General features: G+C 66.8%; 44 protein-coding genes and 1 pseudogene (1 of these 45 only partly in view). 25 read left to right on the top strand and 20 right to left on the bottom strand.

Features of this window, described 5'->3' with window-relative positions; translation table 11 throughout:
- Nucleotides 1–761 carry the 5' portion of an LLM class flavin-dependent oxidoreductase gene (locus tag ACQPWU_RS08645; protein WP_433438244.1) on the bottom strand. Its footprint begins 307 nt before the window's first position, so 761 of the gene's 1,068 nt are visible here — the first part of the coding sequence; the start codon lies at nucleotides 759–761; its stop codon lies beyond the left edge, outside the window.
- On the opposite strand from ACQPWU_RS08645, the gene ACQPWU_RS08640 reads away from it, so the two are divergent.
- Nucleotides 739–1,044 carry a hypothetical protein gene (locus ACQPWU_RS08640; protein ID WP_433438243.1) on the top strand — a complete coding sequence of 102 codons (306 nt, stop codon included), beginning with the start codon at nucleotides 739–741 and terminating at the stop codon, nucleotides 1,042–1,044. The genes ACQPWU_RS08645 and ACQPWU_RS08640 overlap by 23 nt on opposite strands.
- Nucleotides 1,045–1,425: 381 nt before the next feature.
- Here the strand turns inward: ACQPWU_RS08640 and ACQPWU_RS08635 are convergent, their stop codons facing one another.
- Entirely contained in the window at nucleotides 1,426–3,792 is a 2,367-nt protein-coding gene (locus tag ACQPWU_RS08635) for a ricin-type beta-trefoil lectin domain protein (RefSeq protein WP_433438241.1), read from the bottom strand.
- Between the two features lie 355 nt (nucleotides 3,793–4,147).
- On the opposite strand from ACQPWU_RS08635, the gene ACQPWU_RS08630 reads away from it, so the two are divergent.
- Both ACQPWU_RS08630 and ACQPWU_RS08625 read left to right on the top strand, forming a co-directional pair.
- Complete coding sequence (locus ACQPWU_RS08630) at nucleotides 4,148–4,888, top strand: FadR/GntR family transcriptional regulator (RefSeq protein WP_433438240.1); 741 nt, start codon at nucleotides 4,148–4,150, stop codon at nucleotides 4,886–4,888.
- Nucleotides 4,889–5,645: 757 nt separating this feature from the next.
- Nucleotides 5,646–7,001 carry a lectin gene (locus tag ACQPWU_RS08625; RefSeq protein ID WP_433438239.1) on the top strand — a complete coding sequence of 452 codons (1,356 nt, stop codon included), beginning with the start codon at nucleotides 5,646–5,648 and terminating at the stop codon, nucleotides 6,999–7,001.
- 332 nt (nucleotides 7,002–7,333) lie between these two features.
- On the opposite strand, the gene ACQPWU_RS08620 is transcribed toward ACQPWU_RS08625, so the two are convergent.
- The 3 genes from ACQPWU_RS08620 to ACQPWU_RS08610 form a co-directional block, all read right to left on the bottom strand.
- Nucleotides 7,334–7,780, bottom strand: a complete 447-nt coding sequence (locus ACQPWU_RS08620) for a hypothetical protein (RefSeq protein WP_433438238.1) — start codon at nucleotides 7,778–7,780, stop codon at nucleotides 7,334–7,336.
- A 29-nt stretch (nucleotides 7,781–7,809) separates the two neighbouring features.
- Nucleotides 7,810–8,805, bottom strand: coding sequence for a LacI family DNA-binding transcriptional regulator (locus tag ACQPWU_RS08615; protein ID WP_433438237.1), 996 nt, complete (start codon nucleotides 8,803–8,805; stop codon nucleotides 7,810–7,812).
- Nucleotides 8,806–8,958: 153 nt separating this feature from the next.
- The gene (locus ACQPWU_RS08610) at nucleotides 8,959–9,969 is read right to left on the bottom strand and encodes a LacI family DNA-binding transcriptional regulator (protein WP_433438236.1); all 1,011 of its coding nucleotides are present in this window, start codon (nucleotides 9,967–9,969) and stop codon (nucleotides 8,959–8,961) included.
- Between the two features lie 216 nt (nucleotides 9,970–10,185).
- Between ACQPWU_RS08610 and ACQPWU_RS08605 the strand changes: the two genes are divergently transcribed.
- From ACQPWU_RS08605 to ACQPWU_RS08590, 4 genes are all read left to right on the top strand, one after another.
- A complete protein-coding gene (locus tag ACQPWU_RS08605; protein ID WP_433438235.1) occupies nucleotides 10,186–11,505 on the top strand; it encodes an ABC transporter substrate-binding protein in 1,320 nt (439 codons plus the stop codon).
- Between the two features lie 108 nt (nucleotides 11,506–11,613).
- The gene (locus tag ACQPWU_RS08600; RefSeq protein ID WP_433438234.1) at nucleotides 11,614–12,567 is read left to right on the top strand and encodes a carbohydrate ABC transporter permease; all 954 of its coding nucleotides are present in this window, start codon (nucleotides 11,614–11,616) and stop codon (nucleotides 12,565–12,567) included.
- Nucleotides 12,551–13,492, top strand: a complete 942-nt coding sequence (locus ACQPWU_RS08595) for a carbohydrate ABC transporter permease (protein ID WP_433438233.1) — start codon at nucleotides 12,551–12,553, stop codon at nucleotides 13,490–13,492. The genes ACQPWU_RS08600 and ACQPWU_RS08595 overlap by 17 nt, the downstream gene beginning before the upstream one ends.
- A 166-nt stretch (nucleotides 13,493–13,658) precedes the next feature.
- Nucleotides 13,659–15,296, top strand: a complete 1,638-nt coding sequence (locus tag ACQPWU_RS08590; protein WP_433438232.1) for a GH39 family glycosyl hydrolase — start codon at nucleotides 13,659–13,661, stop codon at nucleotides 15,294–15,296.
- Nucleotides 15,297–15,481: 185 nt separating this feature from the next.
- Here ACQPWU_RS08590 and ACQPWU_RS08585 read toward each other — a convergent pair whose 3' ends face one another.
- A complete protein-coding gene (locus ACQPWU_RS08585; protein ID WP_433438231.1) occupies nucleotides 15,482–16,825 on the bottom strand; it encodes a glycoside hydrolase family 43 protein in 1,344 nt (447 codons plus the stop codon).
- 194 nt (nucleotides 16,826–17,019) lie between these two features.
- Nucleotides 17,020–18,600: a lectin gene (locus ACQPWU_RS08580; RefSeq protein ID WP_433438230.1), complete on the bottom strand. Its 1,581-nt coding sequence runs from the start codon at nucleotides 18,598–18,600 to the stop codon at nucleotides 17,020–17,022.
- Between the two features lie 1,255 nt (nucleotides 18,601–19,855).
- Here ACQPWU_RS08580 and ACQPWU_RS08575 point away from each other — a divergent pair.
- The 5 genes and pseudogenes from ACQPWU_RS08575 to ACQPWU_RS08555 form a co-directional block, all read left to right on the top strand.
- A complete protein-coding gene (locus tag ACQPWU_RS08575; RefSeq protein WP_433438228.1) occupies nucleotides 19,856–22,249 on the top strand; it encodes a ricin-type beta-trefoil lectin domain protein in 2,394 nt (797 codons plus the stop codon).
- 139 nt (nucleotides 22,250–22,388) lie between these two features.
- A complete protein-coding gene (locus tag ACQPWU_RS08570) occupies nucleotides 22,389–24,338 on the top strand; it encodes a lectin (protein WP_433438227.1) in 1,950 nt (649 codons plus the stop codon).
- Nucleotides 24,339–24,420: 82 nt separating this feature from the next.
- Complete coding sequence (locus ACQPWU_RS08565; protein ID WP_433438226.1) at nucleotides 24,421–25,905, top strand: arabinofuranosidase catalytic domain-containing protein; 1,485 nt, start codon at nucleotides 24,421–24,423, stop codon at nucleotides 25,903–25,905.
- Between the two features lie 282 nt (nucleotides 25,906–26,187).
- Nucleotides 26,188–27,960 (top strand): RICIN domain-containing protein, encoded by a 1,773-nt coding sequence (locus ACQPWU_RS08560; protein WP_433438224.1) that lies wholly within the window; start codon nucleotides 26,188–26,190, stop codon nucleotides 27,958–27,960.
- Between the two features lie 75 nt (nucleotides 27,961–28,035).
- Nucleotides 28,036–28,491: pseudogene (locus tag ACQPWU_RS08555) on the top strand (substrate-binding domain-containing protein); the annotation flags it as partial.
- On the opposite strand, the gene ACQPWU_RS08550 reads toward ACQPWU_RS08555, so the two are convergent.
- The gene (locus ACQPWU_RS08550) at nucleotides 28,492–29,628 is read right to left on the bottom strand and encodes a cellulose binding domain-containing protein (protein ID WP_433438223.1); all 1,137 of its coding nucleotides are present in this window, start codon (nucleotides 29,626–29,628) and stop codon (nucleotides 28,492–28,494) included.
- A 655-nt stretch (nucleotides 29,629–30,283) separates the two neighbouring features.
- Here ACQPWU_RS08550 and ACQPWU_RS08545 point away from each other — a divergent pair.
- Complete coding sequence (locus ACQPWU_RS08545) at nucleotides 30,284–31,198, top strand: fibronectin type III-like domain-contianing protein (protein ID WP_433438221.1); 915 nt, start codon at nucleotides 30,284–30,286, stop codon at nucleotides 31,196–31,198.
- Here the strand turns inward: ACQPWU_RS08545 and ACQPWU_RS08540 are convergent.
- Together ACQPWU_RS08540 and ACQPWU_RS08535 are read right to left on the bottom strand one after the other, a co-directional pair.
- Complete coding sequence (locus ACQPWU_RS08540; RefSeq protein ID WP_433438220.1) at nucleotides 31,177–31,365, bottom strand: hypothetical protein; 189 nt, start codon at nucleotides 31,363–31,365, stop codon at nucleotides 31,177–31,179. The two genes, ACQPWU_RS08545 and ACQPWU_RS08540, sit on opposite strands and share 22 nt — an antisense overlap.
- Before the next feature lie 68 nt (nucleotides 31,366–31,433).
- Complete coding sequence (locus ACQPWU_RS08535; protein ID WP_433438218.1) at nucleotides 31,434–32,768, bottom strand: extracellular catalytic domain type 1 short-chain-length polyhydroxyalkanoate depolymerase; 1,335 nt, start codon at nucleotides 32,766–32,768, stop codon at nucleotides 31,434–31,436.
- Nucleotides 32,769–33,517: 749 nt separating this feature from the next.
- Between ACQPWU_RS08535 and ACQPWU_RS08530 the strand changes: the two genes are divergently transcribed.
- The 7 genes from ACQPWU_RS08530 to ACQPWU_RS08500 all read left to right on the top strand — a co-directional run bounded on the left by ACQPWU_RS08530 (nucleotide 33,518) and on the right by ACQPWU_RS08500 (nucleotide 42,978).
- A complete protein-coding gene (locus ACQPWU_RS08530; protein WP_433438216.1) occupies nucleotides 33,518–34,978 on the top strand; it encodes an endo-1,4-beta-xylanase in 1,461 nt (486 codons plus the stop codon).
- Between the two features lie 811 nt (nucleotides 34,979–35,789).
- The gene (locus tag ACQPWU_RS08525; protein ID WP_433438215.1) at nucleotides 35,790–36,230 is read left to right on the top strand and encodes a hypothetical protein; all 441 of its coding nucleotides are present in this window, start codon (nucleotides 35,790–35,792) and stop codon (nucleotides 36,228–36,230) included.
- Nucleotides 36,227–38,251 (top strand): family 43 glycosylhydrolase, encoded by a 2,025-nt coding sequence (locus ACQPWU_RS08520; protein WP_433438214.1) that lies wholly within the window; start codon nucleotides 36,227–36,229, stop codon nucleotides 38,249–38,251. The genes ACQPWU_RS08525 and ACQPWU_RS08520 overlap by 4 nt, the downstream gene beginning before the upstream one ends.
- A 73-nt stretch (nucleotides 38,252–38,324) precedes the next feature.
- Entirely contained in the window at nucleotides 38,325–39,776 is a 1,452-nt protein-coding gene (locus ACQPWU_RS08515) for a non-reducing end alpha-L-arabinofuranosidase family hydrolase (RefSeq protein WP_433438212.1), read from the top strand.
- A 338-nt stretch (nucleotides 39,777–40,114) separates the two neighbouring features.
- Nucleotides 40,115–41,140, top strand: a complete 1,026-nt coding sequence (locus ACQPWU_RS08510) for a LacI family DNA-binding transcriptional regulator (RefSeq protein WP_433438211.1) — start codon at nucleotides 40,115–40,117, stop codon at nucleotides 41,138–41,140.
- Between the two features lie 178 nt (nucleotides 41,141–41,318).
- Entirely contained in the window at nucleotides 41,319–42,065 is a 747-nt protein-coding gene (locus ACQPWU_RS08505; protein ID WP_433438209.1) for a FadR/GntR family transcriptional regulator, read from the top strand.
- 160 nt (nucleotides 42,066–42,225) lie between these two features.
- Nucleotides 42,226–42,978 carry a FadR/GntR family transcriptional regulator gene (locus tag ACQPWU_RS08500; RefSeq protein ID WP_433438207.1) on the top strand — a complete coding sequence of 251 codons (753 nt, stop codon included), beginning with the start codon at nucleotides 42,226–42,228 and terminating at the stop codon, nucleotides 42,976–42,978.
- On the opposite strand, the gene ACQPWU_RS08495 is transcribed toward ACQPWU_RS08500, so the two are convergent.
- The 6 genes from ACQPWU_RS08495 to ACQPWU_RS08470 all read right to left on the bottom strand — a co-directional run bounded on the left by ACQPWU_RS08495 (nucleotide 42,975) and on the right by ACQPWU_RS08470 (nucleotide 48,333).
- On the bottom strand, nucleotides 42,975–43,550 hold the full coding sequence (locus ACQPWU_RS08495) for a hypothetical protein (RefSeq protein ID WP_433438205.1): 576 nt from the start codon (nucleotides 43,548–43,550) through the stop codon (nucleotides 42,975–42,977). The two genes, ACQPWU_RS08500 and ACQPWU_RS08495, sit on opposite strands and share 4 nt — an antisense overlap.
- Before the next feature lie 68 nt (nucleotides 43,551–43,618).
- Nucleotides 43,619–43,963: an L-rhamnose mutarotase gene (locus tag ACQPWU_RS08490; protein WP_433438203.1), complete on the bottom strand. Its 345-nt coding sequence runs from the start codon at nucleotides 43,961–43,963 to the stop codon at nucleotides 43,619–43,621.
- On the bottom strand, nucleotides 43,960–45,147 hold the full coding sequence (locus ACQPWU_RS08485; RefSeq protein ID WP_433438202.1) for a mandelate racemase/muconate lactonizing enzyme family protein: 1,188 nt from the start codon (nucleotides 45,145–45,147) through the stop codon (nucleotides 43,960–43,962). The genes ACQPWU_RS08490 and ACQPWU_RS08485 overlap by 4 nt, the downstream gene beginning before the upstream one ends.
- A gap of 28 nt (nucleotides 45,148–45,175) precedes the next feature.
- Nucleotides 45,176–46,075: a carbohydrate ABC transporter permease gene (locus tag ACQPWU_RS08480; RefSeq protein WP_433438201.1), complete on the bottom strand. Its 900-nt coding sequence runs from the start codon at nucleotides 46,073–46,075 to the stop codon at nucleotides 45,176–45,178.
- A gap of 4 nt (nucleotides 46,076–46,079) precedes the next feature.
- Nucleotides 46,080–47,012: a carbohydrate ABC transporter permease gene (locus ACQPWU_RS08475; RefSeq protein ID WP_433438199.1), complete on the bottom strand. Its 933-nt coding sequence runs from the start codon at nucleotides 47,010–47,012 to the stop codon at nucleotides 46,080–46,082.
- A 1-nt stretch (nucleotide 47,013) separates the two neighbouring features.
- The gene (locus ACQPWU_RS08470) at nucleotides 47,014–48,333 is read right to left on the bottom strand and encodes an ABC transporter substrate-binding protein (protein WP_433438197.1); all 1,320 of its coding nucleotides are present in this window, start codon (nucleotides 48,331–48,333) and stop codon (nucleotides 47,014–47,016) included.
- Nucleotides 48,334–48,515: 182 nt separating this feature from the next.
- Between ACQPWU_RS08470 and ACQPWU_RS08465 the strand changes: the two genes are divergently transcribed.
- A complete protein-coding gene (locus ACQPWU_RS08465) occupies nucleotides 48,516–49,526 on the top strand; it encodes a zinc-dependent alcohol dehydrogenase (protein WP_433438196.1) in 1,011 nt (336 codons plus the stop codon).
- Nucleotides 49,523–50,278, top strand: coding sequence for an SDR family oxidoreductase (locus ACQPWU_RS08460; RefSeq protein ID WP_433438194.1), 756 nt, complete (start codon nucleotides 49,523–49,525; stop codon nucleotides 50,276–50,278). The genes ACQPWU_RS08465 and ACQPWU_RS08460 overlap by 4 nt, the downstream gene beginning before the upstream one ends.
- Before the next feature lie 268 nt (nucleotides 50,279–50,546).
- Here ACQPWU_RS08460 and ACQPWU_RS08455 read toward each other — a convergent pair whose 3' ends face one another.
- Together ACQPWU_RS08455 and ACQPWU_RS08450 are read right to left on the bottom strand one after the other, a co-directional pair.
- Nucleotides 50,547–52,568 (bottom strand): right-handed parallel beta-helix repeat-containing protein, encoded by a 2,022-nt coding sequence (locus tag ACQPWU_RS08455; protein WP_433438192.1) that lies wholly within the window; start codon nucleotides 52,566–52,568, stop codon nucleotides 50,547–50,549.
- A gap of 661 nt (nucleotides 52,569–53,229) precedes the next feature.
- The gene (locus ACQPWU_RS08450; protein ID WP_433438190.1) at nucleotides 53,230–53,502 is read right to left on the bottom strand and encodes a hypothetical protein; all 273 of its coding nucleotides are present in this window, start codon (nucleotides 53,500–53,502) and stop codon (nucleotides 53,230–53,232) included.
- Nucleotides 53,503–53,574: 72 nt separating this feature from the next.
- On the opposite strand from ACQPWU_RS08450, the gene ACQPWU_RS08445 reads away from it, so the two are divergent.
- Entirely contained in the window at nucleotides 53,575–53,970 is a 396-nt protein-coding gene (locus ACQPWU_RS08445) for a hypothetical protein (protein ID WP_433438188.1), read from the top strand.
- Between the two features lie 261 nt (nucleotides 53,971–54,231).
- On the opposite strand, the gene ACQPWU_RS08440 is transcribed toward ACQPWU_RS08445, so the two are convergent.
- A complete protein-coding gene (locus ACQPWU_RS08440; RefSeq protein ID WP_433438186.1) occupies nucleotides 54,232–54,414 on the bottom strand; it encodes a hypothetical protein in 183 nt (60 codons plus the stop codon).
- 391 nt (nucleotides 54,415–54,805) lie between these two features.
- Nucleotides 54,806–55,450, bottom strand: a complete 645-nt coding sequence (locus tag ACQPWU_RS08435) for a helix-turn-helix domain-containing protein (RefSeq protein WP_433438184.1) — start codon at nucleotides 55,448–55,450, stop codon at nucleotides 54,806–54,808.
- 66 nt (nucleotides 55,451–55,516) lie between these two features.
- Here ACQPWU_RS08435 and ACQPWU_RS08430 point away from each other — a divergent pair, with 66 nt between their 5' ends.
- Nucleotides 55,517–55,927, top strand: coding sequence for a VOC family protein (locus ACQPWU_RS08430; protein WP_433438183.1), 411 nt, complete (start codon nucleotides 55,517–55,519; stop codon nucleotides 55,925–55,927).
- Nucleotides 55,924–56,403: a quercetin 2,3-dioxygenase gene (locus tag ACQPWU_RS08425; protein WP_433438181.1), complete on the top strand. Its 480-nt coding sequence runs from the start codon at nucleotides 55,924–55,926 to the stop codon at nucleotides 56,401–56,403. The genes ACQPWU_RS08430 and ACQPWU_RS08425 overlap by 4 nt, the downstream gene beginning before the upstream one ends.
- Nucleotides 56,404–57,671 lie beyond the last annotated feature (1,268 nt).

The following is a 57,671-nucleotide window of genomic DNA, read 5'->3' as shown; positions in this document are numbered from 1 at the left end:
GCGCGTGCGTCGGCGGCGGTGTCGGCGGCGAAGGCCAGCAGCGACAGGACGATGTGGCCAGTTGCGTCCCGGGCCGCGTCGCCGTAGGGGTCCTCGTCCTCGTCGAGTATGTGCAGCGCGGTGACCACGTAGGAGTCCGTGCGGGAGTCGGGGTCGCGTGGCGTGTCGTGAGCGGCGTGGCGGCGGGCGTCATGAAGTGCTTGCCAGGCGGTGGGGTCCAGCAGTCCGAAGGAGATCAGGCCGGTGCCGCGGCGGCCGGCGACGGCGGCGGCCTTCGGTCCTAGCAGCGCGGCCACGACGAACTCGATCGGGTCGGCCGTGTTCGCGTGCGCCCCGGTGTGCAGGAATCGGACGTTGCGGACTCGGTCGCCTTCGCGGTACTCGATGGTGCGTCCGGCGCACAGGTCCTGCAGTGCGGCGGTGAAGTTCTCCATCGTGGCTGCCGTGGTCGGCCGCATGCCCAGCGTGCGCCGGGCGGTGTTTCCGGTGCCGATCCCGCAGATGATCCGGCCTGGCGCCAGGGCATTGAGGCTGGCGAACGCGCTCGCGGCGGCCGGGGCCGAGCGCAGCGCCGGTGAGGTCACGCCGATGCCGAGCCTGATGCGGCTGGTGGCCTTCGCACACAGTCCAAGGGCGACGAAGGGGTCACCGTGGACCATCGGGGTGTCGTTGAGCCAGAAACTGTGCAGGCCCAGCTCCTCGGCCTGTACGGCGAGGTCCTCCACACCGGGGTGTGCGGTGACCACGACGCCTGCACGCATCAAAACCTCCAAGGCGCAAAGAATCGAACGTACTCAGCCTGACACCAGACGGTGGATCGAGCACGTCGAGGTCGATTGGACAGTCGGCGCCGAGCGGTTGCGGGTGTCGTACGGCGACATCGAAGGCGGAACCCGACAACTCAACCTGAACACCGACAGGTTCAACTGCAACCGACAACGGCAAGTGGATCGCGACCCCGTCATCGCAACTGGTGCATTCGACCGCTACCGGACCGCGTCGCTTTGGTCGAACGATCGAGATGACGAGATCGTCGGACGGTGAGATGGGGACGCTCTTCCGCTCGGCCTCGCCGTCATTGCTGTCCCGCTCAGGTTGGCATCAGGATGTCGCCGTGATGGACCACTTCGATCAGGCTGCTGGAGTGATCTCAAGATCCGTACGCTCCTCGTACGTGATCACGGGCATCCGGCTGCCATCGGTGGCAGCGGGTGGCACACCCGGAACGCGAAAGGACCCGCGTTTCCGCAGGTCCTGACGCATCTTGCGATGTCGATCTCGCGGTACGTCCTGCACCGCGAGTCGGACCACCGCGCCAAGCCCGCCCAGCTCACCTGGCGGCACGGGTGGCCACTGCGATCAGCGCCGTTTCGTGAGCGTCAGTGGAGGGCTCCTGGCCACTCCCCGGGGTGTGGACGGATGGCCTCAGACGCGGGTCCAGCGCTGGTTGGCTCCTCCGGTGCAGGTCCAGATCTGCACCTTGGTGCCGTTGGCGGTGCCGGCTCCGCTGACGTCCAGGCACTTGTTCGCCCCCACCGCCGTGACGGTGCCGTCGGCGTTGAGGCGCCATTTCTGGTTGCTCTGCCCGTTGCAGTCCCAGATGATCACCGCGGTGCCGTCCGCCGTCCCCGCCCCGTTCACATCCAGGCACTTGCCGCCGTAGACCCGCAGCTCACCCGCGGCGGTCGACGTCCACTGCTGGTTCGACTGCCCGTTGCAGTCCCAGATCTGCGCCTGCGCACCGTTGGCCTGCGAAGCGCCGTTGACGTCGAGGCACCGCCCAGACCCCACACCTCGCAGCGCACTCGTGCTCCCCGAAGGCTGGCCCTGGGGACCGGCGGACGCCATCACGGCCTGGGCGCCAGCCGGCCAGGTGCCGTTGGTGACGGTGACATTGTTGTTCACCACATTGCCGCGGTCGCCGTTGGTCACGTTGGTGCTGCCGTTGGTCGACCAGTTGCCGGTGACGGTGAAGTTCCCCATGTTCTCGCCGCCCCAGTAGTTGGCGGTGGCCCAGGTACCGGTATTCGAGAGGACGTTGTCGGTGACGGAGTAGTACTTCGAGCCCTCGTCGAAGTAGATCCCGAACCAGCCGTTGGTCCGCAGGCAGTGGTTGCCGCTGATCAACGCGTTCGGGTTCCACGACAGCGTGTAGATACATCCACCATCGGTCATCTGCTGCATGACGTCATGGACGTAATTGCCGATGAGCTGGTTGCCGGACGCGGTGGTGGGAGTGGTGTAGCGCGGCTGGTAGTTGTACAGGCCGCGGTTGGCGTAGTTGTTGCTGCCGCCCGGCTCGTTGGCGCCCCAGCCGTACCCGATCGACATGCCGGTGTACGGCAGGTTGTAGACCTCGTTGTGTGACACGTTGGTGTTGGTGACGTAGGTGGTCAGGACCGAGACGACGCCCCGGTAGTCCAGGCCGAGGTCGTGGATGCGGTTGTTGCTGACGGTGATGTTCCGGTTGACCATTCGCTGGTCACTGGGGTGGTGCGCGTCGGCGCGCACGCCGCCGACCACGATGCCGCCGGCCGAGCTCTGGGCGATCTCGGACCGCGTGATCGTGATGTCACTGGCGCCCAGGCCGACACCGCTGGCGTGCGCGTTGGCGTCGTTGCCGACGCCAACGGCCGTCTGACCGAGGTTGACGAACTGGGAGTCGGTGAAGGTGACGTTGTTGGCCGCGGAAACTTGTACGGCCGCCGGCATCTGGTACCAGTTCGGCCGCGCGGCCTCGAACTGCTGGCAGCCCTCCTGGCAGGAGGTCAGCCTGTCGGCGGGCCAGTTCCAGTTGCCCGCGATGTAGGCGCCGGTCTGCTCGTCCGCGTAGCCCTGGTTGCTGCTGGGTCCGAGCCAGGTCGTGCCGGTGAATGTGATCCCGCTGAACGTGATGTGGTGCGCGGGCGCGTCGTAGGTGCCTCCGACGTTCACCAGAGACTGGAGAAGCGGCAGCTCGACGCTGACACTGCTCATGTTCTGCCCGGCAGCCGGGATGTAGTACAGGACGCCGGTCCCGGGGTTGATGTACCACTCCCCCGGCGCGTCCAGGAACTCGTACGCGTTCTCCACGTACAGCGGACCCGCCCGGTGCGGCTGCGTGAAGGTGTCGTACCCGAAGGTGTTGTTGTTCCAGCCGGGCTGCTGCATCGTGATGAAGTTCCCGCTGATGCTCTGCACCGTCACGTAGCGGTCGGTGAACGAGCCCACGCTCTCCATCTCGACCCGGTTCTGGTTGGCCAGGTTGTTCAGATAGCTCAGCGCGCTGTTGCCGAACCTCAGCCCGGTGCTGCCGGCGGTGAAGTCTGACCGGTTCACGGCTGTACGCGCCCGCGTGGCGATGGCGCCGTTGACGTACAGCTGCCGGGTGTCGATCCCGGCGCCGACGTTGGCGCGCCAGATGTTCTTCCCTGAATCGGCCACGGTCCATCCGGTGACCGCCCTGGCTCCGCTGATGACGGGATGGGCGCCCGCCGCGGCCTGCCATTTGACGGAGTAGCCGTTGTTTCCTGAATCGGCGGCGGCCAGCCGGAGCGGCGCGGAGAGCCGGTACACCCCGTCGGCCAGTTCCACGACGATGTCACCGGACATCGCGCCGTTCAGCGAACGTACCGCCGTCTGTGCCGAGGCCAGCGAGCACGGCTGGGCGGAGGTGCAGGCGGTGCCGGTCCCCGCGGGTGACGCGTACAGGGTCGTGGTGGCCGCGAGGGCCGGGAGGGCGGGGGCGACGAGGGCGAACGCCGCGGCCAGCACCGCGGCGATGATGCCGATCAGAATCGGTCTCAGCGCCATGACGGGCGAAGATGACAGCACGGTGGTTCCTTCGGGGGTACGGGTTTGGCCAGGTCACGCCCTGCTGCTCGGGCAGGTGACGCCCTTCTGAGGGTCATCGCTTCTAATTACGTTGTGAGTATGGATAACCGTCAAGCCCTTAAGCCCGCTTATTTCATCATTCGCACACCAAAATCGTAGCCCTAGTTAGCCGCTTTCCTTCTTCACCAGCGGATATGCTTGCCACCGCCCACGCCCGCGCAGATCGCCCTCGCATGAACCGTTCATATGTGTCGTACTAATCGGCACAACGTCTGAGCTTGGGAGGGCAACCTCATCAGTCATACTTTGCGGGGAACGGCGAGGAGGAAGCACGGTGACCGACACCCCGCGCGAGAGCGGATACCGGCCGGGTTACGAGGTGGCCGCCGAGCAGGTACTGGAATTCATCGTCCGGCTCGGCCTGCGCCCGGGCGACCGCATGCCGACCGAGAACGAGCTGGCACGGCAACTGGGCACCAGCCGCACCGTGGTACGCGAGGCGGTGAAGATACTCTCCGCGCTCGGCCGGGTACGCGCCCAGAAGGGCCGCGGCCTGTACGTGGCCGACGACGAGGGGATGTTCGGCACCGGGCGCTGGGCGTCCTTCTTCCTCCCCACAGACCTCGACCACGTCTACATGCTGTTCGAGTTCCGCCGGGCGCAGGAGATGGAGACCAGCCGGTTGGCCGCCCGCCGCGCCACCCCTGCCGAGCTGAGGGCCATCGAGGACGCGGCCGGCGTGTGCCGCCACGGCTTCGAGACCGGACGCGAGGAACTGTTCAACGAGGGCGACGACACCTTTCACACCGCCATCGCCACGGCCTCGCACAACATCTTCCTCCAGGTCACGGTGCGGGAGGCCCGCAGGCTGCAGGCGCAGTCGAACCTCATCGGGCTGCGCGGCTCGGTGGGCGGGCACGCCGCCAAAGCCGTCGACGAGCACGACACCATCTATCAGGCCATCCGCGCCGGCGACCCGGAAGCGGCCGCCCAGGCCGCCGCCACGCACATCGACAACACCCTCGACGACTACCGACGGGAGATCCAGCAGCGCCTCTTCTCCTCATCCCAGTGATCCGCCCGGCGATCGGCCATCCGGACCGGTTCGTCCATCTGGGAACCGACAGGACGTGATCAGGCGAGCCGGCGGCGGATGAACGTTTCATCGAGCCCGACTCGGCGGGAGTGCGACCATCGCCGAGGACAAGAGCCTGGCGATTCTCGACGACCCGTCGTCACACGGCGCGTGATGGGGTCCGGCATGGCCGACGTCGCCGCTCGCCTGACCGGGCTGGACACCATGGAGCAGCTGCGCGCACTGGTCATCAACACCGTCCGGCACATGGGCCGAACGGAGTGGGCCCCGTGAGACGGGCCACCTCGCCCGGGCGCTCGGAACGATTCGATTGACCGACAGTGAAAGTTTCATCGCGGGACGTCAGTGTTGACCACGGCCGCTTCCCCTGATCAGACGCAGGAGCGACGAGTCGTCTCGGGCGAGGGCCCCTCGATGCCGAAAAGCCCGGGCCTTGACAGGGCTTGTCACGGTCATATTGGCTCCGCTGCACCGTCGCCTCCAGCCGACCGGAAGAAAGGAGAGATCCGATTACGGCGGCGTTGAGTGAGCGCTAACACCTTGGGATTCGACCGGCCGGCTGATGCGCGCAGGGCAGGCGAATTTCGATCGGCAGTACACGGCGCGCCGTCGACCCGGTATTCATCGGGCCAGAGACCAGAACCGCCGGCCGCCGACGCCCTCACCCCGGAAAAGGTGAAGGAAATGGTTTCCCATCTACGTGTGTCACCACGAGAACGGCAAAGGAATTTGCGTGATGTCGAGGCTTAGATCGCTCTTCACCGCTATCGCGTCCATGGCACTGCTCGTCGTCCTGGCCACGGTGCATACGGCGCTGGGCGACAGCGCCACCACGCCGCTCGCAGAACAGAGCGCCCTCGCGGCCACCGCGGGATGCGGCAAAACTCCGACGCTCAGAAGCGGTACCCAGTCGATTACGACCAGCGGGAAAAATCGCAGCTACATCCTGAGGATTCCGGACAACTACAACAACGCCACCCCCTATCGGTTGATCTTCGGGTTCCACTGGAATGGCGGCACCGCCAACGATGTCGACGGGGGCGGAACCAGTGGGTACCCCTGGTCCTACTACGGGCTCAGGGCACTGTCGAACAACACCGCGATCTTCGTCGCGCCTCAGGGCTTCAACAACGGCTGGGCCAACTCGGGCGGTGAGGACGTCACCTTCGTCGACGACATGATCCGCCGGATCGAGGCGGACCTCTGTGTGGACACCTCCCAGCGCTTCGCCTTGGGCTTCAGCTACGGCGGCGGCATGAGCTACGCGCTTGCGTGCGCCCGGGCGACGGTCTTTCGCGCGGTGGCGGTCTACTCCGGCGGGCAGCTCAGCGGGTGCAGCGGCGGCAACGAGCCCGTCGCGTACATCGGGCTGCACGGCCTCAGGGATCCGGTGCTCAACATCTCCACGGGCCGGTCGCTGCGTGACAGGTTCGTCAGGAACAATGGCTGCACGTCCCAGAACCCGCCGGAGCCGGCGCAGGGAAGCCTGACGCATATCGTCACCTACTACTCCGGGTGCCGGGCGGGGTATCCGGTCGCATGGGCGGCGTTCGACGCAGGCCACACCCCCGGCCCCGTGGACGGGAAGCCTGGCGACCTCGAACCCGGCGAGAACTCCTGGACCAGGCCAGTGGTGTGGAATTTCTTCGCGCAGTTCGGAGGCAGCGACCCGAATCCGACGCCGACCCCTACGGGTAATCCGCCGACGACGGGCGCGCTCAAGGGAGTGGGGTCTGGGCGGTGCCTCGACGTCAACGGCGCTTCGCAGACCAACGGCACGCAGGTGCAGATCTGGGACTGCAACGGCCAGTCGAACCAGCAGTGGGCCTCCGCCAGTTCCGGTGAGCTGCGGGTCTACGGCGGCAAGTGCCTGGATGTGAACGGGGCCGGGACGGCGGACGGCACCGCGGTGATCATCTGGGACTGCAACGGGCAGAGCAACCAGAAATGGCGCCTCAACGCCGACGGCACCGTCACGGCGGTGGGGGCGAACAAGTGCCTGGACGTCAGCGGAGCCGGCACCGCCAACGGCACCAAGGTGCAGATCTGGACCTGCACCGGAGGAACCAACCAGCGCTGGACCCGCGTCTGACAGCCTGTGCCGGCTGACGACAACCAGCAGATTCGCCCTCAACGGCATGGCTTGCACCGAAACCTCCTAGTGTCGTACGTCCGCAACCTCGGCGACTGATCCGAAGGGACATGCCGCGACACATTCGGGCCCGTTCCGGCGGTGGAGATCCGGCTCTGACGCGGAACGGGCTCGCGGTCGTTCTGCAGGCGGAGAGGCCATGGGCGGCGAAGGGCACCTGCCGCAGCCAGGTGGCGGTGAGGCAGGTGATCGCTTTCATGGTCCGTAGGCGTCGTGGAAGGCCGGGGCGGGAGCGGCCAGTCGGATGCGGTGGCGTTCGCTCATGCGGGTTCTCACTGGGCGTCGTAGGCTTGCTGCTGGATCTGCAGGTACCGCTGGAGGCCGAGGCCGTTGAGGCCTTCCAGGTACGACGCCCAGTCCTCGTCGCTGTCGACGTTCTTCTTCCCGGTCACGAACTCCAGGCTGGACTGGGCCACGTAGTTCTGGATGTTGGTCTGCAACGTCGCCGCTTCGCCCGCTACGTCGGTGCCGAGCCAGAGGTTCCAGTACGGGAAGATCTGGTCCTCGGGTTCCTTGCCCTCGTACAGCTTGGTGGCCTCGAACAACCTGCGCTCGAAGCCCGCCGGGTCGTAGATGTCGGTCGGCTGGACCTGGGCGTCGCGGAACTCTCTGCGGCTGTTGTACTGCGTGAGCGCTCCCCATGCGGCGTTGGGCGGCGGCGCGTCCGGGTCGGCGGGGATCACTTCGTACAGCGGCTTCAGATTCTTGTCGAGTGCCACGTCCGTGTTTTGCTGTCAATACTCCGCGTTCACGCGGACTCACGCCACAGCAGCCGCAACCGGACGACGTGCCGGATGGGCGCCACGTCGGCGAAGTCGGCCGCGGCCAGCGCGTCGACCACGTCCAGCGCCCGGGCGGCGATGGCCTGGCGGTCGAGCGAGATCGTGCTCAGCGTCGGATGCACGGCCTCGCCCAGGCTGAGGCCGTCGATGCCGAGAATCCGCACCTGGTCCGGCACCCTGACACCGAGAGTATGCGCGCCTTGCACGGCGCCGATGGCCATCAGGTCGTTGAACACCAGAACCGCGTCCAGGTGCGGATGGGCCCGAATGAGCTCGATGAAAGCCCGCGAGCCGCCCGAGATGGACTCCTCCCCGACGACCACGGCCTTGGGCCGGCCGGGTCCGATGAGCTCTTCGAAATCGCGGCGGCGCTGCGAAGGAACGTAGATGGGGGACGAGCGGAGAGAGTAGCCCGAGTCGATCATTCCTAGGCTACGGGCGCCCTTGGCGCGCAACGCCTGAATCGCCTCCTCGATCCCCGAACGGAGGTCGAGCTCCACCGAGTGCGTCCGTTCCATGCGGGCGGGTGGCTCCAGCACCACCATGGGAATGCCGCCCCGGGCCTTCTCCAGTTGCGTCTCGGGCGACATGAAGTGCCCGACGAAGACGTCCACCTGCGAGGCCAACATGCGCAGCGCCGCGCTCTCGCCTTCCGACTCGCTCGAGGCCATCACGACCTGCCAGCCGCGGGAGGCGGCACAGCCCAGCAGATCTCCGGCGATCTCGGTGTAGTACGGATTGCGGAAAGACGCGACCACGAAGCCGAGCGCGCGCGTCTTCTGCCGCGCCACCAGGTTGCGGGCGAATCGGCTCGGGCGATATCCCAGCTTCGCGCTGGCCTCCAGGACCCGCTTCTTCGTCTCGCTGCTGATGTCGTCCATGTCGTTGAGCGCCCTGGACACGGTCTGACGGGAGACCCCGGCGAGTGCCGCCACATCGTGGATCGTCACCCGCTTGGCCAACGCTGCCCCTGGTCTCTTGTGGTCCGGCGGCACCGGCGATCACTCGGCCGGGACACCTGCTTCTCCACCCTACGGCGTGCGACGTCGAGAGCGCGATCAGCCTGGACGAACAGGCGTGAGGACTGCGGCGTGCACGGTTCGAGCCTGGGTGGGTCAGGACAACGGGACGCGACCCGTCGAGTCGCGGACGCTGAGGGTCGTCGCCAGCTGGAGGTGCCGGAAGGCGGGCTGGACCCCGTCCGCCATGCCGAGGACGGTCTCGACGGCCATTCGGCCCATGCCGACGAGAGGCTGCCGGACGGATGTGAGGCGGGGCGTGGTCCACTCGGTCTGGGGCGTGTCGTCGAACCCGGTGACCGACAGCTCGGCCGGGACGGTGATGCGAAGCTCCTTGGCCGCGGCGAGGACCCCGACAGCGATCTCGTCGTTGCCCGCGACGACCGCGGTCGGCCGTTCGTCGAGCGCGAGGATGTCATGGCCGTGCCGGAGTCCCGCCTCTACGGAGAATGCCTCGTGGCGGATCAGTGTGCGGTCCGGCGTGACGCCTGCCGAGTCGAGCGCGGCCTGGTACCCGTGGAAGCGTTCCAGCGATGGGGCAGAGCCCAGCGGGCCGCCGATCCAGGCGATCCTGCGGTGGCCGAGCCCGATGACGTGCTCGGTTGCCGAGCGGCCGCCCGCCCAATTGGTGGAGCCGATGCTGACGAGACGTGATTCGGTCGTATCGATCGGGTCGATCGTCACGATAGGCACCTCGAGATCCTCCGCGGCGAGGATCACCGAGTCGGGCACAGCGACGGCGAGCGCGACGATACCGACGACACCGGACGCCTTCTGCTCCTCCATCCAGGCACGGGCCGCCGCACGGCTAGTGCTGATCGGCTCATCGGGCGGCAGGCGGAGGAGAAGCTCAGCCTGCGCCGAGGTCGCGGCCACGAGGATCCCCTGGAGGACCGTTCCGGCATAACGGGACTCCACGATGTCGAGCACAGTGACGATGGTCCGGTCCCGTGTTCGCTCGTGTCGCGCCGCCGTCGGCTTGTAGCCGATCTGCGCCATGGCTCTGAGAACAAGCTCACGCGTGTTCGCCCCCACATCGCTGCGCCCGTTGAGGACCTTTGAGGCGGTCGCCGGCGAGACGCCGGCCAGTCGGGCGACATCCGCCAAGGTCGCTCGCTCGGAACTGCCTCGCCGTCGCATCAGGCTCCCTTCGGGGCTTCGAAACTATTTCGAATCTACCACGGACCCCTAGCCACCGGTTGCTGCCAGGCATTCTCTCTCGTCCACCCGTTGACACGGTACAGATGCACGACCTAGTGTCCTCGCAGTAACGAACAAGTTGCGAAATTTTTTCGTACCCCTCAGGACGAGAGGAGAGGCTCGATGCGGCTCTCCCAGAAGGCAAGGCTCCTTTCCGCAGCACTCGTGCCGATGTTCGCGCTGGCCGCGTGCTCGGGGGGCGCGGGCGGCGGCGGCAGCACAGCCGGCAGCGGCGGCGACCAACAGGTGAAGCTCACGGTCTGGAGCTGGGACGACACCGTCGCGGGGGCCGTTCCCGGCTTCCAGGCCGCGAACCCGAACATCAAGGTCGAGGTCGTCAACGCGGGTTCATCCCAAGACGAGTACAAGGCGCTCGACAACGCCATCCAGGCCGGTTCCGGTGTACCTGACCTCGCGATGTTCGAGTACTTCTCAGTGCCCTACTTCGCCATTCCCGGCAAGCTCGCCGATCTCGGAGAGTTCGGCGTCGACAACTTCAAGAAGGACTACGTCCCCGGCGCGTGGAGCGATGTTACGGTCAACGGCAAGGTCTACGCGCTGCCGTCCGATTACGGGCCGTCGGCGATGTTCTACAACACGGCCACTCTCAAGAAGGCCGGCATCAACAAGGCCCCGGCCACGTGGGACGAGTACTACGAGGCTGCCAAGAAGGTTCGTGCGCTCGGCGGCGACTCCTACATCGCCCAGGACACGGGAGACATCTTCTTCCTGCTCTCGCTCATCTGGCAGGCCGGCGGTCGCCCGTTCAAGGTGGACGGCACCAAAGTGCACATCGACTTCACGGACGAGGGCACGACCAAGGCCGTGGCCTTCTGGCAGAAGATGCTCGACGAGGGCCTGATCAACACCAAGATCACGGGATGGTCCGACGACTGGAACCGGACGCTCAACGACGGAAGCCTCGCCACCCAGACCATGGGCGGCTGGCTGACCTCGACGCTGCCGGAGCGCGCGCCGAAGGCCGCCGGTGACTTCAGAGTCGCGTTGATGCCGCAGTGGAAGCAGGGAGACAAGGTCGGAGCGGCGAACGGCGGGAGCTCCTTCGGCATCCCGGCGGCGGCCGAGCACAAGGACGCGGCTTTCAAGTTCCTCGAGTACTTCGCCCACGGCGGTGGTCTCTCCTCCCGCGTCGACGCGGGTGCCTTCGTGCCGAACACGTCGGTGTTGGAGAGCGAGGCGTTCCGTAGCAAGGGCAACCAGTACTTCGGCGGCCAGAAGGTCGGCGCCGTACTGGCTGAGGCCTCGGAGATCGTCGGGAGCGGCTGGCAGTACCCGCCGTTCTTCGAGTGGGCACGCTCGATCTACGGCGACCTCGCATCGCCGTTCTACACCACGGGCAAAGGCTCGCTCGCAGAGATCCTCGAACAGTGGAAGCAGCGCTGCATCCAGTACGGCAACGAGCAGGGCTTCCAAGTGGACTAGCGAGTCCTCGTCAGGGCCGAGGATCCCGCGTGCGGCAACGGCCGCCGCCGCACAACAGCCGGTGAAGAAGCGAGTTGGCCACCGCAATGAATCGGAAGGAACACGGACATGGGCCTGGCACGTCGGGTCGACGTCACCGCTTCGGCCATGGCGGCGCCGGATACGGCACAGCATTCGGCGCCAACTCGCAAGCGCCGGAAGTCACAGATCGGACTGGCGTTCATAGCGCCTTTTGGGGCGCTGTTCGCGCTCGTGTTCATCGTGCCCATCCTGTACGCCGCCTACCTCAGCCTCTTCCAGGAGAAGCTCATCGGGGGCAACACCTTCGTCGGATTCGCCAACTACGGCAAGCTGCTCCACGATCCGCAGTTCTGGGACGGGGTGGGACGCGTCTTCCGGTTCACGCTCGTCCAGGTACCGATCATGCTGATCTTCGCCATGGCGCTGGCGCTGGCGCTGGACTCCATGCGCGTGCACGGCACCAAGTTCCTGCGGGTGACGATCTTCCTCCCCTATGCGGTGCCGGCGATCGTGGCGACCCTCATGTGGGGATTCCTGCTGGGAGTCAAGTACGGCCTGTTCGGCAGCCTCAACGACGCCCTGGGCACGGACATCAATCCCTTCGCCCCCGGTACCACGCTCATCTCCATCGGGCTGATGGTGACGTGGGCGTTCACCGGCTTCAACATGCTCATCTTCTACGCCGCGCTCAAGGCCATCCCCCGCGAACTGTACGAGGCGGCCGCAATCGACGGGGCGAACGAGTTCCAGATCGTCCGCGCGATCAAGCTGCCGGCACTCCGCGGATCCCTGGTCGTCACGATCATCTTCTCGATCATCGGCACGTTCCAGATGTTCAACGAACCGCAGATCCTGCCCTCGATGGTGGCCAACAGCGGCGTCACCACCTTCTACACGCCCAACCTGTACGCGTACAACCTGGCCTTCACCGGCTCCCAGCAGGGCTATGCGGCAGCACTCGCGCTCGTCATGGCAGCGATCACGATCTCCGTCGCCTACGCCGTCCAGATCAGAGGGTTGAGGAATGCATCCGACCAGTAGCCGGCGAGCCGAGGCCGGTAAAGCCTCCGGCACGCAGATCCGTCATTCCGGTCGCAGCCGCCGGCTCTACACGGTGGAGAATCCCAAGAAGAGCACGACTCTCACCGTGATGACGGGTCTGTTCACCCTGTACTGCCTGCTGCCCCTCGTGTGGCTGGTCATCAACGCGACCAAGTCGCAGGCCGACTTCGTGTCGTCGTTCGGGCTCGCGCCCGGTCGCGAGTTCGCCCTGTGGGACAACATCGTGCAGGTGTTCAGCTACCAGGACGGGATCTTCTCCCGGTGGCTTCTCAACACCGTTCTCTACGTCGTCGTGGGTGCGACCGTGTCGACCTTCCTGGCCGCCCTCGGCGGGTATGCCCTCGCGAAGCTCGACTTCAGGGGCAAGCGGGTGTTCCTGCTGGTCGTACTGGGATCGATCTCGGTCCCCGGTATCGCCCTGGCAATCCCCCAGTTCCTGCTGTTCGCGCACGTCGGCATGACCAATACCCCGTGGGCGGTTCTCATTCCGTCCTTCATCAACCCGTTCGGGTTGTACCTGATGTGGGTATTCACGGCCGAAGCCGTACCGACTGGCCTGATCGAGGCTGCGAAGATCGACGGCGCCGGGGAGTTCAGGACCTTTCTCCAGATTGCGCTTCCGCTGCTCGCGCCGGCAAGCGTGACCGTCTTGCTCTTCTCGTTCGTATCAATCTGGAACAACTACTTCCTGCCGTTGATCATGCTCAAGAATCCCGACTGGTATCCGTTGACCGTCGGAATCAATCAGTGGAACAAACTGGGCTCGTCGGCCGGGAACGGCGCCCTCATCCAGAATCTCGTGATCACGTCCGCGCTGCTGACAATCGTCCCGTTGATCATCGCGTTTCTCAGCCTGCAGCGGTACTGGCAGTCAGGCTTGTCGCTGGGCGCCATCAAGGGCTAGAAGCGACATGCCGGCGGCCTGACATCTGACCTGGCATCCGCATCCCGCGGCGTCGCACGACTTCTCCCCCGTGGCGGTCTCGCGTTCGGGAACGTCACGGAGGCCGGCGTGCGGCGCCGTCGACCATCTCCCACCCGTAGACATTTTTGTGAAGAGAAGTGAGACCATGACGAGCGACGGTGTGTTCGAACCCCGACTCCAGATAGACGGTGGACAATGCCACGAGAGTGCGCTCCCGCACGTCTGGAGCAGGTGTATCGGCGCCGGACGGGCGAACGAGGCACTGCGCGCGGACTGGCAACAACAATTCGCCGAGGTCGTCGCCGCATGCGGGATCCAGTACATCCGCTTTCACGGCGTCTTTCACGATGACATGTTCGTGTACCGGGAGAGCTACGGCAGCGGTTTCGGCCCGAACGTACGCCTTTCCTCGCCCGCGTACACGTTCAGCTATGTGGACAAGGTGTTCGACTTCATTGTGGACTGCGGCGTCCGTCCATTCGTCGAGCTGGGCTTCATGCCGCGCGAGCTGGCGACGGAGACTGAGACGGTGTTCTGGTGGGGCGCTCACTGCAGCCCGCCCAAGGACATGGCGCGCTGGGTCGAGCTGGTCACGAGGTCGGTCGAGCACTGGATCGACCGGTACGGCCTCGCCGAGGTGCGCGAGTGGCGATTCGAGGTGTGGAACGAGCCGAACCTGGTTCCCCACTTCTGGACCGGGACGAAAACCGAGTACTTCGAGCTCTACGAGCACACCGTGAGGGCGATCAAAAAGATCGATCCCGCGTTGAAGGTGGGCGGGCCCGCAACGAGCGTCTTCGTGCCCGACGACCGCTACAAGGGCGAAGTCGAGGACCGCCCCGCGATGCACGAGACGGCCACCGCGGCCGACGTGGACGGGCTCGACTGGCGCCCGGTGTGGATCGAGGACTTCATCGCCTGGTGCGCGGAGCGCGAACTCCCGATCGACTTCGTCTCGACGCACCTGTACCCCACCGACTTCGCGTTCGGCGCCAACGGCGAGGGGGTGCATATCACCCGGTACGCCGATGCGACGTTCGACGACCTGACCCTCCTTCGCAAGCTCGTGAAGAACAGCCCGTATCCCGATGCGGAGATCCACATCACAGAGTGGTCGACGTCGCCGTCGGCCCGCGACTTCATCCACGACACGTTGTTCGCGGCGACCTATATCACGCGGTCGTACCTGAAGTGCGCCACCGTCGCCGACTCGATCGCCTACTGGACTTTCACGGACGTGTTCGAGGAGGGAGGCGCCGGGATGGGACCGTTTCACGGCGGGTTCGGCCTCATGAACGAGGGCGGCATTCACAAGCCCACATTCCACGCGTTCACGATGCTGGAACGGCTCGGCGACCGGCTGCTCCTCGCGACGTCCGACGGCGTCGTGACCCGTGACAGCCGGACGTCCGCTCTGTCGGCAGTGTTCTTCAACTACCCCGAGGACATGGCCATGAGGGGTGTCGCCTCGCAGAACTCGTACCCGGCGACACGCGCGCTGGCCGAGATGGGGCCGAGCCGGAGGATCCACCACTCGATCGGCGGGCTTGAACCGGGCACCACCTTCCTCGTCGAGATCGTGGACTGGGAGCACGGGAACGCCGCCGAGGCCTGGTACGGGCTCGGGTCACCCCTCAACCCGTCCCGGGCCGAGAGCGAGTACCTGAGCAGAGTCGCCGACTCGCTCCTCAGGTTCACGCTGACCGTGCCGGACACCGGTGTGCTGGACCTCGATGTAGAACTCGCGCCGTGGGCGGTGATGTCGTTGAGGCAGTCGGCCTGACCCGTGGAATTCGACGCCGCCCGGGCCGCCACCTCGTGGGCGCCGTTGCCGAGCGGGACGAACTGCTCGCCGCCGGTGTTGGGTGCACCGCCGCAACGGTGCACCCATGACGGCCATTCATGGCGCCGTCGCGCGGGCCAGAGCGCGCGTTCGGGCTCATGGGTTCGGGTGGGAGTGGACGTCGGCTAGGCACCGGCGGCGTTGAACCTCCACCAGTTCACATTGAACAGGTAACCGCTTCCGCCGGTGAACTTGAGGTACAGATCGTGTGTTCCTGTCGCCCCGCTCACCGGGCAGGAGACGTTCGCCCAGGTCTGCCAACCACCGGTGCCGGGGACATCGCACGTTCCCATCAGTGTGCCGTTCAGGCCGTCCCGGCGAAGCTCAATTTTGCCGCCGCTGGTTGCCGAGGCCACCCTCGCATCGAACGACGTCGCGCCGGCGCCGAAGGCGACGCCCTTGACCTTGATCGAGTCGCCGTTCTCGATCCACCCCACATTCATGCCGCCTTCGCCGGCGGGCTCCGTCTCGACGCCGGACTCCCAGGCGATCGTTTCCGCCTCCTGGCGGACGTAGGGATTCAGGGTGCCCACCTGAGGCGCCCCCGTCGTCGTCATGTTGATGGTCGGGATGGTGCCGTCGGCGTTGTAGGTGAACTTCTCCACGGCCACCGAACGGGTGAATCCACCGCCACCCGGCAGCGCGCCGTTGTGGTAGAAGAAGTACGAACCTCCCTGGAAATCGATGACGCCCGGGTGGTTGGTGAAGCTGCTGCCCTGCGTAGGCATGATCGTCCCCCGATAGGTCCATGGTCCGGTGGGACCGGGGGCCGTCGAATACGCGATGAACTCAGAGCAGCATTTCGCCGCGAACACGATGTAGTACAGGCCGTTGCGCTTGTAGACCCAGGGCCCCTCTTCGAACAGGGTCGGACGGTTCGCATCCCCGGTGCGCGTGCCGAACCCCGCGGTGGTGAGGGATATCTGGGTCGGGCTGCCGGAATAGGAGATCATATCGGCGTTCAGCTTCACGTACCACAGGTGCGGGTTGCCCCAGTACAGATAGGCCTGCCCGTTGTCGTCGATGAAGACTGTGGGGTCGATCTCGCCGTTCTCGACCAGCGGGTGTCCGAGGGCGTCCTTGAACGGCCCGGTAGGGCTGTCCGAGACCGCCACCCCGATGGCCATCCGGCCGGTCGCCCGGTTGGTCGTCGGGACATACCAATAGAACTTGCCGTTACGGTAGATGGTCTGGCCCGCCCATGCGTCGGACTTCGCCCAGCTGAAGGTGGCGACGCTCAGCGGGGAGCCGTGGTCGGTCCAGTTCACCATGTCGGTGGATGACCAGACTCGCCATTCCTTCATGGTGAAGTACGTCGAGCCGTCTTCATCATGCCCCGTGTACAGGTACACCCGGCCGTTGTACACAAGCGGAGCCGGGTCAGCGGTGTATATGGTCTGGACGATCGGGTTGTCGGCCCTGGCCGCAGTGGCGGGAAAGAATGCCGCGATGCTGAGCAGGACCGCCATCCACGCGATTCTGCGCCAGGCCTTGATGTTGGCGGGTAACTGAAATGCCGATCTCACGATCACTCCTGAGACAGTGCGGATGTTCGGGATGTGAAACCTCGCCTCGGCCCGCTCCTGAATGACGCCACCGGTCCTTACGGTGCGTCGGGCCGCGGGGCGGCTTCGGATCGAGTGGCTGGGGCACCTTCGCCGGCTCAGGTGCGGGTCCAGCGTTGGTTGGCGCCGCCGTTGCACGACCAGATGGTCAGCTTGGTGCCGTTGGCGGTGGCGTTGTTCGGCACGTCCAGGCACTTGTTCGCCCCGACGGCGGTGATGGTGCCGTCGGAGTTGAAGCGCCACTGCTGGTTGTCCTGGCCGTTGCAGTCCCAGATGATGACGTTGGTGCCGTCGGCGGTCCCCCGGTTGTACACATCCAGACACTTGCCGCCGTAGACCCGCAACTCACCGCCCGCGGTCGGCGTCCACTGCTGATTCGCCTGGCCGTTGCAGTCCCAGATCTGCACCTGCGTGCCGTTGGTCTGCGAAGAGTTCAGGACGTCGAGACACCTGCCCGACCCCGCACCCCTGATCGCGCCCGTGGACGGGGGCGTGACGATGCCCCCTCCGGTCACGACATACATGGCCGCCGCGTGCCCGGGGACCGACGCACTGATCGTCCCGGACGAGGAGAACGTCGTGTGCGCCCACAGGTCGCGCACCGAGTAGGAGGACGCGGACCCCAGCCCCAGGGCAGAGGCGGTGGTGGAGACCGTCGAGGTCGACGTGCCCCGGTTGAGCAGCACAGTCGCGACCGAGCCGTTCGACATCGGCTTGCGCCAGACCTCAAGGTTGCCGTTGTCGCTGATCTTGTGGCCCTGCCTGCCGCCCCAGTCCTGGTTGACCGCGATGACCTCGGTGTTGGTGAGGATCGTGCGCGTATCGGCGCTCATCGTGCGGATGTCGTTTCCGGCGACGAGCGGCGCGTTCAGCAGCGACCACAGGCTGAAGTGCGCGCGGCCCTCGGTCCCCGTCACCCCGCCGACGCCCACCTCCAACATGTCGGGGTCGTTCCACCCGCCTGGGCCCGAGTAAGCGTCGAGCCCGACCTGCTGGTCCAGGATGCCCGTGATCGAGTTCCAGTTCGCCGCGATATCGCCGGTGTTGCGCCAGGAGTTGCCCACAGGCATCCCCCAAGTCCACACGCTCTCCTGGCCCCAGTTGCACAGGCTGTACACGATCGGACGCCCGGTCGCGGCCAACGCGTCACGCATGGCCGTGTACCGCTGCTGCCCGTTCAGGCCCTGGTGGTCGCCGCAGTTGTCGTACTTCAGGTAGTCGATCCCCCAGGACGCCCACAAAGCGGCGTCCCGCCGCTCGTTGCCCAGGCTGGCCGGGTACCCGGCGCACGTCGTGGTTCCGGCCGAGGAGTAGATGCCGAGCTTGAGCCCTTTGGAGTGGACGTAGTCGGCCAGGGCCTTGATGCCGTTGGGGAACTTCTGTGGATCCGGAACCAGGTCACCGTTGGAGTTGCGGCTTTTGGTGGACCAGCAGTCGTCGATGTTGACGTAGGTGTAGCCCGCCGCCGCCATGCCACTGGAGACCATGGCGTCGGCCGTCTGACGGATCAGGCCGTCGTTGACGTTACAGCCGAAGCTGTTCCAGTCGTTCCAGCCCATCTGGGGCGTGCGGGCCAGGCCGTTGTCCAGGGCGGCGACGGGCGACGTCTCACCGCCGATCGCTACGATGGACGCGGCTGCAAGCACCGCCGCCAGCGCTAAGCCAAGAATTCTGCGCATCTGATTCCTCTACCTACCGGGGTGTCGGGGAGATCTCCGGGCGATCCGCCGCGGGTTCTGCAAGGTTCACCTGGAGGCTGGGGCGCGCTGCCCTCGCTCATTGCGGGCGCTCCCTTGTCGGGTCAGGGAGTGGTCAAACGGAGGCGGACGACCGCCCCGTCGTTCCGTCAGCGAGCGGGTCGAATCGATTCGTAAGGTTCGCGGTATCACACTGAACCTCAACCTTCTCTTCAACGAACGCGTGTGGCAGGGATCCTGGCGCACCTGATGCGGTCGCATAGAACGCCAGGCATGGACGCCGAACAGCCGTACCCGCGCCGCATGGTGGACACGGTCGGGGACCGAGCCGATTCGGTACGCCGGCGGCTCCTCAACATGATCTGTTAGCGTTAACATCGCCTTGGCGAATCCGGTGCTCCTTCCGCTCAGGCCGGCTGAGGTGGTGGTGTGGCGGAGCAAATATGACGCGAGAAGATCCGTCAAGGGTCCGGCCCTTCTCTGCCACGGTTCCGCCGCGTGCCGAAGTGGCTTGATCTGGCCTGACCGGGTGCGGCCGCGTTGTCGCGGCGGGCCGAGGTGATGAAACGTTCATCCCGTGGCGGCATGGCATGACAGGGACGCACCAGCGCACAGGCCTCCCAGGTGTCACCATCCCATCGAACCGATTCGTCAGCGCCTTGACTTGTTTCGTGTTGATTTCCACACTTAGTCCGCAAGGCGGCTGGCTTCTGCCGGAATCGGTGGTGAGCGGCAGGAGCCCTCGGCTGTGATGTGTCCGGCGATGGACCGGTCGTGGATCACGAAGGTCTCCCCACATGTCTCTCATTGATCCAGCACTGGAGGTTCAGGCATGGGCGACGACGCCATATCCCGGATCGTGCCCGGCGATCATTCAGCCCGGACGGATGCGGCCGCACTTCCTCCTTGAGCCGGATGCCCAGTCGTCCGGGTACTGGAGCGATGGCAGCCACCTGCTGCTGTGACACATCACGACTGACTTCGCCAGGCGGGATTCACCAAGGCCTACGGCAACAGCACCGCGCCCATGGCGCTCGGCGCACACGCCGCGACGCAAGCAGGAAGGGCGTGGACCGGTACGGCCAAAGCGCTGATCCCACCATGCCCTGACAACGGTCCAGAACCGAACGGGGTGCGCGCTAAGCACTTCGAGTTCTCCGGCCTCGCCACCGCCGAAACGCCGCCATCGACTGAGGCCGGGCGACCGTCACATACCTCGTCGAAAGGAAATCTCCTCATGATCCGGCGAAGAACCACCAAGGCGCGCCTGGCCTCGGCCCTCGTGGTCGCACTGGTGACGGCCGCGATGGCCTTGATCGGCATCTCGCCGGCCCAGGCGGCTGTCGGGATCACGATCAACGGCGGCTCCGGCGGCCGAACCTTCGACGGCGTCGGCGCCATCAGCGGTGGCGGCGGAAACAGCCGCCTGCTCATCGACTACCCCGAGCCGCAGCGCGGCGAGATCCTCGACTACCTGTTCAAGCCCGGCTACGGCGCCGCCATGCAGATCCTCAAGGTCGAAATCGGCGGCGACACCAACTCCACGAGCGGCGCGGAGCCGAGCCACCGGCACACCTCCAGCGACCTGGACTGCAACCGCGGCTACGAATGGTGGCTGATGGAGCAGGCCAAGGCCCGCAACCCGAACATCAAGCTGGTCGGCCTCTCCTGGGGCGCTCCCGGCTGGCTCGGCAACGGCAACTTCTGGTCCCAGGACACCATCAACTATCTGGTCGACTGGCTCGGCTGCGCCAAGAACAGCCACGGGCTGACGATCGACTACCTGGGCGGCTGGAACGAAAAAGGCCGCGACCTGAACTGGTACGTCAACCTCAACACGGCGCTGGAGTCCCGCGGGTTCGGCAACGTCAAGATCATCGCCTCGGACGACTGGGGCTTCGGCGTGGCTGACGACGCCGCCGGCAACAGCGCCTTCCGCAACGCCGTGGATGTCTACGGCGCCCACTACGTGTGCGGCTATCGCGGCCCCCAGACCAGTTGCCCGAGCTCGACGACCGCCATCAACTCCGGCAAGACGCTGTGGGCCAGCGAGAACGGCTCCGACGACTACAACGACGGCGCCAAGGCGCTGGCCCGGGGCATCAACCGCGACTACATCGACGGCAAGATGACCGCCTACATCAACTGGCCGGTCATCGCGGCGATCCCGCCGAACCTGCCCTTCGCCACCATGGGCGTGGCCGTCGCGCCGCAGCCCTGGTCGGGTTACTACTCCATCGGCAAGAACGCCTGGGTGATGGCCCACACCACCCAGTTCACCGCGCCGGGCTGGAAGTATCTGGACGCCTCCACGGGCTACATCGGCGGCAATCGCAACAACGGCAGCTACGTGTCGCTGAAGTCGCCGACCACCTCCGACTACAGCGTCATCATCGAGACGATGGACGCCACCACGGCCCAGCAGCTGAACTTCACCCTCACTGGCGGCCTGTCCACCGGCGCTGTGCACGTCTGGGCGACCAACGTCAACTCGGGCAACCCCTCCGAGCACTTCGTCCGCACCGCCGACCTGACTCCCTCGGGTGGCGCGTTCTCACTTACGGTGCAGCCCGGCTACGTGTACTCGATCACCACGACCACCGGCCAAGGCAAGGGCACCGCCACCAGCCCTTCCCGCGGCTCGCTCGCCCTGCCGTACACCGACGGCTTCGACTCCTACGCCGTGGGCCGGGAGGCGAAGTACCTCATGGATCAGCAGGGCTCCTTCGAGGTGGCCACCTGCGGCGGCGGCCGGTCCGGCCGGTGCGTGCGCCAGATGGCCCCCCGCCAGCCGATCCTGTGGACGGGCGGTTCCGACCCGTACGCGCTCCTCGGCGACCTGGGGTGGAACAACTACACCGTCTCCGCCGACGTCCTGCTGGAGCAGAGCGGCTACGTCCAGCTGATCGGCCGGGCCGGCACCCAGCGCAGCTTCGGCCCGGCTGGACTGAACGCCTACTACTTCCGCGTCACCGACACCGGTGCCTGGCAGATCCAGCGCAACAACACCGACGCCGCCGTCACAACGCTGCGCAGCGGCACGGCCGCCGCGCTCGGCACCGGCCGCTGGCACACCCTCGCGCTCGGGTTCTCCGGCAGCACCATCACCGCCTCCATCGACGGCACCCAGGTGGGCTCGGTCACCGATGCCACCTGGGGTGCGGGCCAGGTCGGCGTCGGCACCGCCACCACCGAGACCGCCCAGTTCGACAACCTGAGCATCACCCCCGGTCAGGGCGGCGGCAACGGCGGCGTGCTGCGCGGACAGGCCTCCGGCCGATGCGTCGACGTGCCGAACCAGTCCCAGACCAACGGCACCCAGGTAGCACTGTGGGACTGCAACGGCGGCGCCAACCAGCAGTGGACGCTCACGTCCGCCAAACAACTCCAGGTATACGGCAACAAGTGCCTGGACGCCGAGAGCGCCGGGACGACCTCCGGCACCAGAGTCATCATCTGGGACTGCAACAGCGGGACCAACCAGCAATGGAACCTCAACGCCGACGGCACGGTGACCGGCGTCCAGTCCGGCCTGTGCCTGGACGCCAACGGCTCCGGCACCGCCAACGGCACCCCGATCGTCCTTTGGACGTGCAACGGCGGGACCAACCAGAAGTGGACCCGTAGCTGAGAGAGGGGCCGGTCACCGGCCTCGCGCCATCTTCCCCTTGAAGCTTTTCTCCAAGGTCGCCGCGGGCTACCCCTCTCCAACCGAAACCGCTGGTGAGCCAGCGGACGACACAGTCACCATCCCACCCCCAGGAGACAGCGTGTCACCCAACCAGCTGTCAACACTCCGTAGACGCACCGCCCTTGCCGGCACCGCTCTACTCACCGGAGCAGCCCTTCTCACCGCCCCCGCCCTGACCGGCTCGGCCATGGCCGCGCCCGCCGTCTACCAGCCGACGTGGGCGTCGGTGGACCAGCATCCGGCCGCCCCGGAATGGTTCCAGGACGCGAAGTTCGGCATCTACTGGCACTGGGGAGCCTTCGCCACCCCTCAGTACAGCAGCGAGTGGTATCCGCGCAACATGTACATCTCCGGGCAGGCCGCCAACACGTATCACAAGAACACCTACGGCGATCCCTCGATCTGGCCGTACAACAACTTCATCGACGGCGCCCGCGACAAGGCAGGCAACTGGGTGCAGTTCGCCCCACGTCTGAAGTCCGCGGGCGGCAACTTCGACCCCAACGAGTGGGCCCAACTGATCGCCGACTCCGGCGCCAAGTTCGCGGGTCCGGTGGCCGAGCACCACGACGGCTTCTCGATGTGGAACAGCCAGGTCAACGAGTGGAACTCGGCCGGCCGAGGCCCCAAGCTGGATTTGCTGCAGCTGTTCGCCAACGCGATCCGCGCCAAGAACATGAAGCTGCTGGTCTCGATGCACCACGCCTACAACTTCACCGGCTACTACGACCACGTGCCGACGCAGCCCACCACGTCGCTGAAGAAGCTCTACGGGCAGCTCGGCTCGGCCGCGGAGAACCAGCTCTGGTACGACAAGCTGAAGGAGGTCGTCGACAAGGCCCAGCCGGACATCTTGTGGCAGGACTTCAACCTCACCCGCGTCGACGAGTCGCAGCGGCTCAACTTCCTGTCGTACTACTACAACCAGGCAAACGCGTGGGGCAAAGAGGTCGTGGCCACCTACAAGGACGGCTTCAACAACAGAGGCGAGGTCTTCGACTACGAGCGCGGCGGCCCCGGCGACATCCAGTACCCCTACTGGCTGACCGACGACGCCATCAGCAGCTCGAGCTGGTCCTACACCAACGGGATCAGCTATTACAGCGCGCCCGCGATGCTCCACTCGCTGATCGACCGGGTGAGTAAGAACGGCAACATGCTGCTCAACATCTCGCCCATGATCGACGGCACGATTCCCCAGGGCCAGAAAGACGTGCTGAACGCCTTCGGCACCTATCTGAGGCGCAATGGCGAGTCGATCTACTCCACCCGGGCGTGGACCACCTACGGCGAAGGCCCTACCAAGATGGGCGGCGGCTCGTTCACCACACCACGTGCCGGCACGGCGCAGGACATCCGCTACACCCGCAGCAAGGACAACACCGTCCTGTACGCGACCGTGCTCGGATGGCCCGGCAACGGCGCGACACTCAACCTCGCCTCGCTGGGCACCGGCAAGGTCGACCTGGCGAACCTCGACAAGGTGGAGATGATCGGCGACACGGCAGGCACGTACATCAATCTGCCGACGCGCGGACAGGACTCCAGCGGCCTGCACGTCACGCTGCCGAGCCAGCCATACTCCGCGCTCGCGTACGTCGTGAAGCTCACCTTCAACGGGCAGATCAACTCGGGCGGCGGGTCCGCCGCGGCGCTGCGCAACGTCAACGCCAACCGGTGCCTCGACGTCCCGAACTCTTCGCAGACCAACGGCACGCAGGTGCAGATCTGGGACTGCAACGGTCAGTCGAACCAGCAGTGGACGTCGACCGCCGCGGGTGAGCTGCGGGTGTACGGCGGCAAGTGCCTGGATGTGAACGGGGCGGGGACGGCGGACGGCACCGCGGTGATCATCTGGGACTGCAACGGCCAGAGCAACCAGAAGTGGCGACTCAACGCCGACGGCACCATCACCGCGGTCGGAGCGAACAAGTGCCTCGACGTGCCGAACAGCGCCACCGCCAACGGCACCAAGCTGACCATCTGGACCTGCAACGGCGGCGCCAACCAACGCTGGACCCGCACCTGACATACCGAGCGTCTTCGCCGAATCCGGGCGACCGGCCCCGGGTTCGGCGAAGACGCCGGTTCACCCCCCAAGGAGGAGAACCATGCAGCCTTCATCCGTTCCCCGGCGGCGCCTACCGGCGGCCGTCGCCGCTTGCGTGGTGGCGATGCTTGCCACGATGCTGGCGACCGCGCTGACCTGGACAATGCCGGCGTCGGCTGCGTCGGCGCCGCTGGTGAGCGCCGCTTCGGGACGTTGTCTGGACGTCAAGGGCAATGTCGACACGCCGGGCGCCGGGCTGGATATCTGGGACTGCACCGGCATGGCCAACCAGTCGTTCGAGTTCACCGCCGCAGGCGAACTGCGGACGTTGAACGGTACGCGGTGCGTGGACGCCTACGGAAACCAGACCGCACCCGGCACGCAGGTGATCATCTGGTCGTGCAACGGTCAGGCCAACCAGAAGTGGCGGCAGAACTCCGACGGCTCCATCACCGGCATCCAGTCGAGCCTGTGCCTGGACGTCAACCAGGCCGGCACCGCCAACGGCACCGCCGTCATCCTGTGGACCTGCAACGGGCAGGCCAACCAGAAGTGGAACACCACCACAGGTCCCCCGAGTGGCACGCGCCCATGCGACATCTACGCTTCGGGGGGTACACCCTGTGTGGCCGCGCACAGCACGGTTCGGGCGCTCTACGGCTCGTACAACGGCAACCTCTACCAGGTCAGGCGCTCCTCCGACAACACGACCAGGAACATCGCCGTCCTGACCGCGGGCGGCTCCGCCGACGCCTCCGCCCAGGACTCGTTCTGCGCCGGTACCTCCTGTGTCGTCACCGTCGTCTACGACCAGTCCGGGAGAGGGAACGACCTGTGGTACCAGGGATCCAGCGTGGTCCCCGGCTCACCCCAGAGCAAGCCCGCGACCGCGACCTCCGAGTCGCTGACGGTCGGGGGAAACAAGGCGTACTCGCTGTACATCAACCCTGGCAACAGTTACTGGAGGGACGGCCACCTGACGGGTGTCCCGACCGGCAGCGCACCCGAGGGCATGTACATGGTGACCAGCGGCACGCACGTCAACAGCGGCTGCTGCTTCGACTATGGCAACAGCGAGACGACGCGTAAGGCTGACGCCGCTGGAGCCATGGACGCGATCAACTTCAGCAGGCAATGCTGGTTCGGCGGATGCTCCGGAACCGGCCCCTGGGTCCAGGCGGACCTGGAGTGGGGGCTGTTCCCGGGGGGCAGCCAGTCCTGGAACCCGAACCAGCGGGCTTTCACCAGCAAGTTCGTCACAGCGACGCTCAAGAACAACGGGACGTCGCGATTCGCGATCAAGGGGAGCGACGCGCAGTCGGGCGGCCTCTACACCCTTTACGACGGCTCGCTGCCCCCGGGATACAGCCCGATGAAGAAGCAGGGGGCCATCGTCTTGGGAAGCGGCGGCGACTGCTGCAAGCCCGACGGCGGCGCCAACCTCAGCGCTGGAACCTTCTACGAAGGAGCCATGGTCTCGGGTTACCCGTCCGACGCGACCGAGAACGCGGTGCAGGCCAACATCGTCTCCGCCGGCTACCGCTGATCCGGGCCGCCCCCGATCCACGAACCCGCGGGCGGCGCCTTCATCAACTCGAACGTCGGCCCACTTGGTTCCTCACGAACCGGTGGCCGACGTTCGGGCCGGTGCGGGAGGCGGTTCGGAATCACCTCCACGTACATGACGACACGCCACTGACATGAATGATCACGAGACCCAGGCGCGGGCGAAACGATTCGGCACCGGACATCTGGGATTGATTCCGACCCGCCCACAGAGCTGAGCCGCTCGCATGTGAGCACAACATCCCCTAGTGAGGAGTCCGAGATGAACGTCTGCAGGCGGCACAGAAGCCGCCGCGCGATCGCCGCCTTCCTTGCCGTCGGCGCACTCGTCGCCGGCCCCGTCATGACGGCCGCCACGCCGGCCCTGGCCGCCGACGAGGCCATCACCATCGACTTCTCCGTCGGCGGTGGCTCTCCGACCTACCGCGCCTCCGGGTGGATCTACGGCATGACCGAGAACGCGTCGGCGCCGCCGGACCGCTTCTACACCGATGTGAAGTTCCGGTACATGCGCGCTGGCGGGGCACAGCTCGACAGCCCGGGCGGCTGGGTGTCGGGCAAGTACGACCGCCGGTGGAACGCCACCCGCGCTCAGCTGCTGCGCACCCGATCGCTGGGCGGGGAGTTCATCCTGCTCGTCCACGACCTGTGGGGTGCCGACGGCTATCCGATCTCGCGCTTCCCCGGCGACAACGGTGACTGGACCGACTACGACAACTTTCTCACCCGCCTGATCAACGACGTACGGGCGACGGGCGCCACCGTACAGTGGGACCTCTGGAACGAGCCCAACATCACCTTGTTCTGGAACCGCCCCCAATCCCAGTACTTCGAGATGTGGCGGCGCGCCTACCAGCGCATCCGGGCCGCGTTCCCGACGCATCTCATCGTCGGGCCGAGCTGCGCATGCGTACCTTCGACCACCCACCCGTTCTGGAACCAGTATCTGGACTACGTCAAGACCAACAACGTGGTCCCCGACATCATCAGCTGGCACTCCCTGCCCGGCGACCCGGTCGCCAACGTGGCGGCGGCGGACACCACGCTGAACTCCCGCGTCATCCCGCACCCGCGCCCGTACCAGATCAACGAGTACGGGGCGTCCAACGAGCAGAACCCAGGTGACGGATCCTGGTACATCGCACGCCTGGAAAGGGCCGGCGCCGACGGCCTGCGCGCCAACTGGGCGGGCGGAGGAAACCTGCACAACGACCTCGCCAACCTGCTCGTCCGCAACTCGGCGGGCGAGTACCAGCCGAAGGGCGAATGGTGGGTCTACCACTTCTACGGCTCTCAGACCGGCCAGATCGCGTCCGTCACCCCCAGCTCCTCATACGACGCGTTCGCCACCAAGGCGGCCGGAACGGCCAAGATCCTGGTCGGCGGTGGCACCACGACCGGCAACATCGCCGTCAACCTGCGGCGCCTCGACACCACGAGCGGTATCGTGCAGAACAATCAGGTAAGAGTCGTCGCCGAGCGCATCCCCTACAACGGCGGCGGCGCCGTCCAAAGTCCGGCCACCGTCCAGAACTCCGTGGTGACCCTGTCCGGCAACGACACGACGGTCAACCTACCGCACACCGCCATCGACGACACCTACACCATCACGCTCCTGCCTCCCACGAACCCCGGCCCTGGCGGCGGGTCGACGTCGGTGTTGCGCAACGTCAACGCCGGCCGGTGCCTGGACGTCCCGAACGCCAGCACGGTCAACGGCACCCAGCTCCAGCTCTGGGACTGCGGCGGCGGCAACAACCAGCAGTGGACCCTCACCTCGTCCAAGCAGTTGCAGGTGTACGGCAACAAGTGCCTGGACGCCAAGGGGCAGGGCACCGGCAACGGCACCCAGGTGATCATCTGGGACTGCAACGGGCAGGCGAACCAGCAGTGGAACGTCAACAGCGACGGCACCATCACCGGCGTGCAGTCCGGCCTCTGCATGGAAGCGAGCAACTTCGCGACCGCGAACGGGACCAAGGTGCAGCTGTGGTCCTGCACCGGCACGACCAGCCAGAAATGGACAAAGAGCTGACCCGATGGCCGGCGGGGATCACCGGACTGTGACCGGCGAAAGCCCCGCAGGCCCGCTCTTCCATACGAACTCCTCGCCGAGCACCCTGCCCTCACCGCCATCGCCACCATCAACGAGGCGGCCATGCCCGGCCTCTACCGCGGGCTCGAGCAGGCCGGCCTCGCGGTGCCGAGGGGCTTCTCCATCGCCGGCGTCGCCGCACGGCACCTGGCCGAGAACCTGAATCCTCCGCTCACCGCGGCCGACATGCCCGCCGACGAGCTCGGCACCCGCGCCGTCGAGCTGCTCATCGAGCGCATCGCCGATCCCGACACTCCGCACCGCGATCTCCTCCTCGCCCCGCCCATCTCCCTCCGCGGGACCACCGCACCCGCGCGCCCCGCGACTCCCTGCCCTCCTGACGAGGGGCGGCTTCGCGCCGAGCCCGCGTCCAGTGCCCGCCTGCGGGCACGTGTTCGCCCCGGTCGCGGCGCCCCACTGGTGACGAGGGTGCCGCGGCCGGGGCCGGCGCGTCGCCGCGCCGTCATCTGATCAGGAGGCGCTGCAGGAGAGAGCGGGTGTGGCCGCTGTGCCGTTGGCGGTGAAGCCGAACGTGGTGGCGCCGTTGGCCGCGACCGAGCCGTTGTAGGACTCGTTGCGGACGCTGACATCGGCTCCGGAGCCGGAGCGAATGCCGTTCCACAGGCTGCCGATCGTCTGCCCGCCGGACCAGGTCCAGCTGACCGTCCAGCCGTTGATGGCGCTGGTGCCCGCTCGGACGGTGACGGTGGACTGGAAGCCGCCGGGCCAGGAGTTCACCGTCTCGATCGTGGCCGCGCATCCACCGGGCACCGGGGTCGGGGTCGGGGTCGGGGTGGGGGTGGGAGTGGGAGTGGGAGTGGGAGTGGGGGTGGGCGTCGGGCCGCTTGCGAACTGGGAGAAGAACTTCCACACTTCTCCCTTGGTCCAGGTCGTGATGCCGCTCTCGTTGTAGGTCCCGTCCACTGGACCCGGCATGTGACCGTTGTCGAACGCCGCCCAGACGACCGGGTACCCGGCCCGGCATCCCGAGTAGGCGGTGATGATGTGCGTCCGGCTGCCCGAACTCGGCTCGCTCGGGTTCTGTGCGGTGCACCCGTTGTTCCGGACGAACCGGTCACGCAGCGAGCGTCCCTGCGAGATGTCGAGCACGGTGTCCCCGATGCCGTGGAGCCCCATGTAGGCGATGGGTTGAGTGCCGCCGCTGCATCCGCTGAGCTGGGCGCCGGAGAAGACCGCGACCGCGCGGAAGACGTTCGCCCGGGCGCACGCGATCGCGTAACTCATGGCGCCGCCGTAGCTGAAACCGGTGGCGAAGAGCTGCGAGGTGTCGACACAGAGATCTGCTTCGATGAGCCTGATCATGTCGTCGACGAAAACCAGGTCCTCTCCTCCGGAGTTGGCCCAGCCGTTGTTGAAGCCCTGGGGCGCGACAAAGATCGCGCCGTTGTTCGACAATTGCCTGAGTCCGTAGAAGGACCAGGGGTAGCCACTGGTTCCGCCCGAGTCGACGTCGACGGCCGTGCCGCCCAGCCAATGGAACCCGAAAATCAACCGGTAGGGCGTGTTGTTCTGGTAGTTGTCGGGAAGCCGCAGGATGAAGGAGCGATTCTTGCCGCTGGTCTGAATCGACTGTGTACCGCTCCTCAACGTCGGCGTCTTGCCGCAACCGGCAGTCGCCGCAAGGGTGCCGGCCGTGGATGACGCGGCTCCGCCGAGACTTTTGCTCAACGCCGAGTGACCCATGGCCATGACGAGAAGCACCGCGACTGCGATCGCTCCTAATAAGGATCTGCGCCTTAACATCACAGAACTCCCTCCGTGGCTGGAATATGAAGGCATCTGGATGGCGAAACCATTTAGCCGTGACGCAGCGGAGCAAATATGACGGTGACAGACCTGTCAAGGAAACGGTCTTTCTCCTGGCGACGCTCGTCCGCGACGCCCCATTCCCTCGGCTTCTGACCAGGGAAGCGCTCGCAACTGCCCTGATGGCCCGGGTGAAAGTTTCAGCGAATCGATTCGCCAAGATCGTCGACTGCTGCCGGAGACGACTGAGCAGTCCGTCATGGTCCCACGGAGCATCCCCGGTGGCGCGAATCACCGCCCCCAGCGCACCCCGCGCGAATCGATACACAGATCGGGCGCCCCCTGCGCGGAGTAAGACAGGCCACCGCCCGCACCAGCGGCCTCGACGACCTGCTCCACCGAAACCGCTCAGTCCCTCGGCGGTGCCGTGCTCTCGCGGACCGTGAGGGTTGTCGCGATCTCCAGTCCGACCTGGGGAACCGGCTCCCCACGGCCGATGGCCAGCGGGCTCCCGCAGCCCCTGGACTACGACATCATCAAGGCAGGTTGGACCTACCAGTACCACCGGGCCGACCCGCTGTACCCCTTCGGCCACGGGCTCTCCTACACAAAGTTCGCTTACAGTGACCTGCGGCTCTCCTCTGAGACGCTGGCCCAGGACGGTGCGGTCGACGTCTCGATGACGCTGACCAACACCGGGACTCGGCCGGGATCTGAGGTGGTGCAGCTCTACGTCCGGGCGTTGAACGCCCGCTATGAAGCCCCTCGCCTGCGGCTCACCGACTTCCGCAAGGTCGCGCTGCCGCCGGGCGGGAGCCGGGAACTCACCTTCCGGCTGCCAGCCGAGCACCTGGCCCACTGGGACGTGGCCAGCGGGGCCTTCACCGTTGACCCCGGCGGCTACGAGGTGCTGGTGGGCCGCTCCGCCGGTGGCATCACCCTGACGGCGCCGGTCACGGTGAGCGGTCCCGCCCCCGCGCCGCGCATCGTCGTCGACAGGCGCACCTCGGCCGTGGACTTCGACGACCACACGGGCATCACCTTGCTCGACGCAACCCGCACCACCGGCGACGCGGTCGCTCCCGCCAACCTGGACCAGCCCGCGACCCTGCTGTTCCGCTCCATCGATCTGTCCGGGGCAATCCGCATAGAGGCCGAGGTCACCGGTGCGGGTCCAGGGCAGCTGGAGTTCCTGGCAGGTGACCGGCTGCTGGCGGAGATCTCGGTGCCGTTCACCGGGAGCCGCTACGCATGGACGACCGTCCCCGGCGACCTGAAGACGTCATCGGACGGCGTCCATGACCTGCAGGTCAACCTGCGCGGCGACGTTCGGCTCGCGGCGTTCCGCTTCGGCTCGGCGCGCCTGCGACCACCGCCTGAACCGAGCGATCAGAACTTGCCGTTCCTGTAGACGGCCTGGCGGGCCCATGCATCCGCGCTCGCCGAGCTGAAGGTGGCGACGCTCATCGGCGAGCCGTGGTCGGTCCGGTTCACCATGTCCGCGGACGACCAGACCCGCCACTCCTTCATGGCGAAGTACGTCGAGCCGTCCTCGTCGCGTCCCGTGTAGAGATACACCCGGCCGTTCTGCACCAGCGGAGCGGGGTCCGCGGTGTAGATCGTCTGGACGATCAGGCCGGGGTGCGTCAGGTACGGGTCCAGCGCTGGTTGGCGCCCCCGTGGCAGGTGTAGAGCTGGAGCCGGGTGCCGTTGGCGGTGCCCTGGCCCACGGCGTCCAGGCACAGCCCGGACTGCACGCCGGTGATGGAGCCGTCGGAGTTCACGCGCCACTTCTGATTGTCTCCGCCCCAGCAGGAGTAGATCTGGATCACGGCACCGTTGCCGGTCCCGGCCGCGTCGAGGCACTTGTTGCCATAGACCCTGATCTCGCCGGCCGAAGTGGCGGCCCATTGCTGGTTGTCCCGCCCGTTGCAGTCCCACAACTGCACCGCGGTGCCATCTGCGGTGGCGGCGTTCGGAACGTCCAGGCAACGTCCGGAACCCACTCCCCTGATCGGCCCGGTGCCGTCACCGGGCACGGTCGACGTCGGCGTCGGAGTGGACGAGCCGCCGTCCAGCCCGAAGAAGCGGATGGCGTAGACGGCCATCCCGGCGTGCGGCAGATCGTGGCCGGCGCCGGTGATGGTGTACGCCTCGACCTGCCCGGAGCCGAAGACTCGCCGAGTCCATCCGGATTGCGGGCTGTCAGTGGAGGCCGGAGTCTGGGTCAGTCCGTGCACGTTGGTCCACTGGTCGACCTCTTCCTGCAGCATCGTGTACGGCAGCACGGAGTCGGCGGTGCCGTGCCAGGCCATCACGCGCGGCCGGGGCCCGGTGTAGCCGGGGTAGGCGTTCCTGACCAGGTCGCCCCACTGCTGCGGCGTCTTGTCCCCGCATCCGGCGGGCCCGAGGCAGCCGTAAGGAACTCCGGAGAAGGGCGCGCCGGCCTTGAACACGTCCGGATACGTGGCGAGGAGGTTGTTGGTCTCCATCGCGCCGGAGGAGAACCCGGTGGCGAACACCCGCTCCGGGTCGCCGTTGTAGCGCTGCAGCACGTAGGCGGTCATGGAGACGATCGACACCGGATCACTGCCGCCACCGTGGCGCAGGGCCTCGTTCGACCACACGTCGAAGCAGTTCGACATGCCGTTGGCGCTCTTGTTCGCCTGCGGGTAGATGACGATGAAGCCGTACCGGTCGGCGAGCGAGGCGAACTCGGTGCCCTGGTGGAAGCCCGGGGCCCAGCCGTTGCAGCCGTGCATCGCCACCAGCACGCCGGGGCGGGAGGCCACTCTGTCGGGGACGTAGAGGTACATCCGCAGGCCGCCGGGATTGGCTCCGAAGTTCGTCACTTCGGTCAGGGCCGCTGCCGACGCTCGCGGGGCAACGGTGAGGAACATGGACAGTGCGGCGGCCACGACAGCGATCAGAGCCGCCACTCCGGCTCCGATGGTGGCGTACGCCCTAGGACGCGGTTTCATTCGCTGCCCTTCTCTTCACGTGTTCGGCCTCTCTGCGGGGCTGCCGTCTTGGCGGAGACGCATCGGACGGCCCCTCCCTCCGAGCCGCCGACGCTCGCTAGCCGACTGCGCCGATACGGGACGGGGAGCGGCCACGGAGCGGCCGTCGGCCTGGTGAGGCGAGGATCGCAGGGTGTGGTGCCTGTGCGGATCTCGCTCGGCTGCGGTCGTCAGCGCGTGCTCGGCCCACGCCAGTTGTTAGCGCTAACAAGCAGCTTGCTCGTCGAACTCCTCCTCGGATGGCCGGTGGAGGTGGTGGCGCAACGGAGCAAATACGAGACAGAAAGGTGATGTCAAGAGTCCATCGGATCGCCGGCGGATCAAAGGAGACGGCGGCCGAGCGCGCTCACCTGGCGTTTCCCGGGCAAGGCCGGAGTCGATCGACGAGGGTGTCGCCATGAAACTTTCATCTGAGGTCCTCGCACGGCCCGCCAGGCCGAAACTTTCAGGCACACCACATCGACATGGCGCCACTCCAAGGGGCATAAGCGTCGACAGGCGTCGCCGAAACTTTTCACTAATTCCTTGACAAGTTTCGGCGAGATTCCCACACTGAGTCCCCGAGGCGATCTCCCTATCAGATCGGTGGTGCGCGACAGGGGCCGCCGTCACGACGCCCTTGTGGTGCGCGTTCCCCGTGAACGCGGCGTCGTGTCCTGCGGGTGTTCCCGCACGCTCCTATCCGATGATTTGCTTCTGGAGGCTCAGGCATGCGCGTCACCGCCACGTCCCTACCTGCCACCCGACGGCCGCTCGGCGGGCGCCGCCGGGCGCTGATCGCCGGCGCACTCGGCGCACTCGGCCTGATCACGGCGCTGACGGCGCCGCTACCAGCGGAAGCCGCGGCGAGCACGCTCGGCGCGGCGGCCGCGCAGAGCGGGCGGTACTTCGGCACCGCCATCGCCGCGGGCAAGCTCGGCGACTCGGCGTACACCACGATCGCCAATCGCGAGTTCAACATGGTGACGGCCGAGAACGAGATGAAGATCGACGCCACCGAGCCGAACCGGGGTCAGTTCACCTTCACCAACGCCGACCGCATCTACAACTGGGCCGTCCAGAACGGCAAGCGGGTCCGCGGCCACACCCTGGCCTGGCACTCCCAGCAGCCCGGCTGGATGCAGTCCCTGTCCGGCAGCACCCTGCGCCAGGCGATGATCGACCACATCAACGGCGTCATGGCCCACTACAAGGGCAAGCTCTACGCCTGGGACGTGGTCAACGAGGCCTTCGCCGACGGCAACTCCGGCGGCCGGCGCGACTCCAACCTCCAGCGGACCGGCAACGACTGGATCGAGGTCGCCTTCCGCACCGCACGCAACGCCGATCCTGCCGCCAAGCTCTGCTACAACGACTACAACATCGAGAACTGGACCTGGGCCAAGACCCAGGGCGTCTACAACATGGTCCGCGACTTCAAACAGCGGGGCGTGCCCATCGACTGCGTCGGCTTCCAGAGCCACTTCAACAGCGGCAGCCCGTACAACAGCAACTTCCGCACCACCCTGCAGAGCTTCGCCGCCCTCGGCGTCGACGTGCAAATCACCGAGCTGGACATCCAGGGCGCCTCGGCCAGCACCTACGCCGCGGTGACCAACGACTGCCTGGCCGTCCCCCGCTGCAACGGCATCACCACCTGGGGCGTGCGCGACAGCGACTCATGGCGCTCCGGCGACACCCCGCTGCTGTTCGACGGCAACGGCAACAAGAAGCCCGCCTACACCGCGGTCCTCAACGCGCTCAACGGCGGCACCACGACGCCACCGCCCGGCGGCGACGCCGGCCAGATCAAGGGCGTGACCTCCGGCCGCTGCCTGGACGTCCCCAACTCCAGCACCACAGACGGCACCGCCGTCCAACTGTGGGACTGCAACGGCCAGACCAACCAGCAGTGGACGCAGACCTCAGCAGGAGAGCTGAAGGTCTACGGCAACAAGTGCCTGGACGCCGCGGGCACGGGCAACGGCGCCAAGATCCAGATCTACTCCTGCTGGGGCGGCGACAACCAGAAATGGCGCATCAACTCCGACGGCAGCATCACCGGGGTCCAGTCCGGGCTGTGCCTCGACGCCGTCGGCGCCGGCACCGGCAACGGCACCGGCCTGCAGCTCTACAGCTGCTGGGGCGGCAGCAACCAGAAGTGGTCCTACAACGCGGGCACCGCGTCGTAGGACCAGCACAACTCCACCTGCTGATCGTCCCGGAACAGGATGGCTCACCCTCCTTCGGCCCGCGCGGGGAGGCCGAGGGGGGTGAGCCGCGCTGTTGCCCAGGGAGCGGGTGAGATGCCACGACAGCAGGCCGGGGCTTGCCGTTGGCTCGGTTGACGATGCGGTGCCAGCCGGCGCCGAGGTCCACGAGCTGCCACTGCGGGTTGGCACTGCCGTTGCCCTTACTGCGGCGCGTCAACCGCTCAGGGAAGAAACTTAATTAAGATCGATTACGGTGCCGGCCACGCCGGTAGTGCAGCCGTAGGCCGGCAGCATGTTGCCGATGAGCGCAGCACCAGGCCCAACCCGCACCTCGACTCCAGGTCAGCAACTTAACTCGTGATCTGTCGCAACTTACCCTGTTGCCAACGCGTAACTTCTGTGAAACTTTCACATTCACGAGCAGTGCGGCGCGATCTCCTTGGAGGCAAAACTGCAGGCGGGAAGGCGTTCCGATGTCAACGCCCAGCTCGGCGAGGGGCGCCCCTCATTGACTCCAGGCCTGACCGTCGGATGTACTCCGGGCCACACAGCTCTCTGCAGGATCGGATGTTAGCGCTAACAGGTTGCCCCTCTACGATTCAGTAACGGAGCCCTGGATGTCACCTCTCATTCCCCGCGACGGCACAGGAGCCATGACGGCCACGGTTCCGCTCACGAGCGAGGTGTTAGCGCTAATGCGTCGTCCGAGAGCGGCCTCTTCGAGGGTCTGACCCGGTGAACACGTGACCGGCGGACGCCGGTCACCGCCCCCACCTCCAAGGAGCTCCGCATGTCCTTGAGCCGTCGTCACCTCTTCCAAGCCACAGGCGCGACCGCCGCGCTCACGGTCGTCGGCCAGATAGCGGGCACAACCCCCGCTCTGGCCGCAGTCCCCTGGGCCAGATCCGACATCGGCGTCTCAGCCTATGAGGTCGACCTCGGCGTCTACCACCGGCCACCGCGACATCGCCGCCAACGCCTGGCCCATCACCGTCGGCGCGCGCACGTACGTGAACGGCTCCAACAGCAGGCCGAGCACTTCCGCGCACCCAACGCGATCGCCGCCCACCTGACCGGGGACACCGGCGAGGCGTGCAACACCTGCAACATGCTCAAGCTGACCCGCGCCAACGGCGGCCGGGTCCTCGGCCTCGCCGGCACCTCGCAGGGCGCGCAGGTCGTGCTCGCCGATGACAACGGCGCGAACAACAACCTCTGGAGGTTCCTGTGAGGCGCGTGCTCGCGGTTCTCTCGTCACTGCTTCTCGTGGGCGTGTTCCACACGCCCCAGGCGTCGGCCGCGACGGTCGACACCAGCGCGTGGTACGTCCTGGTCAACCGCAACAGCGGCAAGGCCCTGGACGTCTACAACCTGTCCACCGCCGACGGCGGCCGCATCACCCAGTGGACCCGCAACAACCAGAACCAGCAGCAATGGCAGTTCGTCGACTCCGGCGGCGGCTACTACCGCATCAAGTCCCGCCACTCCGGCAAGGTGCTCGACGTCTACAACCTCTCCACCGCCAACGGCGGCGCCATCGTGCAATGGGCCGACAACAACGGCACCAACCAGCAGTGGCGACTGGCCGACAGCTCCGACGGCTATGTGAGGTTCATCTCGCGCCACAGCAACAAGGCCCTGGAGGTCCAGGGCGCCTCCACCGCCGACGGCGCCAACATCGTCCAATACGACGACTGGGGCGGCAACAACCAGCAATGGCAACTCGTCCGGGTCGACGGCGGCAACCCTGATCCGGGCGGCACCTACACCAACCCGGTCGTCTGGCAGGACTTCGCCGACGGCGACATCATCCGGGTCGGCGACGCCTACTACTACTCGGCCTCGACGATGCACTACTCGCCAGGCGCGCCGATCCTGCGCTCCTACAACCTGGTCGACTGGGAGTACGCCGGCCATTCGGTCCCGAGGCTCGACTTCGACTCGGGCGCCTACGACCTCAACGGCAGCCGGGCGTACGTGAAGGGCATCTGGGCCTCGACCCTGAACTACCGGCCCAGCAACAGCACCTACTACTGGATCGGCTGCGTCGAGTTCAACCGGACCTACGTCTACACCGCCTCCGCCGTGGACGGCACGTGGACCAAGCGCTCGCAGATCAACAACTGCTACTACGACGCCGGCCTGCTGATCGACACCAACGACACCATGTACGTCGCCTACGGCAACGGCACCATCAGTGTGGCCCAGCTCTCGGCCGACGGGCTCAGCCAGGTGCGCTCCCAGCAGGTGTTCCAGACCCCGAGCAACGTCGGCACACTGGAGGGCTCCCGCTTCTACAAGCGGAACGGCTACTACTACATCTGGCTGACGCGCCCCGCCAACGGCCAGTACGTGCTCCGCTCCACCTCGCCGTGGGGCCCGTACGAGATGCGCCAGGTCCTGCTCGACATGCCCGGCCCCATCTCCGGCGGCGGCGTCCCCCACCAGGGCGGGCTCGTCCAGACCCCCAACGGCGATTGGTACTACATGTCGTTCGTCGACGCCTACCCCGGCGGCCGCGTCCCGGCTCTCGCACCGATCACCTGGACCGGCGACTGGCCGACCGTGCAGACCGTCAACGGCGGGTGGGGAGTCACCTACCCGAAGCCGAACATCCAGACCACCCGCACCGTGGCGTCCATGATCGGCCCCGACACCTTCACCTCTGGCAGCCTCGGGCACCGCTGGGAGTGGAACCACAACCCCGACACCAGCCGCTTCTCCACCGGCAACGGCCTGCGCCTGCAGACCGCCACCGTCACAGGCGACCTCTACAACGCCCGCAACACGCTGACCCACCGCATCCAGGGCCCGTCGTCGACGGCGACGATCGAGCTCGACTACTCGCAGATGGCCAACGGCGACCGCTCAGGCCTGGCCATGCTGCGTGACCAGTCGGCCTGGATCGGCGTCAAGCGCGACAACGGCGTCGACAGGGTCGTGATGACCAACGGCCTGACCATGAACAGTTCGTGGCAGACCACCGGGACCGGCGCCGAGGCGGCGAGCGCGAACATCTCGGGCGGCCGGATCTGGTTGCGGGTCAACGCCGACATCCGACCCGGTTCCGGCAGGCAGGCCCGCTTCTCCTACAGCACCGACGGCAGCACCTTCGTGAGCCTCGGCCCGGCCTTCACGTTGAACAACGCCTGGCAGTTCTTCATGGGCTACCGCTTCGGGATCTTCAACTACGCCACGCAGTCCCTCGGCGGCGCGGTGACCGTGCGCCGCTTCGACCTCACCACCCCCTGAGACAACACGTCGACACAGAAAGGCACCAACCAGCAATGGCAACTCGTCTATGTCGGATAAATCGGAGCAAATCATGAAATTCAGATCCCTATCCGTTCTCGCGACAGTGGCCACCTTACTGGCGAGCCTGTTCGTCGCCCTTCAGACTCAGTCCGCCAACGCGGCCACCGTCGACACCAGCGCGTGGTACGTCCTGGTCAACCGCAACAGCGGCAAGGCCCTGGACGTCTACAACCTGTCCACCGCCGACGGCGGCCGCATCACCCAGTGGACCCGCAACAACCAGAACCAGCAGCAATGGCAGTTCGTCGACTCCGGCGGCGGCTACTACCGCATCAAGTCCCGCCACTCCGGCAAGGTGCTCGACGTCTACAACCTCTCCACCGCCAACGGCGGCGCCATCGTGCAATGGGCCGACAACAACGGCACCAACCAGCAATGGCGACTGGCCGACAGCTCCGACGGCTATGTGAGGTTCATCTCGCGCCACAGCAACAAGGCCCTGGAGGTCCAGGGCGCCTCCACCGCCGACGGCGCCAACATCGTCCAATACGACGACTGGGGCGGCAACAACCAGCAATGGCAACTCGTCCGCGTCGACGGTGGCAACCCCGGTACGTGCGATCTTCCGTCGACGTACCGCTGGACATCGACGGGCCCGCTGGCGACACCGAAGTCGGGGTGGGTCTCGCTCAAGGACTTCACCGTCGCCCCCTACAACGGCAAGCATCTCGTCTACGCGACGACGCACGACACGGGGACGAGCTGGGGTTCGATGAACTTCGGCCTCTTCACCAACTGGTCGGACATGGCCTCGGCCAGCCAGAACACGATGTCGTCTTCCACCGTCGCGCCCACGCTCTTCTATTTCGCCCCGAAGAACATCTGGGTGCTCGCCTACCAGTGGGGTGGGACCGCCTTCTCCTACAGGACCTCCAGCGACCCCACCAATCCGAATGGCTGGTCATCGCAGCAGGTGCTCTTCTCCGGAAGCATCTCCGGCTCCGGAACAGGCCCCATTGACCAGACACTCATCGGTGACAGCACGAACATGTACCTGTTCTTCGCCGGGGACAACGGCAAGATCTACCGGGCCAGCATGCCCATCGGGAACTTCCCGGGCAGTTTCGGCACCACATCGACCGTGGTCATGAGCGACACGACCAACAACCTGTTCGAAGCCGTTCAGGTCTACAAGCTCCAGGGCCAGAACAAATACCTCATGCTCGTCGAGGCGATCGGCTCACAGGGCCGCTACTTCCGCTCCTTCACCGCCACCAGTCTGAACGGTTCGTGGACACCCCAGGCCGCCACCGAGAGCAACCCCTTCGCCGGTAAGGCCAACAGCGGCGCCACCTGGACCAACGACATCAGCCACGGCGAGCTGGTCCGCGCCGGCGCCGATCAGACCATGACCGTTGATCCCTGCAACCTGCAGCTGCTCTACCAGGGACGCAGCCCCAGCTCCGGCGGCGACTACGGCCTCCTGCCCTACCGGCCCGGGGTGCTGACGCTGCAGCGCTGATGGCGTGAGACGGGTCCGGCTCGGAGCCGGCGTGGCAGGGCCGCCTGCTCGCGCCCTTCCGCGAGACGGCCCTCCGGCTCGGACACCGTTTCGGGGCGGCCCGGCGATCCGGGCCGCCCCTCCGCCAACGGCAGGAGCGGGCGGCGTACTGCTGTCGTTCTCCATGCTCTCCGGCTACGGCCTACGCCGTCGGCATGGAGCTTGACGCCATCGCCGCCGTCGTCATCCTCCTGCGGCGCCTCATGTCCAAACGCGGGACATGACCCGAGGCGTAGAAGCTTTGATCTTGGCAAGACGGCACTGCCCGCCTCCCCGCACTCCGTGACTAAACTGCCGCCATGCCCCCGGAGTCGTCTCCTCTCACCATCGCTCAACTCGCCGAGCTGGCGGGAGTTTCCACCGCGACGGTCTCCAAGGTCGTGAACGGCCGTTCCCAGGTGTCGTCCGAAACCCGCGCCGCCGTGGAGGAGCTCATCCGCCGGCACGGCTACCGCCGCCAGCGCCGCCGCTCCATGCCGACGGCCCTGGTGGAGCTCGTCTTCCACGCTCTGGAGGGCGACTATCCCGTCGAGATCACCAAAGGTGTGGCGGAGGTCGCCCGTGAGCATGACCTCATGGTGGGGATATCGGACCTGCGCCGTGACCACACCGCCAGAGACGCCTGGCTGGAGGGAGTGCTGCGGCGCCGTCCGAGCGGTGTGATCGCGGTGTTCTCCGGCCTGACCGAGACCCAGCACGAACAACTCGCCCGCCGAGAGATCCCGCTGGTCCTGCTGGATCCGGCCGACGCTCCCGCGCGGAACATCCCATCGGTCGGCGCCGGCAACTGGAACGGCGGGCTCATGGCCACCCGCCACCTCCTGGAGCTCGGGCATCGCCGCATCGCCATCATCACGGGGCCCGACTCCGCGCTGTCCAGCCGGGCCCGTCTCGACGGCTACCGCACCGCCCTCGACATGGCCGGCGTGCCCGTCGGCCCGGAGCTGATCGGCGGCGGGGACTTCTTCATCGAGGGCGGCCTGGCCGAAGCGCACCGCCTGCTGCGCCTGTCCGACCGGCCAACCGCGATCTTCGCCACGAACGACGGCCAGGCCATCGGCGTCTACCACGCGGCCCATCAGCTCGGCCTGCGCATCCCGGATGATCTCAGCGTGATCGGCTTCGACGACATGCCGTCGGCGCGGTGGGCCATTCCACCGCTGACCACCATCCGCCAGCCCCTCACCGAGATGGCCGCCGCGGCAACCTCGATGCTGCTGACACTGGCCCACCACGGCGAGCAACTGCCGCAGAGCCGCGTCGAGCTGGCCACCGAACTCGTCGTACGCGAGAGCACCGGGCCTCCCACACTCCCGCCCGCCTGAGCCGAAGCGCGGCATCCAAGGGTCACGGGCCGAGTTCACCAATACACTCAGGCCAACTTCATCATATGAATAACGTATACACGCAAGCGTATACTCAAGTTGTGACCATCTTCCTGGACGCTCAGTGAGCGCCGCGTTCTCTCAACCCGCGGGCGCCTCCCACGACTTGCTGGAGCCGATGCGCCACCGACGCCCTCGTCGCCTGGGCGATACCATCGTCGCCTATCTGGTCGACCGCATCGTGTCGGGGGCCTATCCGGTGGACACCGTGCTCCCGACAGAGCCCGAGCTGTGCGAGGAGTTCGGTGTCTCCCGCACAGTGGTGCGCGAGTCGGTCAAGCTCCTCGAAGCGAAGGGCCTGGTCAAGGCGGTCCCGGGCCGAGGCACCCGGGTGCTGGAGCCAGTCGGCTGGAACCTCCTGGATCCGGTGGTCCTGGAGGCGCAGATCCGGCACGACAGCGACCTGCGCATCCTCGACGACCTCGTCAACGTCCGGGCGGCGCTCGAATGCGACATGGCGGCACAGTGCGCACGCGTGATTACGCCCGATCAGGCCGAGGCACTGACCGAGCAGGCAAATGTCCTCGCGAAGAGCCTGGATGACCCGCTGCGCTACGCCAGAGAGGATGTCGCATTCCACGAGATGATCATGATCGCCTCCGGCAATCGTCTCGGTCACGCGATCATCCACGGCATCCACGCCAAGGCACGGCTGTCCAGCCAGTACAACGGCGACCCGCGCAGGGAAGAACTCGCCCAGTCGCTCGCCGAGCATCGGCAGATCGAGTCGATGATCCTCCAGGGCGACGCCCAGGGGGCCGCGGCCGCGATGCGCATCCACATACTGGGCTCCTGGGCCAGACGCCGCCCCGGCGTCCACGGGGAGCTCTCCGGTGGAGCCGGCTCCCAGGACACCAGCCAGTGAAAGAGCGCGAGGAGTACGACCTGGTGCCACGCCCGCGGCGCCTGACCGAGGCCTCCGGGCCGGCGACAGGGTCCTCCACTTGACAGGAAACCATCCGCAGCCGCCGAGTGATTGACTGAGCGCTTCAAGAGGCATTGCGGCACTGCACTAGAGTGCAATCATGAGCGCCAAAGCGGACGCGTTCGCCTTTTCCTCCCGCAGGCCTGCCGAGCGACTGGGCGTCGCGGTGGTCAGCGAACTGGTCGAGCTCATTGTCACGGGCGAAATTCCCGAAGGGCAGGCACTGCCGCCCGAAGGTCCGCTCTGCGAGCACTTCGGCGTCAGCCGGACGGTTCTCCGCGAGTCGATCAAGCGGCTCGAGGAGAAGGGCCTGGTGGTGGTGGCACAGGGCCGTGGAACCCAGGTGGCCCGCTCCGGATCTTGGAACATGCTCGACCCGATCGTGCTGTCCGCGCTCATCGACAACGACGAGTCCCTGGGCATCCTGGACGAGCTGACCATCGTCCGGGGCAGCCTCGAGTCCGCCATGGCGGGCGCGGTCGCGATGCGGCGCACCGCCGAGGAGCTGACCCGCATCGAGCATGCTCTGGAGTCGATGCGCGAAATGCAGCATGAGAGCGACTCCTTCCGGCAGGCGGATGTGGTCTTCCATCTCACGATCATGGAGCTCTCCCGCAACCGCCTGGCCGAGAACATCACCAAGCGCTTGTACCGGCGGGCGCTCGAGAGCAGCAGATACCAGGGAATGGGGTACGAGGACGCCTTCCAGTCGACTTTGAAGGAGCATGCTTTGGTGGTCGAGGCGATCTCCCGCCAGGACGCCGAGACCGCGGCACGGGCCATGCGCGATCACATCGTCGGTTCCTGGAAGCGGCGCCGGCTCCGGGCGCCGGACGCGGAGGCCGAACTCTAGGCTGCTCCCCCGGTAGGCCGGCCGCGCGGCCCACGCCAGCAGCACCCGCCTCCCGGAAGCGCAGGCGGACGACTCGAGCCACGGAGGTCTTCGTCCACCTCACGGGGCGAGCGCTTCCCGACGGCGACCGCGGCGACGCCAGCCTGACGGGCCGGCGCCCAAGTGGTCGACGACGAAACGCACGCCAGAATGCGCGACCACGACGGTCGCGGCCACCATCGCACGTCCAGGTCGAAGCCGAGGTCGCGCGCGCCCAGCTGCTCGAGCGCCGTTCCCACGTCGGGCCGTCCGAGCCAGGCGGGGTCGGGGTCGACATGGGCCAGGTGACCGATTCCGGCCGGCCTCCGGCGCGCCATGGTGTCGAGCTCGTCGAGTTGCTCCGCGACATCGGCGGTGAGGTCGGCCCAGCCGACCACCCCGGCGATGCGCGGGCTCGGGTGCGCCAGAATCCGCCGCGTCTCGGCGGCGCTGTTGGTCGACTGCACGATGACGGAGGCGTCCATGCCTGTCGAATCGAGCATCCGCTCGAGGTCGGCGGGTGCGAAGCCGCGATCGATGGCCGCCATCGTCACGGGGTCGATCCACGGCCGGGGGTCGGTGGCCCGGTTTCAGAGGTGGACGTGTGCGTCGACCAAGCGGCTCACGACAGGTGCCAGATCTCGTCCATCGGCTGCCACAGCGCTCCGGGGTCCCGCTCCTCGACGATGCGCACCTGGCACGGGTCGGTGTGCGTCCACCACTCGCGTGTCACGGGGTCCTCGGCGATGCGGGCCATGTCGGCAGCGTGGTCCTCACCGACGTACTCGTAATAGGCGAACAGGGTGTCGCCGACGATGAAGATCGAGTAGTTCGTGACGTTCGCATCGCGCAGGGTCTGCTCGACCTGCGGCCAGACGTCGCGATGCAGGGCGAGGTACTCCTCCCGGCGCTCCGGCCGGACGCCGACGACGAGGGCATGACGCTCGATGCGGTGCTGCGCGCTCACGACCCCACCTGCTCCACCGCGGGCCCGCCAATGCGGTCGTCCTGACGCAGGTCGGGCACGAGTCGCAGGCCTGCCCGGTCGGGACGGACGTGCGGCCCGGTGGTCGCGGCCGGCGGATCGGCGGCTCGCACGATCTTGATGTGATCCTCGTCCACCCGGATGCCGAGGCCCGGCTGATCGCCGAGAACGATACCGCCGTCCTCGTACTCCTGGTCGACGTGGAGTCCGATAGGAGACGAGAGGTCCTGGACCTCGAAGGCCAGGTGGTTCGGCACCGCCGTGGCGGCATGCGCCAGAGGGTTGGCGTGGTACGCCACCGGGCTCACGGGCAGGTCACGGCCGTGAGCCACCGCGGCCACCCGCAGGAAGTGCGTGATGCCCCAGACGTTGCCCACCTGGACGATGTCGATCGCGTCGGCGTCCAGGAGCGGCCGGTACTGCTCGAGTCCCGTGAGGTTCTCGCCGGTCGCGACGGCGGCGCGGATGCCCCGCCGGACCGAGGCAAGCCCGGCCGCGTCCCATCGCCGCACCGGCTCCTCGACCCAGGCCAGATCGACCCCGCGCTCCAGCGCCGTGACGAACCGCACGGCCTGCGAGCGGTTCCACGACTCGTTGGCGTCGAACATGAGGGCCGGGTGCGCCGAGTTGCGGGCGAGGACGTCCCGCAAAGCCTCCAGCCGGCGCAGGTCGTGCTCGGGATTCCGGCCGCCCTTCAGCTTGCCGGCGCTGAAGCCCCGGTCGGCGAAGCGTTCGTAGAGGCGCACGAGGGCCTCGTCGTCGAGGGCGATGTCCAACCCGGAGGCGTAGCCGGGGACGTACCGGTCCCTGCCTCCCAGGGTGCGCCAGAGCGGCTCATCGGCCGCCTTCGCCTTGAGGTCCCACAGCGCCATGTCTATCGCGCCGATCGCGCCGAACGTCGCGCCCGAGTGGCCGGTCTTGAAGACCCGGGCCAGCATCCGGTCGTAGAGGACTGTGACGGCCCGCGGGTCCTCACCCTCGACGGCGCCGAAGACGCGCTCGATGTCGCCGTGCGCACCGACCCCGACCCCCTCGAGACCGCTGTCGGTCTCGAGGATCAGCACGTGCACGTCGGTACGGGGCTCGGACATGACCCCATTGGCGTCGCCGATCAGCCGCCCCCAGTCGTGCAGCGTCGTCAGGCTACGGTATCCGGTGACCTTCAAGATTGCTCCTTCTTGGCAATGTTCCGACTCACTCCTTGGTGCCTCCCGCCGTCATGCCCGCGACCAGGAAGCGCTGCGCGAAGAGGAAGACGATCAGCACGGGCAGCACCGAGATGACGGTCGCGAGCGCGAGCGTAGGCAACTGCACGGACTGCGTCCCGGCGGAGCTCGGATTGAATGCCGGAGTCGAGGCGAGCAGGGAGGTCAGGCCCACTTGGACCGGGTACCCCTCGCTCGAGGGCAGCATCACGAAAGGCAGGAAGAAGTTGTTCCAGCTCTGGACGAAGCTGAAGAACGCCACCAGCGCGACGATCGGCGCCGCCAGCGGCAGCGCGACCCTGGTGAACACCTGGAGCTCGCCGCATCCGTCGAGACGCGCCGCCGCGAGCAGATCACGCGGGACGCTGGTGGAGAAGTAGATGTACGTGAGGTACACGCCGAACGGGAAGAACGACATCGGGAGGATCACTGAGAGCGGACTGCCGATCAGCCCCACCACGTTCAGTTCGAGGAAGATCGGCAGCACCAGCGCGGTGTTCGGGATCAGCATGACGATCAGCGTCAGCACGAGGAGCGGCCGCCGGAACCGGAACTCCGTCAGGGCCATCGCGTAACCCGCCGGGATGCTCGCGATGAGCGTGATGACGAGCGCACCCACCGCGTACAGCGCCGAGTTGCCCACCCACGCGGTCACCGCGCCGTCCTGGAAGCCGAACAACTGGTCCCAGTTGGCGGCCAGGTCGCCGAGGCCGCCGGGCAGGAACGGGTTCTCGATGATGAGCCCGCGTGCCGACTTAGTCGTCGCCAGCAGCAGCCAGAGGATCGGGATGATGAAGAACAGCACGAAGATCGCGACCACGACCGCGACGATCGTCCGGCCGCTCCAGCCGCTGACGCCGCTCCGGCGACCGGCGTCCACTGTCGTCATGAGCTCAGCCCCTTTCGAACAGGCCGCCACGCGCCACGAAGACGGCCGACAGCGCTAGGGCGATGACGAGCAGCAGCAGGGAGATGGCCGCCGCTCCGTTGAAGTCGTTCTGCTGGAACGCGTACTGGTACGCGAGCTGGTTCAGCGAGTAGTCATTGGGCACGACCGCGTTGCTCGCCTGCGAGAGCAGCTGCGGCTCGACGAACAGTTGCGTGCCGGCGGCGAGCGACATGATCCCCATGTACGAGATCCACTTGCGCAGCAGTGGCAGCTGGATGTGCCAGGCGATCTGCACAGTGCCGGCACCGTCGATGCGCGCGGCCTCGATCACGTCGGGGCTGATGTTGTTGAGCGCGCCGTACATGATGACGATCCAGCCGCCCGCGCCGGTCCAGAACGCGATGATGGCGAAGATCGGCGGCAGGTTGGCCGGCACGATGACCTGCACGAAGCTGGAGAAGCCCATCAGACGCAACAGGCCGCCGACCGGGCTGGCGGTGGGGTCGAGCACGAAAAGCCACAGCAGCACGCTGGACGCGCCCGCCAGGGCGCCCGGTAGATAGAAGACGAGCCGGAGCGTCCGGCTGAGCACGCGCACGCGTACCGCGTGGACGACTACGGCCAGGAACGAGACCAGCACCACCAGGGCCACCAGCCAGATCACCAGGTAGAGCGCAACGTGCCCGACGGCCGGCAGGAAGCGGAAGTCGCTCATGACCTTGGTGAAGTTGGCGATACCCGCGAAGCCGCCGTCGCCGTCGGTGAACGCGAGGTAGAGGGCGTAGAGAGCGGGAAGGATGCCGAACGCGACCGTCAGCACCGCGTAGAGAGCGATGAAGGCGTAGCTCATCGCGCTCCGCTCACCACCGTCGTTCCGGCCGGTCGCCCGCCCGCGCGGGATCACCGCAGTCCGGGCCGCCTCATTCGTGACTGTCATGTCACTTGACCGTGTAGCCGTTGACCTGGGCCTGGTTCTTGATCGCGGTCTCCCATTCGGGAAGCAGATCGACCAGGTTCTTGCCGCCGGCGATCGCAGGGGTGATCGTCTTGGCCCAGATCGCCTCCTGGCTGAAGACCCCGGAGCCCCACCCGCTCCAGATCTGCGACCCGGCCTTGATCAACGCCTGCAGGTCCGTGGCATAGTACCCGCTCGACTCCTGCTTCTTGATCCACTTGTCCGCGGCGGACGCGTAGGCCGGGTAACCGGGAGCCAGGTTCACCTGGTAGTCGTCGGCCGTCGTGACGAATTCGACGAACTTCTCGGCCGCCTTGAGGTTCTTCGAGTGGCTGCTGACGAACCAGGTGCCGCCGCCGACATTGCCCGTCACAGCGCTGTCGCCCTGCCAGGCCGGCGGCGCCGCGACGCCGAGCTGACCCTTGGGGACGTTGAGCGACTGCGGGTTGTTGAAGATGGCGCCCGCGTACCATGCCGGGCCCGGCATCAGGAGCACCTTGTCGGCGTACTTCTTCACGAACTCCGGGGTGAAGACGCTCACGTTGGGAGTGGTGCCGTTCTTGATCAGGACGTCGAGCATCGACGCGGCACGCTTGCACTCCGTGCTGTCGGTATTGACCGTCACCGACTTGGGACCGGTGATGTCGTTCGCCTGGCACTTGCTGCCCCAGAAGAAGACCTCCGGGGTCCAGGCGTCTCCGACGGCGCCGACGATATAGCCGGGGTGCTCCTTGGCCACCTTCTCGCCGAGCGCCCGGTACTCCTCCCAGGTGGTGGGGACGGAGTAGCCGAACTTGTCGAGCAGGCTCTTGTTGTACCAGAGCACCGCCTGCGCCAGGTCGTTGCGGAGGCAGTAGACCTTGCCCTCGACCGTGCACGGGGCCAGCGAGCCCTGCGTGAAGTTGTCAAGCGTGGTCTTCGGGACGAGCCCGCCGTTCAGCACGGCCGCGAACGCCTGCTTGCCGTTGCTCTTCTGGCTCGCCCACGCCGCGTCGTTGTTCTGCGTCGAGAACACCACATCGGGCCAGCCGCTGCCTGCCCGGTCGAAGAGCTGGATCTTTGTCCGAAACGAGTTCGAGCCGTTCGCGGACCCGTCGTACGTGACCACGTTGAGCTTCACGCCGGGGTTGGCCTTCTTGAAGGCGTCGGCCGCACTCGACCGGTCGGAGTCCACCCACACCGTGATCGCGGCCTTGTCATCCTGCGTGACCTGCGGAAAGCCGTAGGAACCGACCGAGGAACCGCCGTTGCTGCCGCAGCCGGCCAGCGTGAGGGCGATGGCGAGTGCACCCACGCCGATCACGTGCCTCCGCCGCCTGCTACATCCGAGATACGTGTTACGTACCATGTCGCGTCCTTTGTCCTGAAGCCCACATTGACGACTCGCGCAGTGTGATGAAAATAGAGCATACGTATGACGTATGCAAGCGGTCTGAAGCACCGCCTTGCAGGAGAGTGAGGACATCTATGAAGGGTGCTGCATACATGGGCGAGGGTCGCTTGACGACCGTGTCCGTGGACGTCGCGCCGCCCGGTCCCGGCGAGCTCCAGGTCGCCGTCGCCTACTGCGGGCTGTGCGGAACGGATCTCCACATCGTGCACGGCGACATGGATGCCAGGGTGCGGACGCCCCTCGTGTTCGGCCATGAGACGTCGGGCACGGTGGCGGCGATCGGCACGGGCGTGGAGGGCTGGAAGGTCGGCGACCCCCTGACCGTCATGCCGCTGGTCTGGGACGGCACCTGCCCCGCCTGCCTCGCGGGTCACCAGCACATCTGCCAGAACCTCGTCTTCGTCGGCATCGACTCCCCCGGAGGGCTGCAGCAACGGTGGAACGTACCGGCCTCGATCGCCGTGCCGCTCCCCACCGACCTCGACCTGCGTACGGCGGCGCTCGTCGAGCCCGTCGCCGTCGCGGTACACGACGTTCGGCGCTCCGGCCTCCAGGTCGGTGACCACGCCGTCGTGCTCGGCGGCGGCCCCATCGGGGTGCTCATCGCCGTCGTCGCGCGGGACGCAGGCGCCCACGTCATGGTCGCCGAGGTCGACGCCTCTCGGCGGAGCCGTGTAGCCGAGCTCGGCATCGAGGTGATCGACCCCGCCTCCACCGACATGGTCGCCGAGGTCGAGCGCTGGACGAACGGCGTCGGGGCCGATGTGGTGTTCGAAGTGTCGGGAGCCGCCGCCGCGGCCCGCTCCACCACTGCGCTGGCGAAGGTACGTGGGACGATCGTCGTGGTGGCCATCCACTCCGCCGCTCGCGAGCTGGACCTGCAGCGGGTGTTCTGGCGCGAGCTCCGCCTGCTGGGCGCCCGCGTATACCAGCGATCCGACTTCGAGCGTGCCGTAGACCTGCTCAGTCGGCGCCGTATCCCCGCGGAGGCCCTCATCTCCGGTGTCGTCCCGCTCGAGGAGACCGCCTCCGCGATCGACGACCTCTCGGCCGGCCGGGCCATGAAGATCCTCGTGGACGTCGCCGGGCAGGCACAGGCATGAATGACCTGTTCGACCTCCATGGCCGTCTCGCTGTCGTCACCGGCGCCCGCCGGGGCATCGGCCGAGCCATGGCGGAGGCCCTCGCCGCCGCCGGAGCGGACATCATCGGTGTAAGCGCTCACCTTCGGGCGGACGACGAGGTCGCCGACACCGTCCGGAGACTCGGCCGGTCCTTCGAAGGCCGCGCCGTGGACTTCGCCGATCGCGACGCCGTCCTGCAGCTGGGTGCCGAACTCGCTGAGCGGGCTCCCGACATCCTCGTCAACAACGCGGGGACGATAGAACGGGCTCCCGCCGCGGAGCATCCGCTCACGTGGTGGGATCGGGTGGTCGAGGTCGACCTGTCGAGCCAGTTCGCCCTCACCCAGCTGGTCGCACGTCCGATGCTGGAGCGCGGCCGAGGCAAGATCGTGTTCACGGCGAGCATGCTGAGCTTCCAGGGCGGGATCAACGTGCCCGGCTACACCGCCGCCAAGTCGGGGATCGCCGGCCTCACCCGGGCGCTCGCCAACGAGTGGGCCGGTCGGGGGGTGAACGTCAACGCCATCGCACCGGGCTACATCGCAACCGACAACACGGCGGCGCTTCGCGACGACCCCGAACGGTCGCGGTCCATCCTGGAGCGGATCCCGGCCGGACGCTGGGGTCGCAGCGACGACATCGCGGGCGCGGCGGTCTTCCTCAGCTCGGCGGCGTCCGACTACGTCTCCGGCGCGATCATCCCCGTGGACGGCGGGTGGCTGGCGCGATGACCGCGGCGAGCAGAACGCCGAGTTCGTCAACGTCGAGGCTCACCCGAGAGGCGTGCCGGCCGGAGAGCTCGACCCGGACGGCCGTACCGGTGCCGTCCGCTCCCGGCACGGAAGCGCCGGCGCCGGCCACGCCTTCGTGGGCGGGCGCCTCCACGCACTGACAGCGGCGCGCTCGCGTGCGGAGCGGCCGCAGTCTCCGCCTTGCCGGCGTCGCATGAAAGGGCGGGGGGAGCCGGACGGCTCCCCCCGCCCCGTCGTCGGCCGACGGCTATTGCGAGACCCCGGGGAAGGTCCGCAGGCCCGGCTCGATGCCGGCGTGCGCGATCACTTCCTTGGCGTCGTCCGGCCAGGCGGTGCCCGACACCTGGACGTTGTCGATCAGCTGGTTGTTGTGCTCAGCTGTGTTCGGTGTCTGCGTATTGCCGGAGTTGTACCAGTTGTGCTCAAGCACATTGTCGCTGGTGTTGTTGATCGTCCCGTAGGAGTTCGTGAACACCCACACTCCGCAGTCCTGGACCACGTTGTTCTTCATCGTCACGTAACGAGATCCCTCGTCCAGGTAGAGACCCACGGTGTGCTGTGTGTCGTAGATGTAGTTACCGCTGAACACGGCGCCGGGGTTGGCCGAGAGGTTGTACAGGCTCCCGCCGTCGTGGAAGACCTTCTTCACCCCGTGGATCAGATTGCCGGTCACCACGGTGTTCTTGAGGGTCGTGGGCGAGGTGTATACCGGCTGGAACTCGTAGAGGCCCCGGTTCCGGTAATCCTGGCTGCCGCCCGCGTCGTTCGCGCCCCAGCCCCAGCCGGTGTCGATCCCGTCGTAGGCGAGGTTCGAGACCTCGTTGTGCTCGATCACGGCGTGGTCCACGTACGTGGTCAGGATGCCCGACATCTCCTTGTAGTCCTTGGCGACGTCGGTCACGAGGTTGTTGTCGATCGTGATGTCGCGCACGGTCATCGCCGGGTCGCTCGGGTGGTGGGCGTCCGGCAGCACGCCGCCCGCGACGACCCCCGCGCCACCAAGGTCGGTGAACAGGTTGTGGTGCACCGTCGCCTCGGTGACCCCGAGCCCGATCCCGGCTCCGTTCGCGTTGGCATCCAGCCCGATGCCGAGGCCCACCTGCCCGAGGTGGGCGAAGGTGTTGTCCGAGAACGTCACGCGGGTGGCCGCGGCCACCTGGACGGCCGCCGGGAGCTGATGCCAGCCGTTGCGCGCGCCCTCGAACAGTCGGCAGCCCGACTGACAGCTGTTCAGGTAGTCGGCCGGCTGCGGGTAGGCCTTCGGGAGGAAGGCGCCGTTCTGCTGGTCGGCGTAGCCGATGGACGAGCCGGGTGACAGCCAGGTCGAGTGCGAGAACCGGATGCCCGAGAAGGTGAGGTCGTGCACCGGGTTCGCGTAACTTCCCGCGATCTGTACGAGCGATTCGAGGTGGGGCAGCACGAACGACGCGCTGTTCGGATCCTCACCGGCGGCGGCACGGTAGTACAGCTTGCCGGCGGAGGGGTCCAGATACCACTGCCCCTCCTGCAGGAACGCGTAGGAGTTCTCGAGCAGCAACTGGCCACCCGCGAACGGGCGCGCCAGTGTGTCGTACCCCCAGTTGTTGTTCTGCCATGCGGGCTGCTGCATGGTGATCGCCGTCCCGCTGATGCTCTGCACGGGGGCATACCGATCGGTAAAGGAACCCTGGCTCTCGACCTCGATGCGGGTCTGGTCCGGCAACGTCGCGAGGTAGTTCAACGCGGGGTTCTTGATCTGCATGCCGGAGGCGGTGATCGTCACATCGCTGCGAGCGATCTTGATTGCCGCGCGGGGCGCGGCCGTGTCGTTCTTGTAGAGCTGACGGCTGTCCTGCCCCTTGGGCACCGAGGCGACGAAGATGTTCTTGCCGTCGTCGTACGACGTCCAGCCAGTCACCTGGCGGCCGCCCGAGACGACCGGCCGCGCCCCTCTCGCAGCCGTCCAGATCACCGGCTTGGCGCTGGTACCCGAGTCGTCCGCGGTGAAGCGCAGCGGCGTGTCGAGCTGGTAGGTCCCATCCTTCAGCTCGACCGTGACGGCGCTCCCCGCATGCGCCGACTCACGGGCCATCGCCTGCGCCGCCGCGAGCGTACGCAGTGGCTTGCCCGGCGTGCCCTGATTGTGATCGTCGCCGCTCGGCGAAACCACGATCGTCGTCCGGCCGGGATGCGGCGGCACGGCGAGTGCCGGCGTGGCGCTGGCCGCGATGATGCTTACCGCGACGAGGGATGTGCCCAATGCGACCGATGCCAGATGGCGTTGTCTCACGGTGTCCCTAACTCCTTTGTGCATGCGATGTAACTCATAAGACGTATGATGAATAACCTTTCGAAGAGGGTCCGTCAAGGGGCGCCGCCATATACGCTGCCTTGGGAGCATCGGGTGGCCGGGAGGGGAACAGTGTCGCTTCCCGGCAACGAAGATTCATCGATCGGCGTGTCCACTCGCTGGACGTCGGCACTGCCGCAGACCGTCCTCGGGCGCCGCGTCGCCGACTCAATGCCGAGCGCAGGCGTCGCCGTTTACACCATGCGGTGAACTGCCGGCGAGCGCCTCGAACTCTACTTCGCGAAGATCGGCTCGCTGCCGCGCCCCACCCTCGCCGGAGGCGGCCACCTCGTTCACCGCCGAACTGGCCGCCGACGCCGACCTGCTGATCTGCCGTGCCGAGGACGCGCGCGATCTCTTCGGCTCGCAGCTCCGGCACTGCGCACTGTCGGCGTCGATCGGATAGGCGCGGGGACGCCAGGACGCAGCAGACCGATACCCCCACAGTGTGGAGGCATGATGCGCTCCTTGCCGTTGTCGGTCATTGCACCCTTAGACAGGACAGCTCGGCAAGCTGTGACGGAGCGAAGGAGGTCGCGGGGCGGCGGCACTCGTCTTCGGGTAGCGGTCGCGTCTCGTACGTCGACTCGGGTAAGTGCGATCACATTGTGTGACGCCTGATCGCCGCCTCGAGGTTGTCGAGCTCGTCGCCGCGATGGGCGCGGTGCTGCTGCGTCCAGGTTTCGTCGTGGAGGGGATCGACCGTCATGACCACGTTCGTACGGTCACCGGCGGCCTCGATGTCGATGGTCGTCAGGTGCTCATACGGCTCGTGGCCGGGCACGAAGTCGGTCGACCGCAGGGGGATGGCGGCTTCTGACCCGCACCAGGACGAGCGCAACGCCTTCGGCGTGTGGGCTGCGGTGCTCTTCATCGACCGATTCATCGATATTGAGATAGAGGCCACGGCCTCACGATGGCCTCGCGCTGGGGATGGAGTGTCGAGTTGACGTGGGCGCGGATTCAGGTCCCGGTGGGCGGCCAGGCCGAGGTGCGCAGCCACGCCATCCCCCGATCGACTCCGCGCAGCCTGACGGCGGGCACCAATGTGGGCACCATACGCCTGCTGTACTCACCGCGGTGCGCCGGAGCCTGGCCGTTGTTCGCCCCCACTCCAGGGCTCAATCCCGATCCCTCTGACACCACTGTGGGAGTACTCACCGTGGAGGGTGCGCGCCCGGCCGACAACACCGCGAACCTCTGGAAGATGGGGCATGTCGACGAGTCCTACGGAAACCTGCTCCTCACCGGCCTCGGCTGCGTCCGTGCCCGTGCCCGCCTGGACATGGTGGGCCAGAACGTCTCAGCCGTCGGTGAGACCGGCTGTCTGCCGCACGTATGAGGGTTGGGGTACTTTCAAATCTGGTGCGAGCGACCGCTCGACCGACGCCCAGATTTGCCGCACCTTTCTGCGACACTCCCGGGATGCTGAACGTGGAACTGTTGCGGCCGTTACTGCGGGCCGGCTGGGGTCCCGACACCTGCGATCCAGTAAGCCGTGAACAGTGGCGGCCTGACAGCGATGTTGGTTTCCGAGGTCGTGTGCAGAGGCGTCCGGAGTCGTCTGCACATGCTCCCGTGGATGGTGAGCGCCGATGCGGGGTCAGTGGTGGGCGGCGACGGCGGCGAAGTAGAGGCCCAGGCTGGTGGCCACCGCGGCACCGCCGGGGAGGATCGCACCGGCGGTGCCGGCGCCGGTGGCGCGGGCGACCAGGTACGTGGCGATCGCGATGTTGAGGGCGATCGGCAGGGCGAGCAGCAAGGACAAGATCTCTACCGGGCTCATCTGGGTGGCTCCAAGGTCACGGGTTGAGCGGCCCTTTGACGTCAAGGGGCCGGGTGATGCAGGACGAAACCGAGACTGGCTGTCCAGGCAGTCCCGCAGGAGTCACATCGCAGATCGGTGGTTCTGTATGTGAGTTGCGCCATCGTGACGGCGGTCCCGTACACGCGTGCCGCCTCGAACAGGGTGTCGAGGACGTCTTCGGGGACACGCGCCGGAGCTGGGCGACGCGCCGTCCCCGAACGAGTCCGGCGGAACGTCGCCGAGCAGGCATTAACCCTTCAGTGCGATGGATCTGACCGGTCAACCCCTCTTACTGGCAGTACCGCCAACGGCTGTCCCACTGTTTCCTCAATCCCGTGGTCGCCCGCTCGCTCCCGCACCCGTGCCGCCTTCATCGCAGGATCGCGGCGGCGAGGATCTTGTGGATCCAGCGTTCCCACTCATCGGGCGTCCACCCGCGTGCGCCGGTGAGCAAGAGATAGACCTCGAAGCTGACCAGGGTGAAGATGACGTCGGCCGCCTCTTCGGTCGACAGGTCCGAGTGCAGGGCCTGCTTGTCGGCGAGTTGCCGCGCGAGGGTGTGATGGGCGAGGAAGCGCTGGTTCTGATTGGTCTCCCACTGCGCGGCCATCTCGGCATCGGCGCCGGCGGCGTCGCGGACGATCTTCATGATCGGCGCCACCCGGCCGAAGATGAGGCGGCTGTTGGCCAGCCAGATCGCCAGCGCGCGGCGGCCGTCTGGTTCGTCGCGTACCTGCTCTACCCAGGGCCGGTCCAGCACTGGTATCGGCTCGTCGTCGCCGACCGACAGCACGTCGACGATCTCTTTGAGAACCGTGGCCTTGTTGCCGAAGTGGAAGTACACCGTCTGCACCGCGACCCCGGCCGCGGCGGCGATCTGATCCAGGGTGGTCGAGGCGTACCCCTGCCGCAGGAACAGCTCCCGTGCGGCGTCGGTGATCCGTCTCCGGGTGGCACGCGCCTGAGCGGCTCGGCGGGTGCCTTGTCCGGTCGTGCTCTTGACAGGATCGCTCATTCGCTGGAGCCTACTATAGAGAAAGTTCGCTAGAGCCTACTTTAGCGAAATCTTCAGGAGGTGCCCATGAGCGCGACACTCGACGGCTTCCACCACGTCAAACTCCCGGTAACGGACCTCCGGCGCAGCCGAGACTGGTACGAGCGCGTTTTAGGCCTGCGCGTCTTCATCGAGTTCGTCGAAGACGGCAAGCTCATGGGCGTCGCCCTCCGGGATGCGAACAACGTCGTCGATGTGGCCCTGCGCCAAGATCCAGTACGTGCTGCCGCGATGGCTGGATTCGACCCGATGGCCTTGTGCGTACCCACCCTGCGTGACCTGAAGGCCTGGCAGCAGCGACTGGACGACCTGGCCGAGCCGCACGGCGGCATCGTCACCGGTCACGTCGGCCAGGTGCTGGTCGGCCTGCACGATCCCGACGGCATCGAGATCCGCTTCTACCACCCAGCCCAGGACGAACCCAAGGACGCCCGATGAGCTTCGACCCCACCGGCTACCTGCTCACCCCTGCCGACGGCCCGCACCTGTGGTTCCTGGACACCCGTATGACCGTGAAGGCCGGCGCCGACCAGACCGGCGGCGCCTTCACCCTCATCGAGTGGTCCGCACCGACCGGCTTCGGACCACCCCAGCACATCCACGACCGCGAGGACGAGGCGTTCTACATCCTCGAAGGAAAAATCATCATCGACTGCGGCGACCACCACTGGACCGCCGGCCCCGGCGACTTCGCCTTCCTGCCCCGCCGCATCCCGCACTCCTTCATCGTCACCGACGGACCAGTACGCGGCCTGCAGATCACCACACCATCGGGATTCGAGCAATTCATCGCCGAACTCGGCCGCCCCGCCGAACACCCTGGCCTACCCGCCCCCACCCCGCCCGACATCCCCCGCCTGATTGAGGCCGGCCAGCGCTACGGCCACCAGATCCTCGGCCCGCCATCCATGTGACCTAGCAAAACAACGCACCGGCAAACCGGCCTGGTGAGGCCCCGCCGTCGTCGAGATCTTGAACAACCCGAAATACACCGGCTACATGGTGATCTGTTCGCACGCCGCCTGTTCGGCCCTACCGCCGCCAACTCCTGACAGTCGAACTACCGAAGACCGACCAGCGAGCGCTGGCGGACTGGAACTGAGTTCCGGCAGGCGTTGAGTCGGACTCTCGCCGATATCGGCACAAGGATCGACCGACTCACCCGGCAGTTCGAGAAGTCGGACTTGAATCCCGTCCTGGCTCAAAAACTCAACAGTCGCTTCCTGGATCTTGAGGCCGAGCGCGACCAACTCACCGAGCTCGGAGCCAACCCTCCGGAGTAGGAGCACGCCGAGGACCTGCTCGACCGACTCCCGATCCTGACCGGCAAGCTCGCGAACGCCCCCGAGGAGCTCCAACGCGAGCTGTTCGAGGTCTTCAACCTGGAGACCCGCACAGCGAGCGAAAGGATGGTAACGGTGCTGTCACCATCGAGGAGCCCCGCGAGTCACGGAGCAACATCGAGAGCGGATATGACAGCCGCGACGACTGCCGACCACACGCCGCAGGGCGCGGCTAAGACGTCGATGCCTTCGCGCAAGTAGCAGTAGGCGGTTTTGGGGCCGATGCGGTGATCGGCTGCCAGTTGCCGGACCCGGGCCGTGTCACGCGGGCCCCTCGACGCATCGCTTCTGGCATTTGAACGCGACCGCCGATTTTCCGGCATGCTGTGGTCCCCGATCACCTTTCGGATCCGGGTCAGCCATCAGGCCCAGGAACCTCCCTCCGAGTCCCTCCCAACTGAGTTGGGGATACAACAAGGCGCCTCATGGCGCAGCTACAACGGCCACCGGCCGCACCAATCTCGCGCGCAGCGACCACCCGATCACGATGACCAGACCGTCGTACCGCTGGAAGGTCGGTTCGAACGCCGGAAGGTGCTCGGCGGGCTGATCAACGAATACCACCGAGCCGCATAGCCGCTGTCCAGGACTTCCAGCTCAGGCCCTACGCGATGGATTTTGAAGCAGTACAGGCACAGAATGAGCTCATGCCTCCAGGCTGAGGGCGGAGTTCATGGTCGAGCAGGCTCGCCGCCGATAGCTAACGCGCGGAGTACCTCAGCCCCTGATTGCGGCAATCGTGTCTGGCAACTCGGCTTCTTGCCTACGAGAATCGCAATTCTCATGAGCTGATCGGTCCGCCTGATGAGATGGCGTCCGGCTCGGGACCCCACCAAATA

The sequence above is a fragment of the Nonomuraea sp. CA-141351 genome (assembly GCF_050944675.1).
Lineage (GTDB): Bacteria > Actinomycetota > Actinomycetes > Streptosporangiales > Streptosporangiaceae > Nonomuraea.
Note: the sequence above shows the minus strand (reverse complement) of the source record. Positions and strands in the feature narration are given on the sequence as shown.

Excerpts from the sequence above, each read along its gene's own strand:
- ACQPWU_RS08435 (WP_433438184.1), bottom strand. The coding sequence starts at position 55,450 with ATGAGCGATCCTGTCAAGAGCACGACCGGACAAGGCACCCGCCGAGCC.
- ACQPWU_RS08505 (WP_433438209.1), top strand. The coding sequence starts at position 41,319 with ATGCGCCACCGACGCCCTCGTCGCCTGGGCGATACCATCGTCGCCTAT.
- ACQPWU_RS08605 (WP_433438235.1), top strand. The coding sequence starts at position 10,186 with ATGCGGCTCTCCCAGAAGGCAAGGCTCCTTTCCGCAGCACTCGTGCCG.
- ACQPWU_RS08635 (WP_433438241.1), bottom strand. The coding sequence starts at position 3,792 with ATGGCGCTGAGACCGATTCTGATCGGCATCATCGCCGCGGTGCTGGCC.
- ACQPWU_RS08625 (WP_433438239.1), top strand. The coding sequence starts at position 5,646 with ATGTCGAGGCTTAGATCGCTCTTCACCGCTATCGCGTCCATGGCACTG.
- ACQPWU_RS08565 (WP_433438226.1), top strand. The coding sequence starts at position 24,421 with ATGCAGCCTTCATCCGTTCCCCGGCGGCGCCTACCGGCGGCCGTCGCC.
- ACQPWU_RS08430 (WP_433438183.1), top strand. The coding sequence starts at position 55,517 with ATGAGCGCGACACTCGACGGCTTCCACCACGTCAAACTCCCGGTAACG.
- ACQPWU_RS08575 (WP_433438228.1), top strand. The coding sequence starts at position 19,856 with ATGATCCGGCGAAGAACCACCAAGGCGCGCCTGGCCTCGGCCCTCGTG.
- ACQPWU_RS08510 (WP_433438211.1), top strand. The coding sequence starts at position 40,115 with ATGCCCCCGGAGTCGTCTCCTCTCACCATCGCTCAACTCGCCGAGCTG.
- ACQPWU_RS08600 (WP_433438234.1), top strand. The coding sequence starts at position 11,614 with ATGGGCCTGGCACGTCGGGTCGACGTCACCGCTTCGGCCATGGCGGCG.
- ACQPWU_RS08585 (WP_433438231.1), bottom strand. The coding sequence starts at position 16,825 with ATGGCGGTCCTGCTCAGCATCGCGGCATTCTTTCCCGCCACTGCGGCC.
- ACQPWU_RS08465 (WP_433438196.1), top strand. The coding sequence starts at position 48,516 with ATGGGCGAGGGTCGCTTGACGACCGTGTCCGTGGACGTCGCGCCGCCC.
- ACQPWU_RS08590 (WP_433438232.1), top strand. The coding sequence starts at position 13,659 with ATGACGAGCGACGGTGTGTTCGAACCCCGACTCCAGATAGACGGTGGA.
- ACQPWU_RS08480 (WP_433438201.1), bottom strand. The coding sequence starts at position 46,075 with ATGACGACAGTGGACGCCGGTCGCCGGAGCGGCGTCAGCGGCTGGAGC.
- ACQPWU_RS08560 (WP_433438224.1), top strand. The coding sequence starts at position 26,188 with ATGAACGTCTGCAGGCGGCACAGAAGCCGCCGCGCGATCGCCGCCTTC.
- ACQPWU_RS08460 (WP_433438194.1), top strand. The coding sequence starts at position 49,523 with ATGAATGACCTGTTCGACCTCCATGGCCGTCTCGCTGTCGTCACCGGC.
- ACQPWU_RS08425 (WP_433438181.1), top strand. The coding sequence starts at position 55,924 with ATGAGCTTCGACCCCACCGGCTACCTGCTCACCCCTGCCGACGGCCCG.
- ACQPWU_RS08530 (WP_433438216.1), top strand. The coding sequence starts at position 33,518 with ATGCGCGTCACCGCCACGTCCCTACCTGCCACCCGACGGCCGCTCGGC.
- ACQPWU_RS08500 (WP_433438207.1), top strand. The coding sequence starts at position 42,226 with ATGAGCGCCAAAGCGGACGCGTTCGCCTTTTCCTCCCGCAGGCCTGCC.
- ACQPWU_RS08440 (WP_433438186.1), bottom strand. The coding sequence starts at position 54,414 with ATGAGCCCGGTAGAGATCTTGTCCTTGCTGCTCGCCCTGCCGATCGCC.
- ACQPWU_RS08535 (WP_433438218.1), bottom strand. The coding sequence starts at position 32,768 with ATGAAACCGCGTCCTAGGGCGTACGCCACCATCGGAGCCGGAGTGGCG.
- ACQPWU_RS08475 (WP_433438199.1), bottom strand. The coding sequence starts at position 47,012 with ATGACAGTCACGAATGAGGCGGCCCGGACTGCGGTGATCCCGCGCGGG.
- ACQPWU_RS08450 (WP_433438190.1), bottom strand. The coding sequence starts at position 53,502 with ATGAAGAGCACCGCAGCCCACACGCCGAAGGCGTTGCGCTCGTCCTGG.
- ACQPWU_RS08515 (WP_433438212.1), top strand. The coding sequence starts at position 38,325 with ATGAAATTCAGATCCCTATCCGTTCTCGCGACAGTGGCCACCTTACTG.
- ACQPWU_RS08580 (WP_433438230.1), bottom strand. The coding sequence starts at position 18,600 with ATGCGCAGAATTCTTGGCTTAGCGCTGGCGGCGGTGCTTGCAGCCGCG.
- ACQPWU_RS08545 (WP_433438221.1), top strand. The coding sequence starts at position 30,284 with ATGGCCAGCGGGCTCCCGCAGCCCCTGGACTACGACATCATCAAGGCA.
- ACQPWU_RS08525 (WP_433438215.1), top strand. The coding sequence starts at position 35,790 with ATGTCCTTGAGCCGTCGTCACCTCTTCCAAGCCACAGGCGCGACCGCC.
- ACQPWU_RS08595 (WP_433438233.1), top strand. The coding sequence starts at position 12,551 with ATGCATCCGACCAGTAGCCGGCGAGCCGAGGCCGGTAAAGCCTCCGGC.